This is a genomic window from Streptomyces paromomycinus (assembly GCF_003865155.1).
GTDB classification, from domain to species: Bacteria; Actinomycetota; Actinomycetes; order Streptomycetales; family Streptomycetaceae; genus Streptomyces; species Streptomyces chrestomyceticus.
The window spans coordinates 976,400-1,034,070 of record NZ_BHZD01000001.1 but is presented as its reverse complement, the minus strand read 5'-3'; the positions used below and the strand labels follow the sequence as shown (position 1 = coordinate 1,034,070).

Here is a 57,671-nt window from a genome sequence, read left to right as displayed (position 1 = left end):
GTGACCCTGCTCGGCGACGCCGCCCACCTCTCGGCTCCGAACGGCGAGGGCGCCAACCTGGCCATGCAGGACGCCGCCGAACTCGGCACGGCCCTCGCCGCGCACCCCGACGACATCGAGACCGCTCTCACCACGTACGAGCAGGCCATGTTCCCCCGCGCCACCGAAGCCGCCGGCGAAGGCACCCAGCTTCACGAACTCCTTTACGGCGACGACGCGCCCCACAGCCTCGTCACCGCGTTCATCGAGGACGAGCGGGACGAGCGGGACGACCGGGACGAGCGGCGGAACTCATGAGCCGCCGGGCGTACGAGGCGCGGCCGACCACGGCCGGCCCTCCAGCCCCTGGCCATCCTCCTTCAGGCAGTCTCCGCCGGACTGCTGTTGACCTCGCCCTTCGGAGAGACGCTGCACCGTGCCGGAGCCCGTGTGATGTAAGGGCGTCGATGCTCCGCGCCCTCGCGGTGCTGCTCGCGCCGGCCCGGCGGTGAGACGCGCTGGTTGTGGTCCGGCCGCAGGAGCTGCCGGATGTCGCGTACGGCGGCGCGGCCGGCGCGGTTGGCGCCGATGGTGCTGGCGGAGGGGCCGTAGCCGACGAGGTGGACCCGGGGGTCGCGGACGGCGCGGGTTCCGTCCAGGCGGATGCCGCCGCCGGGCTCGCGCAGCCGGAGGGGCGCCAGGTGGTCGACGGCGGCACGGAACCCCGTGGCGTACAGGACGGTGTCCGCCTCGACGGCACGGCCGTCGGACCAGACGGCGCCGGTCTCGGTGAGACGGTCGAACAGCGGCAGCCGCTCCAGCACGCCGCGTTCGCGCGCCTGCCGCACGGCCTCGGTCATCGGCAGTCCCGTCACGGACACCACGCTCTGCGGCGGCAGGCCTGCCCGGACCCGTTCCTCGACCCGTGCGACGGCCGCCCGGCCCTGCTCTTCGTCGAACGGGCCCGTGCGGAAGACGGGTGGACGACGGGTCACCCAGGCGGTCGCCTCGGCGACCTCGGCGATCTCCAGCAACTGCTGGACGGCCGAGGTGCCGCCGCCGACGACGATCACGCGCCGTCCCGCGAAGTCCTGCGGCCCGCGGTACGCGGAGCTGTGCAGCTGTCGGCCGCGGAAGACGTCTTGGCCGGGAAAGCGTGGCCAGAAGGGCCGGTCCCAGGTGCCGGTCGCGTTGACCAGGGCCCGGGTGGCGTACGTCCCTTCCGAGGTCTCCAGCAGGAGCCGGCCGTCCGCGCCGTCGCGTACCGTGCGGACGTCCACGGGCCGGTGCACCCGCAGCCCGAAGGTCCGCTCGTACGTGTCGAAGTACGCGCCGATCACCTCGGAGGAGGGCCGGTCCGGGTCGGCGCCGGTCAGCTCCATACCGGGCAGCGCGTGCATCCCGTGGACCTTCCCGTACGTCAGGGTCGGCCAGCGGAACTGCCACGCGCCGCCCGGCCGCGGCGCGTGGTCCAGCACGACGAAGTCCCGGTCCGGCTCGTACCCCACCCGCCGCAGGTGGAAGGCGGCGGCCAGGCCGGCCTGGCCGGCTCCGGCCACGACGACCTCGGTCTCCCGCACCCCGATGTTGTTCATGTTTCTACCAACCAGGACGGGGGCGGAAATCTTCCGCCGGCCCGCAGGCGTGCCGACCCGCAGCCGCTCAGCGGCCTCCCGCCACCAGCAACGGCGCCGCACCCGGGGCGGAGACCGGGCGCCCGCCGGACGCCGCAACGCCGGACGCCGCAACGCCGGACGCCGCAACGCCGGACGCCGGAGCGCCGGACCGGCCAGGGATACCGGAGGGCAGCAGCCCCCGGGCGGCCAGCTCCGGACGTACCCCCTCCCCGAACCAGTACGCCTCCTCCAGATGCGGGTAACCGGACAGCACGAAGTGCTCGATGCCGAGGGCGTGATACTCCTCGATCCGGTCGGCCACCTCCGTATGGCTGCCCACCAGCGCCGTTCCCGCTCCGCCGCGCACCAGGCCCACCCCGGCCCAGAGGTTCGGGGAGATCTCCAGCTTGTCGCGCGAGCCGCCGTGCAGGGCCAGCATCCGCTGCTGGCCCACCGACTCGCTCTTGCCCAGCGCCTGCTGCGCGGCGGCCACGGTGTCCGGGTCCAGATCGCCCAGCAGCCGGTCCGCCGTGGTCCACGCCTCCTTCGCCGAGTCGCGCGAGATGGTGTGCAGCCGGATGCCGAAACGGACCGTACGGCCCTCCCGCGCGGCGAGCCCCGAGATCCAGTCGATCTTCTGCTTGACCTGCTCGGGCGGCTCGCCCCAGGTGAGATACACATCGACGTTGCGGGCGGCGACCGGCCCGGCGGCCGCCGACGAACCGCCGAAGAAGATTTCCGGGAGCGGGTCCGGCGGCAGGGCCGTCAGACCGCCCTCCACCTGGTAGTGCGCCCCGTGGAAGTCGAACGGGACGCCACCCCACACACCCCGTACGACCTGCAGGAACTCATCCGTACGGGCATAGCGCCGGTCGTGGTCCAGCGCGTCACCGAAGCGCCGCTGCTCGGTGGAGTCCCCGCCGGTCACCACGTTCAGCAGCAGCCGGCCGCCGGAGATCCGCTGGTACGTGGCGGCCATCTGCGCCGCCAGCACCGGCGAGATCACCCCGGGCCGGAACGCCACCAGGAACTTCAGCCGGTCGGTGACCTGGGTGAGCGCGGTGGTGGTCAGCCAGGCGTCCTCGCACCACGTGCCGGTCGGGGTGAGGACCGCCTCGAAGCCCAGCTGCTCGGCGGCCTTGGCGATCTGCGCCAGGTAGCCGATGTCGGGGGCCCGTACGCCGCTGACCGGGGTGATGCGGTCGCGCCGGACGCCGCCGTCGGTGTACGCGTGCCGGTCGACGAGGGTGCGTCCGTCGCCGCCGGTCGGCAGGAACCAATGAAGATGCACGGTCACGGAGTTCAGCCGGCCTTTCCTTGAGAGCTGTGAGAGCTGTGAGAGCTGTGAGCACCAGGAGTGCTGTGAGAGCTGTGAGAGCTGTGCGAGCCACGAGAGCTGTGAGCGCCACGAGAGCTGTGAGCGCCAGAAGTGCTGTCGGGGCCGTACGTACGCGGCGCCGTGCTCGAAGGCGGCAGGCTGCCGTTGAAGCGGGTGTCGACGAAAGAGGAGAAGTCGACGCGGCCGGGGATCAGCCGGAGCGCGGCGAAGGTGTCGGCGATCTGCTGCTCGGACGCGACGGCCGGCCGGTCCAGGGCCACCGTCACCGCCGTACCCCGCGTCCGTTCGACCGCCGCCAGCGCCACGTCCCGGGGCAGTCCGGTCTCCGCGGCCCACGTCTCGGCCCAGGCGTCCGGGTGCCGGTGGACCCAGTCCTGCGCACGCCGCAGCCGTTCGACGTAGTCCTTGAGCGCCGCCGACTTCTGCGGGTCGTCCAGGGCGGCGGGTGCGGCGACCTGGAAGCTGAGACCGTTGACGACGCCTTCGCCGGTGGTCAGGATCCGCGCGTCGGCCCGGTCGAGGGCCTGCGAGGTGTACGGGTCCCAGACCGCCCAGGCATCCACCCGGCCGCGGCTGAACGCGGCCAGCGCGTCGGCCGGCTGGAGGTGGTTCAGCGTCACGTCCTGCGGCGTCAGCCCGGCCTTCTTCAGGGAGGCCACGAGCTGGTAGTGCGCGGAGCTGCCCTGCGCCACCGCGATGGACTTCCCCTTCAGCTGAGCGGGACGGGTGAGCGGTGAGTCCTTCTTCACCAGCACCGCCTCGCCCGCGGACGAGCCGTGCGTCGCCGCGATCACCTTGAACTTCGAGTTCGCCGCCGCGGCGAAGACGGGTGGCGTGTTGCCGACCCCGCCGACGTCCACCGCCCCGGCGTTGACCGCCTCCAGCAGGGGCGGCCCGGAGGTGAAGGTCGACCACTGGATGCGGTAGGGAAGGTCCTTGAGTTCCCCGGCCGCCCGCAGTAGGGCCTCCGAACCGCCCTTCTGGTCACCGACATCGAGGGTCACCGACCCCTTGCCGTCCGTCCCGCCACGGGCCCCGCCGCTCCCCGAACCGTTTGCCCGGGACGCCCCGCCGCACGCGGTGAGCGTCAGGAGGAGGGGGAGCAGGAGGGCGGGGAGCAGGAGGGCGGCCCGGGCCCGTGGCTGCATGCCCTCCGTCACCCGTGTACGGTCACTGACCGTCCGCACTGTGCACCCCCTCCACGCCCAGGCGGTCCAGCAACCGTGCGCGCAGGTCGGCGAACCGGGGATCGGCGATGTCGCGCGGGCGGGGCAGGTCGATCTCGTTCTCGTACGCGATCACACCGTTCTCCATCACCAGCGCGCGGTCGGCCAGCAGCAGCGCCTCGTCGACGTCATGCGTGACGAGCAGCACCGCGCAGCCGCGCTCCTGCCACAGTTCGGCCACCAGCTTCTGCGCCTTGATGCGCGTCAGGGCGTCCAGCGCGCCGAACGGCTCGTCCAGCAGCAGCAGATCGGGTTCGCGTACCAGAGCGCGGGCCAGTGACGCCCGCTGAGCCTCACCGCCGGACAACGTCTTGGGCCAGGCATCCGCCCGGTGCCCGAGCCCCACCTCGGCCAAAGCCCGTTCGGCCGACGCGCGTTCAGGGCTGCCCGGCAGGCCGAGCAGCACATTGCGCCACACCCGCTTCCACGGCATCAGCCGCGGCGCCTGGAAAGCGACCGCTTTGCGTCGCGGCACCAGCACCTGGCCGTCGACCTCGCGGTCCAGCCCGGCCAGTACCCGCAGCAGTGTCGACTTGCCGCAGCCACTGCGCCCGAGCAGCGCGACGAACTCACCCGGCGCCACGTCCAGCCGCAGCCCGTCGATGACATTCCGGCCGCCGAACGCCCGGTCGAGCCCCCGCACCCGTACGGCAGCGCCTTCCGCCGCCTCACCCGGCACGGCCTGCGGGCCCTCCGTCTCACCCTCACCCCGCACGGCCTTCCGGTCCTCCCCGTCCGGTTCTTCCGGCGCGGGCCCTGCGACTGTCTCCGTGACTGTCTGGGTCACTGGCCGGTGAACGTCGGTCGCCATTGCAGCAGCAGCCTTTCGAGAGTGCGGACGATGAAGTCGGCGAGCAGTCCGAGGACCGCGTACACCACCAGGCAGACCACGATCACGTCGGTACGGAAGAACTCCCTGGCCTGGTTCATCAGGAACCCGAGGCCGTCGTCGGCGTTGACCTGCTCGCCGAACACGAGCGCCAGCCAGGCGGTGGCGAGCGAATAGCGCAGCCCCGTCATGGCGCCCGGCAGCGCCCCCGGGAGTACGACGTGCCGGATCAGCCCCCAGCGCCCGAGCCCCAGCGAGGTGCCGGCCTCCACCAACTGCGCGTCGACGCCGCGGATTCCGGCGTAGACGTTCAGATACAGATGGAACGCGACGCCGAGCGAGATCAGCGCGATCTTCGGCGCCTCGCCGATGCCCAGCCAGATGATGAACAGGGGGATCACCCCCACCCACGGCACGGACCGCAGCATCTGCACCACGGGATCCACCAGGTCCTCACCCAGCCGCGACAGCCCGGACGCCAGCGCCAGCAGCACCCCGGCGAGCACGCCGACCGCGAGCCCGACGGCGACGCGTTGCAGCGACACGAGCATCGCCGACGGCAGCGTCCCGTCGGACACCAGCGTCCAGGCCGTACGGGCGATGGTCCCCGGCGAGGCGAGGATGTCGCTCTCCAGCGCTCCGCTCGCGCTCAGCACCTGCCACAGCGTGAGCAGGAACACCGGCACCACGGCCCGGCGCAGCCAGCGCGGCGCGCTCCGACGACCGGCCGACACCGGTACGACGGGGAACAGCTCCGGACCGGTACGCGGCCCGGCCGCCGGCGTCACCCGCGTCACCGGACGCTCGTCGCGCGGCGGCGCGGCGCCGGGCGGCGCGGCCTGATCAACAGTCATGGACACTCCAAGTCGAGGGCGGCAGCTCACCCCTTCCGTGCCGTACCGCGGGAGCGCGGCACCGGGTACGCGGCACGGCTGCACCGAACCGGAGGCAGGAAGGAAAGGGGATGCGCCGAGAACACGCCGGAACATGCGGCTCAGGCGTCGAAAACCGTCAGAAAACGCCGCCCTGATCAGCGGCATGAGTGGCGACGGCGATCCGAGACGCGCCGATGGGGCGCCGGGTCGTCAGCGACGCGAAGACATCAACAGCCGCGACGACACGCGGAGGACGCCACCCGCAGCAGGTCGATGTGACCGCGCGTGGTGAGCCGGGCTGACGTAGACATGTCGCTGAACGTAGCGGCGCGTCTGAAGAAGGGTCAAACACCGTCTCGCCAGCTGGACCATTGTTGCGCGGGCGTTGCGCGCGGCGCGGGAACCGAGGCCGGCGTGCCGGGATTCGGCTGTCCGATCTGAGAGGATCGGTGCATGGCTGCTAGTTTCACGACGCGCGAGATCGACGTCAGGACCGGCTCGCAAGAGGTGGTCCACGACCTGACCCGGGAGTGCGCGTCCTTCCTGCGGGAGGTCGCCGACGGCCGGGACGGTCTGCTCAATGTTTTTGTACCGCACGCCACCATGGGCGTGGCCCTGATCGAGACGGGTGCGGGCAGCGACGACGACCTGCTGGCCGCGCTGCAGGACCTGCTGCCGGCGGACGACCGGTGGCGCCACCAGCACGGAAGCCGTGGCCACGGCCGTGACCACGTCCTGCCCGCACTGGTACCGCCGCACGCCACGCTTCCCGTCGTCAGCGGCGAGCTGGCGCTGGGCACCTGGCAGTCCGTCTGTCTGGTGGACACGAACGGCGACAATCCCAACCGTATGGTCCGGCTGAGTTTCCTCGGATAGGCCGCGGTCCGCTCAGCCCTTGTCCAAGGCGGCGACCAGGCTGGCCACGATGACGGTGTTGAAGACGAAGGCGACGACCGCGTTGGCCGCGACCGTCCGTCGCATTTCCCGTGAGGTGACGTTCACGTCGGTCGTGCCGAAGGTCGTCATGACCGACAGGGCGAAATAGACGTAATCGGCCCAGACCACGGTTTCCGCGCCGGGGAATTCCAGCCCGCGCTGGTTCTCCACCAGATCGTCGGCGTGAAAGGCGACCGCGAAGGACGCCATCACACAGACCCAGGCGTCGGCGACGAGGACGAGCGCCACCGCGACACGGGGAGCCAGCGGCAGTGACGACGCGACGTACCCGGGGCGCCACACCACCGACACCGCGAGGGCGGCGGCCGCGATGGAGATGGACACCCCGGGCCCGGGCGCGGTCCCGAGCACGTACCGCTGGAAGACCGTGCCGCGGGACGTGCGCCGCGCCCAGAGGCGGATTCGCTCCGGGCCGGCCGTCGTAAAGGCGGTCAACGTGGCGACGAGATAACTGGAGAGATAGGCGAACAGTGCGAACACGCCGACATCTGCCGCCGAAATCTGCGTGATGCGGTCGTCGACCGCGAAAATCAGAACAGCTGCCGCGCAGCCAGCTACGGCGAAACTCAACGTTGACCGACGGCGTTCGGAGAGCCAGGAATGCGCCAACAGGCTCCTCCATACATGTGAGTGTCCGCCCTCCCGGAGCAGCAGAAGTGTAAATGCCGCGGTGCCGTTTGCCGGGCAGGCGCCCGGGAGTCGCGGAGGCTTCTCGGCGGCGGACCACCGCGGCTTCCTGACCGAGCCGGGCGGAGTCGCGTGCGTGGCGGACATCGGCATCGCCGAACACCGGCTGGACCGCCGGCCGCACGGCACGGGACCGCACGCGCGGCCGGTGGTGCGGCGCGCGACCGTACCGGTGTACCGGGGGAGACGCCGACGCTAGTGTGCACATCCGGCCCCTCACAGCGCGGGTGCCGTGGCGGGCCGGCCGGATGCAGGTGCAGCGCAGGGACGGCGGTGGGGCAGGCGTGGGGCGGCGGTTATTCATCGCACTGGGGAGCGGGCGTTACTGCAACTTGCCCGAGGAGGACCAACTACCGGTCGTCGCCACGGACATCGTGGCGATGACGGAACTGCTGGAAGACTTCGGATACCGACGGGTCCTCGCCGGGCTGGGGGAGTACGACGGTGCCGAACAGATCCGCCGGAAACTGAGCCACTGGTCCAGGGACTGCGAGCTGACGGCGGACGATGTCGTCGTCCTGTACTTCGCCGGCCACGGAGTGGTGGAGGACCGGGGGCGTCACTACCTGCTGTGCTGGGACTCCCGCGACGACGATCTGGCCGCGACGGCACTGGCCACCGAGGACGTGGTGCGCATTCTGTGTCAGGGGCCGCTCCGCAGACTCCTGGTCGTTCTGGACACCTGCGCGGGCGGGGCCGGAGCGGCGGAGGGCGCCGGGGTCGCGCTGCAGACCATCGCCTACCGGCAGAGCGGCGGCGACGCCTCGACCGGGCTGTGGTTCCTGGCGTCCGCCCGCCGTAAGGACGTCGCCCATGAGGGGACGTTCGTATCGGCGTTCCGGGCCGCCGTGGACACCACGACCGGTCGTACGGGGCAGCGGCAGCAGTACCTGGACCTCACCGAGCTGGTCAAGGCGGTCAACGAGCGCCTCGACGCCGACGGCCGGGGGCAGCGCGCGGAGCTGGCGAGCGGGCTGGTCACCGGGCTGGCACCGTTTCTTCCGAACAGCGGCTTCCGTGAGGACCTGCCGCCGGTCGGCACGGACCTGGAGGTCCAGCGCCGCGTGGCCAGCCACGACCTCACGGAACACTTCGGCCCTCGCTCACGGGGCGTCGAGTTCGAGTCGGAGCAGGGGATCTACTTCAGTGGCCGGGTACGCGTCCTGGCGCACCTGGTGCGGTGGCTCACCGCGGCCGACGGAGACGGGCGGGGGCGGGTCGTCACGGGAAGCCCGGGGTGCGGGAAATCCGCAGTGCTGGGCAGGGTGGTCGCCCTGTCCGACAGCCTCTACCGCGACCGGCTCGACCTCTCGGGCGTCGACCTGACGACGGTCGTCCCCGAAGGGTGCGTCACGGCCGCCGTGCACGCGCGCCACAAGCGGCTGGAAGAGGTGGTCGAGAGGATCGCCCGGACTCTGGGGGCGGAACCCGGCGGAACGGCGGCCCTGCTCCAGGAGCTCACCCGGCGGGGACGGCAGGGCGCGCCGGTCGTCATCGTGGTCGACGCCGTGGACGAGGCCGGCTCGGACACCGCGGCGGACGCCGGAGGGCACGGCGAACCGCGCAGGATCACCCGGGAGCTGCTGCGTCCCATGTCCGACATCCCCGGCGTACGGCTGCTGGTCGGCACCCGCCACGAACTGGTCACCAGCCTCGGCCCCACCTTCACGGTGCTCGACCTCGACGACCCCGCCTACCGGGCCGACGAGAACGACGTGACCGGCTATGTGACGAAGGTGCTGCTGGCCGCCGAGGAACCCGGGGTGCCGACGCCGTACCGCGAGCGGCAGGAGCTGGCCCGTACGGTCGCCCGTGAGGTGGCGGGCCGGGCCGCCGGTGTGTACCTGTACGCGAGGACCACCGCCCGTACCCTGCGTTCGGACGGTGCCGCGGTGGATGTGTCGAAACCGGGCTGGGCCGATGAACTGCCCAGCGAGATCGGGGAGGCTTTCGACGACTACCTCGCACGCTTCGGCCCCGACGAACCCCGGGTCCGGCGGATGCTGCTGTCGTTGGCCTTCTCCGAAGGGAAGGGGCTGCCTCGCGGACACATCTGGACGACACTGACCTCCGTCATCTCGGGCGCGCCCTGCACCGAGGAGGACATCGCGTGGGTGCTCGACGTGGCCGAGGCGTACATCGCGGAGGTGACGGACGACGACCGGCGCTCGGCCTACCGCCTCTACCACAAGGCGCTGGCCGAGCATTTGAGGAGGACTGCCGACCGGTCTCCGGAGGAGATTCAGCGAGCGGTCGTCGATGCTTTGATCGCCACGGTGCCCCGCTCGCCCGGCGGGGCCTCACCGGACTGGTTCGCGGCCCCGCCGTACGTCAGGCAGCATCTGGCCACGCATGCGGAGGCCGCCGGACGACTCGTCGCGCTGATCAAGGATCCCGGTTTTCTGCTCGCAGGCGAGTCGCTGGCGTTGCTGCGCGCCCTGGCGTCGGTATCGGTGGACGAGGCGGCGGACGGTCCGCGTCGTATCCGCAGTGCGTACGAGCAGATCGCGCACAGGATGGCGCCCGACCGCGCTCTGAGCCACCGTGCCGCGGAGCTCCAGCTGTCGGCACGGCGCTGCGGTGCGGACGGACTCGCCGACCGTATCGACGGCCTCGGTCTGGCACTGCCCTGGTCAGCGCGGTGGGCATGGTGGTCGACCAGCGGGACGCACCGGCTGCTCAACGGCCATACAGGCTGGGTCGACTGCGTGGCTGTCGGCGCTCTCGACGGACGCCCCATCGCGGTGACGGGCGGACGTGGCAACGACCGGACGGCTCGTGTGTGGGACCTGACCACTCAGCAGCAGATCGGCGAGCCGCTCGACGTCGGCATCGGCGTCAGCGCGGTCGCGATCGGTGACATCGGCGACTACACCGTCGCTCTGACCGGAGGGTTGGACGGCAGCGTACGGGTCTGGGATCTCTCGGCGGGGCAGGAGTACGGACAAAGGCTGGCGGGCCACACCAATTCCATCATGGACATCGCGATCCACAGCATCGACGGACGTCCGGTCGCCCTCACAGCGAGTGCGGACGGTACCGCACGCCTGTGGGACCTGGCGAGCAGACGGCAACTGGGACGAGATCTGACGGCGCACAAGCGCACGGTGCATTCCGCCGCGCTGGGGGAGGTCGACGGCCGCCCCGTCGCTCTCACCGGAGGCGCGGACAAGCGGGCGCACGTCTGGGACCTCACGGCATTGCTGAATGGTGGCGAGCCGGAGACGGACGGTGGTTGGCTCACCGGCCACACCGACGAAATCACAGCCGTGGCGATGGGCGAGCGGGACGGGCGTGCGGTGGCGCTGCTCGGTGACGACAGCGGGATGGTGTCGCTCTGGGATCTGGCGGAGCGTCGGCAGATCGGGGAGCCGGTGGCGGCCCACGTGCACTTCGTGCGGGGCGGCGTCAACGCGGTCGCGGCCGGAGTGCTGAACGGCACTCCGGTGGCGCTCACGAGCGGCAAGGACGAGGCGAAGCTCTGGGACCTGTGCACCCTGCGGCAGCTCGCCCACCCCCTGCGGGGACACGTCGACCAGATCCGGAGCAGTGCTTTGTCCGACCGCCCTGACGGTCCGATGGCGGTGACGGTAGGCACCGACCGTACGGCTCGCATCTGGGACCTGACGGCCGACCAGCCGGCCGGCAACCACACACACCGGGTGCTCACGTCGGCCTTCACAGAATGGTGCGGTCGGCCGTTGGCGATGACCGGCAGTGAGGACGGCACGGCCAGGGTGTGGGACCTGCGCACACGTGATCAGGTGGGCAGGCCCATGGAAGGCCATGCGGGCACGGTGGAATCGGCGGCCCTGGGAACGGTGAACGGCCGCGTGCTCGCGGTGACGGGCGGATCCGACTGCACCGTACGGCTGTGGGACGTGCTGAGCGGCGAACAGCTGGGCCCGCCGCTCGAAGGCCATACCAATAGTGTGAACTGTCTGGGCCTGACCACCGTGGCGGGCCGGACCGTCCTGGTCAGCGGCAGCGGCGACGGAACTCTGCGCGTCTGGGACACCATGACGCACCGGCCGCTGCTCGGACCGCTCAGTGGGCACATCGGGTCCGTGACCCATCTGGCGATACGGCAGTGTGGCCGCGGGACCGAGATTGCCGTCGCCACGTCTCTCGACCACGCCTACGTGTGGGGCATCACCGACCACGGCGGGGAACTGTCCGCGACCATGCGGCACCACAGCAGTGCCGGGGACAGGAAGGGCACGGTGCTCACCATCGGCGCGGCCTTCCTCGGAGCCCGGCCGGTGGTGATGTCCACGAATGTGGCGAACACCGTTCGCCTGCACGACATCAGCACGGGCACCCTGGTCGGCACTCCCTTCGCAGGTCATGTCAGCACGGTGTGGTCGGCTGTCCTGGGGCGCATCGGTACGCGCGACGTCGTGGCTTCGATGAGCTCCGACGACACCGTCCGCATGTGGGACCCGGAAACCGGTGACGCGCTGGGGGCACCGATCGTCGGCCAAGTGGCCGGCATCCGGAACCGGACGGTCCCCGGGCTCGTCTTCGGCCGGGACGGTGGCAGACCGCTGGGCATCACCGCGTTCTTCCGCGAGGTGCGGGTGTGGGACCTGAACACCATGCAGCCTGTGGACGAGCCGCTGTGCGGCGGACAGATGAGGCTGAAGGCGGTTGCCATCAGCAATACCACACGAGGACAGACCGTCGTCACTGGTGCTGGCGACGGGACGCTACGCACACATGCCTTGGAGGACGGCCGTGCCGCGGCTTCGCACCTGACCTCCGCCCGTCTGCTCTCCTCCTTGGCGACTGCCGACGTGGACGGCGCGTGCCTCATGGTCAGGTGTGACTTCATGGCCATGGAGGTCTGGAACGTGAGCAGCCGCGAGCTGCTGTGGGAGCAACCGGGCCGCTGGAACCTGGCACGTATCCACCCGTCTGCCGACCGCACGCTGATCGTGGCCGCTTCCCACGACCGGTCCGTCCACATCTGGGACCTGACGACCAAGGCGCCCGTCTGCGTTCCCATGAGCGGCCACAGTGCGCAGGTACAAGACATGCGGACGGCCGCACTCTCCGGACACGAGCTTGCCGCCAGTGCCTCGCTGGACGGCACGGTCCGGCTGTGGAACCTCCGTACAGGGGAGCCGTTCGGAGCGGTCCTGGGCGGTCACACGTCGGGAGCGCAGGCCGTGGAGATCGGCCACGTCGACGGGCGTGACGTGGTGCTGACCGGCGCGGGTGACGGACGACTGCGGATGTGGGAACTCGCCACCGGGCACGAGCTGCCGGTGGGTGTGGAGCGGTCTCCTGGCGCACTCACCACCGTACGCCTGTCCACCTTCCACGACCGGCCCACCGCCCTCGTGGCCGACAGCTACGGGCTGGTGCGGGTCTGGGACCTGAACACCTCCCTCTGCTTCGCCGAAGCCGACCTGGGAGGCGGCATCAACGACCTCGCCATGACCGACGACGGACAGGTCTGCTTCGCCACCGACATGGGCCTGGTCGCTTTGTCCTTCCGCGGCACGGCGAACGGCCGGGCAGAGGAGCACACATGAGCCGCATAGTCCTGATCCACGGCATAGGCCAACAGCTGAGCGGCGGCCACTCGCTGGCCGAGACCTGGTACCCCTGCCTGGCCGACGGCCTCGCCCTCAACGGCGCCCAGGTGGACCGGACGGAAGTCACCATGGCGTTCTACGGGGACCTCTTCCGCCCCGCCGGGCACCGCGGCGTCGGCGTGCCGGACCTGGACGCCTCCGACGTCACCGACGACCTGGAGCGCGCGATGCTGCTGGCGTGGTGGGAACAGGCCGCCCGCCAGGAAGCAGGTGTCGACGGGCCGGGCGACCGCACGCGGCTGAGAACCCCGTACATCGTCCAGCGGGCCCTGAACGCCCTCAGCCACTCGGCCTTCTTCGCCGGACTGAGCGAACGGATGATGATCTTCAGCGTCCGTCAGGTGCGGAGCTACCTCACGGATCCGGCGGTACGGCGGCAGGTGCAGAGCCGGATGAGCGCGGCGGTGACCGACCGGACCCGGGTGATCGTGGCCCATTCGCTCGGCTCGGTGGTGGCCTACGAATGGCTGTGCGCCCATCCTGAGCGGCGTGACCTCACCCTCGTGACCTTGGGCTCTCCGCTCGCCGTCCGGAACATCGTCTTCGACCGGCTGCGGCCCGCTCCGGCGGAGGGACGCGCCGCCTGGCCGGCGGGCGTGCGTACCTGGTGCAACATCGCCGACCGCGGTGACGTCGTCGCCCTGGTGAAGACCCTGGCACCGGCCTTCGGCGACCGGATCGAGGACCGGCTGGTCCACAACGGCGCCAAGGCGCACGACGTCAGGCCGTACCTGACGGCGCGGGAAACCGGCAAGGCCGTCGCCTACGGCCTGGAGGGCGGGGCCGACGGCCTGCCGGGGGCCTCCGGGCACCGCTGACCCGGCAGACCGCCCCGTAGCTCGTACCTTCAGATCCGCGCAGCCTCGGACCCCCGGCGCTCGCCGCTCCTGCCCTTCGGCTCCGGACGGCCCGCCACCGGTACGCCCAGGGGGCGGGCGAGGCCGGAGACGCCCTCGTCGAGGCGTTGGAGGTGGCGCAGGACGCGGTAGGTCACGGTGCCGGGGTTCGGGGCGCCGGAGCCGTCGGATTCGAGGAGGGAGATGATGGTGGCGCCGGAGCTGACCTTGGCGTCGGTCTTGTCGCCGCGTACGTGGGCGGTGATGGTCTCGATGTTGTGGGCGATGCGCCGGCCGACGCGTTCCAGGCGGGGGTCGGCGGCGATGGTCTTGCTGTAGGGGAGGAGTTCGGCGGTGGCCGCCAGGGACCGGGCGTGGTAGGCGCTGGTCTCCAGCAGGGCGACGAGGTAGCGGACGGTCTGGCGGCGTACGCGGAGCGGGCTGATCGGGTGGGTCAGCGGGCGGGTGGAGGCGCGCAGTTCGTCCAGGGCGGTGTCCAGGTCGCGGGAGAGGCCCAGCAGGTCGGTGGCGGGGCCGCCGCTGAGCTGGTCGACGGAGGCGGAGACGACCTCGTCGAGCTTGGTCAGGACGGTGCCCAGGAGGTCGTCGGTGCGCCGGTCGGTGTGGACCGGCAGGACCACGGCGGCGGCGATGATGCCGCAGGCGGCACCGAGGGCGGTCTCCTCGATGCGCAGGATGAGGACGTCGAGGCTGTAGGTGTTCAGGAGGGTGTAGAGCAGGCCGAGCATCGCCGTGACGAAGAAGGACATCAGGGCGTACGAGAGGGGGGCCGTGAAGAACATGGCGAAGACGAAGAGGAGGATGAGCGCGAACGCCGTCCAGGTGTGGTTGCCGACCAGGCCCGCGAGCCCGACCCCGGCGACCACGCCGAGGACCGTACCGAGCAGCCGCCGGTAGCCCTTGATGATGATCTCGCCCGTCGAGGCGGTGTTGAGGAAGACGACCCAGCAGGTCAGCACGGCCCAGTACCAGCGCTGGGCGGACAGGAACTCGCCGCCGACGATGGCGAGCGTGGAACCCACCGCGATCTGGAACGCGGCCCGGGTGGTGGGACGCTGGAGGCCCCCGCGGTCGTCCTCCCCGGGCTCCTCCGTGCTGCCGGCCAGCGCGACGTCCTCGGCGTCGAACTCCTCACGGGAACGGGTCGTGGCGGGGGTGTCGTCGGATTCGTCCTGGGGGCCGTCCAGCGCGAGCCGGAGGCCCAGGACGGAGCGGGCGGCCTCACCGATGCCGCGGAAGACGTCCTGGACGGCGATCGAGGCGCGCGGCAGGTTGTCCTCGTCGCGGTAGCCGAGCAGCCGGTTGCGTACGTGGGCGACGGCCGTGCCCGGCTGGTCGGACGCGCCCCGGGACACCAGCATGTGCAGGGCGTTCAGGTCGCGGCGCAGGGTGACGGTCGCGGCGTCCTCGGCCGGCATCTCGTTCTTCGCCGTGGGCAGCGGTGCCTGCGGCAGGTGGAGGGTGAGGGTGTCCGCGCGCTCGGCGGTGCGCGCGTTGAGCAGCAGGACGCCCAGCCGTTCGGTGGCGATCTCGGCGTCCGCGATGCGGCGTTGCAGCAGCGCGGCACCGGCCGCGTCCCGCGTGCCGTCCTCCAGCCGGCCCTGGATCATCAGCGCCGACTCGTGCAGTCGCGCGGTGTGCCGCCGCAGGTCGTCGAGCACCTTGTCGAGCTGGTCGGGGCGGGCGTCCAGCAGCTCGATGTGGGTGGCGACCAGTTGGGCGACCCGGGCCCGGAAGGCGCCGCGCAGCCACCGCAGGATGCGCTGCGGCGTCTCCGGTACGACGGTGAAACGGACGACGGCGCTGCACGCGAAGGCGACGGCCAGGGTGAGCGCCAGGACGGGCAGGGCGGACACGGTGGCGCCGACGAACAGGGAGACGAAGTAGGTCTGGAAACCGATCAGGCCCAGGGCGGTCCCGCGGTCGCCGAAGCGGCGGCAGTAGACAGCGCCGAAGATGAGGGCGACGAAGAAGATGTCGCCCGCGATCACCTGGCTGTGCAGCAGCGCGCCGAGGGAGACCGCGGCGAGCGCCGTCGGCAGGCCGAGCGCGAGGGTGAGCGCCTGGCCGCGTACCTGCTTCTCCTTGATGGCGAAGGTGGCGACCATCGCCGTCATGGCGCCCGCGACCAGATGGGTGACGTCGGTGCCGGCCACGGCGAGGACGACGAGGGTGAGCGCGATCGCCGCCACCGTCCGCAGTCCCGCCATCAGCCGCAGCAGCCCTGGGTCGGACGCCGCGAATCGGTCCCACCCGCCGGTCAGGCTCCGTCGTATCACTGCCCCCACGCTGCCGTACTCTCCCGTCTCTGCCGTGAACTGCCGACGCTTCAGCATCCCATGGCCGGGAATTGTCCGGTGGCGGTTGCGGGTGGGGGACCGGGGTTTGTGGCGGGGTTGTGACGATCACGATCCTGGAAATGGTGTGGTCGCGCGCTATTTCACGGTCGGCGGGAGCGGTGGCGGCGATGGGGCTGGGACCAGGGCGTATGGCTGTGGCGGTGGTGGAGAAGGTTTGCTGGGACTCTGATAACTATGCTGGCGTCCTTGCCGTCGCCCATGGCGAATCCGCCGTAACGGCAGCGGGCAATGTCCGTGTTTATGCGGTGGTCGGAGTCTGTGCTTATGCGGTGCTCAATGATTACGCAGAGGAGCAGCCGGCGGAGTTCGCGGAGTATTGCGTGGAGCTCAACACCGTTGCTGCTGGACGGTCGTTCGGCGACGTCCGCGGTGGCGGACGGAAGGGCGGAACGGGCACGGTGCCGGGTGTCACGCCCCGAGGACCTCGGAGAGGTTGTAGCGGACCGGCTCCTCCAGCTGTGCGTACGTGCACGACGCCGGTTCGCGGTCGGGGCGCCAGCGCCGGAACTGGGCGGTGTGCCGGAACCGGTCACCCTGTATGTGGTCGTAGGCGACCTCCAGCACGCGTTCGGGACGCAGCGGCACCCAGGACAGGTCCTTCTTGCCCGTCCACCGGCTGGGGCCGCCGGGCAGCCGGCCCGCCGCCTGCGCCTCCTGGCTGGTCCACTCCTCCCACGGATGGCCCGCGACGGACTCCATCCGCAGCGGCGCCAGCTCCTCCATCAGCGCCTGGCGCCGGTGCATAGGGAAGGAGGCGCACACGCCGACGTGCTGGAGGCGGCCCTCCGCGTCGTACAGGCCCAGCAGCAGGGACCCCACGACCGGGCCGCTCTTGTGCGGTCGCAGGCCCGCCACGACGCAGTCGGCGGTCCGTTCGTGCTTCGTCTTGACCATCACCCGCCGGCCCGGCAGGTACGGCATTCCGGGCGGCTTCGCGACGATTCCGTCCAGTCCGGCCCCCTCGTACTGCTCGAACCAGGCGCGGGCCACGTCGAGGTCGTCGGTGACGGGCGCGGTGAACACCGGGTCGGCGGCCTTGCGCAGGGCCGTTTCCAGGGCGTCCCTGCGGTCCCGCTGCGGTACGGACATCAGCGACTCGTCGCCCAGCGCCAGCAGGTCGAAGGCGACGAAGGACGCCGGAGTCACCTCGGCCAGGTGGCGTACCCGGGAGTCGGCGGGGTGGATGCGCTCCAGCAGGGCGTCGAAGTCCAGCTGTCCTTCCCGGGCGATGACGATCTCCCCGTCCAGCACGCAGCGCGGCGGCAGCTCGGTACGCAGGGCCTCCACCAGTTCGGGGAAGTAGCGGGTGAGGGGCTTGCCCGAACGGCTGCCCAGCTCGATCTCGGCACCGTCGCGGAAGACGACGGCACGGAAGCCGTCCCACTTGGCCTCGTACTGTATGCCGGGCGGGATGTCCGGGGCGGCCTTGGCCAGCATCGGCTCCACCGGGGGCATCACGGGAAGATCCATGCGGCGATTGTGCGGCGGGGCGCGCGGCCGGGCGGCGGTACGCGCCCGCCGAGGGGCGGTGGGTGCCCGTACGGCCTAGTTTGGGTGCATGGCAGAGTCGCTGGAGCTGGACGTGGGGGGACGGACGGTCCGGGTGTCGCACCCGGACAAGGTCTACTTCCCGCAGCGCGGCTTCACCAAGGCGGATGTGGTCCGCTACTACCGGAGCGTCGGTGACGGCATCCTGCGCGCCCTCAAGGACCGGCCCACCACGTTGCAGCGCTACCCCGACGGGGTGGAAGGCGAATCGTTTTTTCAGAAGCGCGCGCCGAAGAACCTCCCCGACTGGATCCCCACCGGCCGGATCTCCTTCCCCAGCGGCCGGTACGCCGACGAGATCTGCCCCACCGAGCCCGCCGCCGTCCTGTGGGCGGCCAACCTGGGCTGTCTGACCTTCCACCCCTGGCCGGTCCGCCGGAGCGACACCGACCACCCGGACGAGCTGCGCATCGACCTCGATCCGCAGCCGGGCACCGGCTACGCGGACGCGGTACGGGCCGCCCTCGCCCTGCGCGACGTCCTCGACGGCCTCGGCCTGACCGGCTGGCCCAAGACCTCCGGCGGCCGCGGCCTGCACGTCTTCGCGCCCATCGCGCCCGACTGGACCTTCACCCAGGTCCGGCGCTCGGCGATCGCGGTGGCCCGGGAACTGGAGCGGCGCGATCCCGGGCGGATCACCACCTCCTGGTGGAAGGAGGAGCGCGGCGCCAAGATCTTCGTGGACTACAACCAGACCGCACGGGACCGCACCATCGCCAGCGCCTACTCCGTACGGCCCTTCCCGCACGCGCCGGTCTCCGCGCCCTTGCGCTGGGACGAGCTGGCCGACGCCGTACCGGAGGACTTCGACCTCGTCACCATGCCGGAGCGTTTCGCCGAACTGGGTGACCTGCACGCCGCCATGGACCGGCACCCCTGCCGCCTGGAGGCCGCGCTCGAACTCGCCGACCGCGACGAGCGCGAGCACGGGCTCGGAGACCTTCCGTACCCGCCGGAGCACCCGAAGGTGAAGGGCGAACCGAAGCGGGTGCAGCCGAGCCGCGCGAAGAAGTGACCTGCGGCCCGGCGGTGACCCGGTCCCTCAGAAGGCCCCCCGTACGCGCAGCCCACCGCCCGGCGCCTGGGCCGTCGCCGTGTACGAGTCGTCCTTCGCGTCTCGGCCGCCCGCCGCGTGGTTGTACTGGCCCGCGAAGACATGCCGCCCGGCGGGCACGGTCCGGCCGGGCTTCAGCTTCCAGCGGTAGACCAGCGCGCCGTCGTGCTCCTCAACGGACACCGCGAAGTCGTTCGGAGGCAGCGTGCTCCAGTGGCCGGTGTCCGCCACGCCGCCGGTCTGGGCGATCCGCAGCTCCACGGTGAGCGCGGTCAGCGGCTGCTCGGTCTGGAGCGTGACATTGCTCTGCGCCCAGTAAATGTTGCTGTGCGGGTCCACGGAGCCGTCCGACCACAGCGTGCCGTCCTCGGTACGCGGCGCGTCACCCGTACCCCCGGACGGCGGGCGCGCACCGGAGGAGGCGCCGGGTGCCGGGGGCGTTGACGGGCCGCCCGTACGGCCGCCGCTCCTGGTTCCGCCGGTCGGTCCGCCGGGCCGCGCCGTCCTCCCAGGATTGCCGGAAGGCGGCTCGGCCGGGGTCGCCGACGGGCCGGGTGGGGGAGTGGGCGAGGCGGGCCGCTCCTCGCCCGGCCCGGCGGGAGCGACCGGGCGCGTCGTCACCCTGCCCGGCCCGGCGTCGGGTGACTGCACGGCCGTCGCCACCGCGTACCCACCGGCGACCAGCGCCCCCACCGTCGCCGCCGCGAGGGCGACCCGGGGCCACGAGCCGCCCGGCGCCGCCCTGCGACGCGGCTCCGCGCCGGCTTGGGTGGCGCCCGCCATGCCGCGCTCCAGCCGCGCCAGCATCCGGGCGCGGTCCGGACCGTGGTCCTGCGCCGCCTCGCGCAACCGCCTGCGCACGTCGTCGTCCGCCATCACTTCCCCCTCCCCGCGAGGTCGTCCACGGCCCCCGCGCCCAGGTGCCGCTGAAGTTCCGCCATGCCCCGGGAGGTCTGGCTCTTGACCGTACCGACGGATATGCCCAGCGCCAGGGCGGTGTCCCGCTCCGACAGGTCGAACGCGTGCCGCAGCACGACGCACGCGCGCTTGCGGAACGGCAGCCGCTCCAGCGCCTGCCGGACATCCACCACGGCGGCCACGTCGGGGCCGTCCGCCCCCTCGGACCGCTGCGACCAGAACAGGGCGATACGGCGCCGCTCGCGCACGGTGCTGCGGATGCGGCTGCGGGCCATGTTGGCGACCACGCCACGGGCGTAGGCCACCGGGTGTTCCGCGTCGCGCACGCGGTCCCATCGGTGCCACAGGGCGAGCAGCGCGTCCGCGGCGAGATCGTCGGCGGCGTCCGTCTCCCCCGTGAGCAGGTGGGCCAGGCGGGCCAGTTCGGCGTGATGGTGCTCGAAGAAGGCGTGGAACTCCGCCGACGCGTCAGCGGTGCCGGGGGACGGAGCGGCGGCTGGGGAGGGACCGGCGCCGGGGCTGCTGCCTGAGGTGCTCATGCTCATCGGTGGGGCGGTAGACGAGGTCATGCCAACCATTCGGGGTGCGGCGGCTGCAGCCGGTGACCGGTACGGAAGAAAAGGCTGACCACGGGCGGGCTCTCTCGGTCGGGGACACTCTGTCAGCCCCTCAGTTGCCGCCGCCGCCCCGAAGGTTGCCGTCACCTGCCGACGTTTCCCGCCGGGAGCCAGGGAGCCAGGGAGCCAGGGAGCCAGGGAACCAGGGAGGCCGGAGACCGGACCCGAACCTGGCCCGAGGCGAGCAACCAATGCGCCCGCGGCGGCAACCAGAAGGCACTGACCCCGCATCGAAAGGCCGTCTCATGTCCGCATCTGGCCGCCACCGCTCATCCCGCAAGCGCTTCCTCGTCGCGCTGCTCGCCGCCGCCACACTCGGCGGCGGCACCTTCTTCGCCCTAGACACGACCGCAGGCTCCGCACAGGCCGCCGACGGCTGCGCGCCGAACACCTCCACCCCCATGGGCAAATACTGGCTCAACAACAACGCCTGGGGAGCGGGCAGCGGTTCCGGGTGGAGCTGTACGTGGGCCACGTACCAGTCCGGCGACACCATCGGCTGGGGTACCCATCACGACTGGTCAGGCGCTCCCGAATCGGTGAAGTCGTACGCGAGCAGCGTCCTCGGCTGGCACTGGGGCTGGAAGTCCGACGCCACCGGCCTGCCGGTACGGGTCTCCGCGAAGACACCGGTCCGCGCGAAGTGGTCCTACAAAGTGAAGGAGACCAGGCCGGGCGCGTACAACGTCGCCTACGACCTGTGGCTGCACGACCGGCCCGACACCGACTGGCAGAGCCGCCCCAAGCACGAGGTCATGGTGTGGCTCAGCAAGGGCGGCGCCGCCGCTCCGCTGGGCACCCGGCAGCAGCGGGTGAAGGTCGCCGGCGCGTACTGGGACCTGTACGCCGGCAGGACCGACTGGAACGTGTACTCCTTCGTCCGCGTCGGCAACACCACCACGTCCGACCTCGACCTGAACGACTTCCTCCAGGCCCTCGTCCGCCGGGGTGCGGTGGCGCCGACCGACTGCCTGAGCGGGGTGGAGGCCGGCACAGAAGCCTTCACCGGCAAGGCGCAGCTGGACACCGGCGCGTACTCCGTCGACGTCGGCTGAGACGGGCAGGCCTGCGCCGTACGGGTGCGCGGTCCCGGCTTTCGGTTCCGCCGGGTGCTAGCTTCGGCCGGTCGTGATCCACCGGTGAGCGGCCTCCGCCGTGAATTCCCGCTGCCCGCCCGGGAGAAACAGCCCGGCGCTGCCGAAGGCCGGATCCGTCGCCGTCTCCGGTACGTACGGGACCGCCACGCACCGCATTCCCGCCCGCCGTGCCGCCTCCGCGCCGGGCGGCGCGTCCTCCAGCACCACGCAGGTCTCCGGCGCGGCACCCAGCCGACGCGCCGCCTCCAGGAAGACGTCGGGCGCGGGCTTGCCCTGCGGCACCTCTTCGGCGGAGACGAGGACCGTCAGCCACGCGTCCAGGCCGGTGGCCGCGAGCACCGTCTCGATCGCGGACCGCGAGGAGCCGGAGGCCACCGCCAGCGGGTGCCCGGCCGTGTGCAGCCGCTCCACGAACGTCCGCATCTCGGGGAAGACCTCGGTGTGCGCCCGTGCCAGTTCGAGGTAGGCGCGGTTCTTGCCGGCCAGCAGCTCGTCGACGGGCGCGTCGATGCCGTACTCCCGCTTGAGCGTCTCCAGGGTTTCGCGGGTGCCGATGCCGATGAAGCGGGTGTGGTGTTCCCAGGTGAAGCCGGTGACGCCGTACTGGGCGAGGACCTTGCGGCCCGCCTCGTAGTAGTTCGGCTCACTGTCCACGAGCGTGCCGTCCAGGTCGAAGATGACGGGCGCCGGGGAAGCGGCGGGAAGGGTGGCACCGGCGGAAAGGCTCATGGAGCCAGCATGCCAAGGCGGGTGTCAGCGTGGTCCGGTGGCCCCGCCCACCGCTTCGACCAGCGGCAGCATCCGGTGCGCCACGCGTTCCCGCAGGGCCACCTCGGTCCGCGTACGGACCACGCCCGACATCTTGATCAGCCGCTGGATCACGTCCTCCAGGTGTGCCGCGTCCCGGGCGACCACCCGGGTGATCAGGTCCCCGCCGCCGGTCGTGGAGAACGCCTCGATGATCTCCGGCACCTCGGCCAGCTCTTCGGCGACGTCTTCCAGGTGTCCCTGGGTGACCTCGATGTGCACGAAGGCGAGTACGGGATGGCCGAGCGCGGCGGGCGAGAGGCGGGGCCCGTACGCGGTGATCACCCCGTCCCGCTCCAGCCGGTCCAGCCGCGCCTGGACGGTGCCCCGGGCGATGCCGAGGATACGGGCGTACTCCCGCACGCTGGTGCGCGGCTGCTCCAGCAGCAGCCGCAGGATCTTCGCGTCGAGCGTGTCCACGGCCATGGGCCAACGGCCTCCTCGGGAGCGGTGCGGGGCCCGATGACTGTACCAACGGCCCACTCGGCGGTGCGTACGGTGGTCAGTGGTCAGTGGTCAGTGGTCAGTGGCCAGTGGTCAGTCCTGTCACCTGTCAGCTGTCAGCAGACACCGTCACCGGGCTTCGGGTTGGCCAGTCGGAAGACGGGCCGCAGTTTCAGGCCCGCCCAGGTGCCGAGCAGCGCCGTCGCACCCCAGATCCAGCCGTGCAGGCTGCCGGAGGCGATGCCGGCGAGGTAGGCGCCGATGTTGCAGCCGCCGGCCAGCCGGGCGCCGATGCCCATCAGGACACCGCCCGCGACCGCCGCGACCGCGGTGCGCCACGGGGTGCCCCGGTGCAGGGCCCAGGTGCCGCCCAGCGCGGCCGCGACCGCCGCGCCGATCATGATGCCGATGTCGGTGAGGCTGGTCTTGTCGGCCAGTACGGGGCCGGACAGCGCGTGCGCGTTCGCGGGCTTCTGCCAGTACGACCAGGTCTCCGGATGCCCGCCGAACGCACTCACCAGCTTTGCGCCCCACAGACTGAACGCGCTGGTCACACCCCACGCACCACCGGACACCAGGAGCACGCCGGCGCCCAGCACCGCCAGCACCACCGCGCCGGCGGCCAGCGGCCACGAGCCGCGCAGCACACGGGCGGCCCGGGTCCTCGCCGACGGCACCGGGCCGGTCGGCGGCGGGTTGCGGCGCGCCTGGACCGCCCGGCTGACGGCCACGACGACGGCCAGCGCCAGGATCGTGACGGCCCACGAGCCGAACCAGCCGATGTGGTCGGCGAACACGACGGGTTCAAAAGCGGGCAGGTTTCGCCACAGGTCGAACTGCCAGGCGGCCAGAGTCGAACCCGCGACGAAACCACCCAGCGTCAGCACGATGGAGGTCTGTCCCGACCCCACCGCGAACAGCGTGCCGGAGGCGCAGGCGCCGCCCAGCTGCATACCGACGGCGAACACGAACGAGCCGAGGAGCAGTCCGACGCCGAGCGGTCCCCCGGAAGGCGTGGGCGCTGCCCCGAACAGTCCGGTGCTGGTGCCGATGACCAGGGCGAACAGGGTGGCTGTCGTACCCAGCAGGAGTGCGTGGGCGCGCAGCCCGGCCCCGTTGCCCACGGCGACCAGCTGCCGCCACGCCGAGGTGAACCCGAACCGTGAGTGGAACAGGGCCACCCCCAGCCCGAGCCCGAGCAGCAGCAGGGCGCCGGGCTTCGCGCCGTACGAGGCGAAGACGTAGCCCGACAGCGCCACGGCGATCAGCAGACCGACGGCGAGCGGCAGACGGCGGACGGGCGGGGCCGGAGGAGCGGCGGGGCGCGGGTGAGACGTGGGGGAAGGGGTGAGCAGAGCCGCGGCGGGGCGGGGGGTTCCGACGAGCGGATCAGGGGGTGCTGTGGTCACAGCGGGCTCCGTGAGGTGAGCGGTGAGCAGTGAGCGGCGGGGCCGAGCGGGGCAAGGGGGACGGCGCGGGGCAGCGCAGGGCGGTGCTCCAGGTGCCAAAGGCGCACGTCACCCCGGAAAGGCCGGGGGCGGGGAAGCGGTGATCACGGACGACGGCGCCTGGGATGCGGCGCCGGCGGCAGGCTTCAGCGGGGACAGAGCCCGTCGTCGACGCACCAGGCCGAGTTCGCGAAGAGCGCGAGACAGAGGAGGCGTGCGGGTGCGGACATGACGATGAGGGTAATGCGTGGACGATGCACGCGGTCGCGGCGTTCCGCCATCTGGACGGTGAGGTGAGACGGAGGGCGAGGCGGGGAGCGAGACGGGGGCGAGATGCTGTGGAGGAGCGGGGGCGTCAAGGAGATGCGGCCGCGTCGCGAACGGCACGTGGGCCCGGAAACGGGCGAATCGAGCCGTCGGGCGATCTTTCGCGCCATTGGCCACCTGCTGGCCCAGGAGTCGCCGTCGAAGCTGTGCCAATGGCACAGGGTTTTCCGGCTCTGTTGAGCCAACAGTAGTGTTGATGTTGTCATAGTCGAGTCGATGGCGCTGCGGATCTCCGCGGCGCCTTTTTGATGCGAAGACGCGGAGCCGCGCCCACGGAGCGGCGCGCCGGCGGCCGCGTCACCGGGCCGAGGCGGCGGAGCCGAAGCGCCGGACCGAACGACAACAGAGCTGAACGACAACAGAGCTGTACGACACAGAGCTGTACGACACAGAGCTGACGTGACACCGAGCTGATCGACACAGGGTCGAACAGCACCGAACCGATCGCCAAGGGGTGGGAAACCGTGTTGAAGAGGGTGTTCGTGGCGCCGGACCCGGGGCGGCTGCGGCTGCGCAGCGCCGCGCGGGCCGTCGTGGGGGTCGGACTGGCGGTGGCCGTGTGCGCCGCCGCCGGCCACTCGCTGGTCGGTGCCGTGGTGGGCGGGGTCGCCGCGCTGCTCGCCCTCTTCACCGTCGCGGACACGACGGTGCGCGGGCAGCTGGTCTCCACCGCTCTGCTGCCGGTGGTCGGCTTCCCGGTGCTCGCCGCCGCCGCGCTGCTGCACGACCACCCGCTGATCCGCGACGCCGCCCTCCTCGTCACGGTCGGTGTGGGCGTCTACGCCCGCCGGTGGGGCCCGCGCGGCAACGCCCTCGGCATCTTCGCGTTCATGTCCTTCTTCGAGGCCCAGTTCCTGCGCACGGTGCCCGAGCAGCTGCCGGAGCTGTACGCCGCCACCGCGCTCGCGCTGCTCGCCTGCTCGGTCGTCCGCTTCGGCCTCTGGTGCTACGAACGCCGTACGCCGCCGCCCGCCCTCCCCGTCCTCCCGGGCGGCAAGGGACTCGCCCGTGCGACGACCCGCCAGGCGCTCCAGGCGACCGTCGGCGGGGCCATCGCCCTGGCCGCGGGCCAGCTGCTCTCCCACGAACGCTGGTACTGGGCGGTCGGCGCCATGTGGTGGATCTTCGTCAACACCGCTTCGCGCGGCGAGACCGTGGTGCGCGGCTTCCGCCGGATGCTCGGCACCCTGCTCGGTGTCCCCGTCGGCCTGCTGATCGCCGTACCCCTGCACGGGGCCCTGGCCCCCACGGCCGTCCTGCTCGCCGTCTGCGTCTTCTCGATCTTCTACGCGTCGCCGGTCTCCTACACCTGGAACATGCTCGCGGTCACCCTGATGGTCGGCCTGCTGTACGGGCTGCTGGGCGTCCTCGACCCCGGGCTGCTCGCGTTGCGCCTGGCGGAGACCGGCGTCGGCGCGCTCAGCGCGCTGCTGGCCGTCCTGGTCGTCCTGCCTGTCACCACGCACGCCACGACGGACGCCTGGGTCCAGCGCGCTCTGCGCTGCGTGCACCACTGCACCGCCGAGGCCGCGGCGCGCATCGCGGGCACGGAGAGCGCCGACCCGGCCCCGCTGGTCGCGGAGCTGGAGGTGCTGCTCCGCAAGGTACGGATGTCCCTCGCTCCGCTGGTGCATCCGCTGGCGCCGATGCGCGCCCGCCGGGAACGGGCCCGGCAGATACTGGCGCTGCTGGACGACTGCGCCCGTGAGGTCCGCGGCCTGGCGTCCATCGCCGCCGACCCGGTGGCGTCGCACGACGCCCGGCTGACCGCCGCCTGCCAGCGCGTGGAGGCCGCCGTCGAGGCACTCACCGCTCCGCGGCAGCCCCGCGAGGCCGCGGCAGCCACTGCGGCCGCCGCACCGCACGCGCCCGCACTGGAACCGGCGCTCGCCCATCTGCACGGCCTGGAACGCGCCCTGGCCGAACTGGCCGCCCCGCTGCGCAGCTCCCCGCGCCCGCCGCTGGCCGACGCCTGAGGGGGGCGGCCGCCGGACCGGTCGGTGTGCCGCCGGGTGAGACCCGATGGCCGGTGTCCGGCGGCACGCACCCGTGAGCAGGCCCCGTCGGCCTGTTAGCGTCAGCCCGTACAACTCCGTACGACACGCAGGGCGGACGAAGGGCAGGCGTGACGCCGATGGGGACGACAGGCAGCGGACGGCGGGCGTACATCGGATCGTTCACGTCGGCAGGCGGGCGCGGCATCAGCACCGCGGCGGTCGACCCGGAGACGGGCGCCCTGACTCCGCTGCACGCCACGGACGAGGTGCCCGACCCGAGCTACCTCGCTGTCACACCCGACGGCCGCCACCTCTACGCGGTGAGCGAGACGTCCGACGGCGCTGCCGCCGCTTTCACCCTCACCGGGAACGGCCCGGTGCCGCTCGGCGCCCCCGTACCCGTGCGGGGCGCCGCCCCCACTCACCTCGCCCTCTGGGGCGGACACCTGCTGACCGCCAACTACACCTCCGGCAGCGTCAGCGCGCTGCGCGTCGCGGCCGACGGCAGCCTCGCGGGGCCGGCCGCCGTGCTCCGGCACGAGGGCAGCGGCCCGAATCCCGAGCGCCAGGAGGGCCCGCACGCGCACGCCGTGTCGCCCGACCCCTCCGGCCGCTGGCTGCTCAGTGTCGACCTGGGCACCGATTCCGTACGCAGCTGCGAACTCCACCCGGCCGGCGGGGAGCCCGTGGTGCGTCACGAGGTACGGCTGCGGGCGGGCAGCGGGCCCCGGCATCTCGCCTTCCACCCGCGCGGCGGCCACGCGTACGTCGTCAACGAACTGTCCTCCACGGTCACGCCGTGCCGCTGGGACGCCGCCACCGGCACCCTCACCCCGCTGACCGAGACGGCGGTCCTGCCCCCGGACGCGGGCGACAACTACCCCTCCGAACTGGTCGTCTCGCCCGACGGCCGGTTCGCCTGGGTGGCGAACCGGGGCCACGACAGCATCTCGGTCCTGGCCGTCGACCCGTCGGGAGACGGCCTCGCCCTGGTCACTACCGTGCCGTGCGGCGGGCACTGGCCGCGCGACCTGGCACTGCACCCGGGAGGGCGGCACCTCTACGCCGCCAACGAGCGCTCCGGTGACGTGACCTGGTTCGCCCTCGACCCCGCGACCGGGACACCGGAAGCCGGCGGCTCGATCGCGGTCCCGGCCGCTTCCTGCGTGGTCTTCGCCTGAGACGCCGCACGGCCGGCCCGTACGGAAGTCGTACGGACCGGCCGCGCGGCCACATGGCTACCGGAGCACGCAATCACCGCACCGGCGCGTGCTGCCCCGCCGCCTGCAGCGTGATGCCCAGCGCCGACGCGTAGTTCGACAGCACCAGGCGGCCCACCGTCCCGTACGCGCCCAGGGGCTCCGCCGCCGCGCAGCCCGCCTCCGCGGCCGCCGCCCCCACCAGGCCGTCGGCGATCTCGGGGCCGATCAGGTACGGGGCCAGGGCCAGCTGCTGCGAGCCCGAGGAACGCAGCTCTTCCGCCGTACGGGAGATGGCGCCCTCCTCGTCCAGCGCGGCGGCCAGCACCGGCACGGCCAGGCGGGCGGAGAGCAGCATGCCGGTGATCCCGGCGGCCTGTACCGCCTCCTCGCCGCCGACGGTGGCGAGGACGATGCCGTCGGCAGCCGTCGCGACCGTGAACAGGCGCGCCCGGTCGGCGCGGGCCAGACCGGCTTCGGAGAGGCGCACGTGCAGCGCCTCGGCGAGCAGCGGGTGCGGGCCGAGCACGTCGGTCAGTTCGGCGGCCGAGCCACTGTTCATGACGGCCTGGCGTATCCGGCGGAGCAGGGCGCTGTCCGGCCCGGCCAGCAGCGGCACGACCACCGCGGGCGGGCCCTGCCGCTCGGGCTGCGCGCCGTCGCCGGTACGGGCCTTGTGCTCACCGGCGGCCTGCGCGAGCACGGCCTCCAGCGCCGGGTACTCCGCGTCGCCGCCGTCCACGAAGCCGATCCGGGCGTCGAGACCGGGCAGCTCGGAGCGGGCGATGCTGGTCACCTCCGCCGCCAGGCCGCGCGCGGCGGGGGTGGGGGTGCCGGGAACGGCGAGCACCAGGGAGGGCGCGCCCTCGGGCGCGGCGACGGGTTCCGGTCGGCGGTGGCGACCGGACTGCCGGGGACGCGGCATTCGTACAGGCAGGCCAGGTGCGGCGCCCGAGCTCGGAGAAACTTCGTCAAAAGGGGGCGAGCCGGGTGCGGGCCCAGTGGGGGAACTCATGGCGTCGCATGTTAACGCCTCGGGGGTCCTCCGCGCGGCGGGAGGGCTCGGTCGGGAGGTATCCGTCCCGAATTGTCCCGCGCGCCGTATGGGCAGGTCAGAGCCCGAATCGAGCGTCGGTGCGAGTCTGTCGGAGCGTCGGGGGCGAGGGGCGGGCCGCAGTCCGGCGGGCAGTGTCCCGCGCGCCGTCCGGGTCCTTCTCCGCCGGAACGATTCGCCGGACATCCGCGACAACTTCCGGAATTCGTCAACTTCCGGAATTCACGGCTTTACTGCCGTCCCGGCGCGCCCGCCCGCGACGCCGCGCTCCCGGCCGGGACGGATTACTGCTCCGCTTACCGCTCCGTTCGCCGTTCCGCTTACTGCTCCGTTCCGCTTACCGTGTGACCCGCAGCAGCTTCTCGTCCGTGGGCAGCAGCAGCCGGCCGGTGGCCAGCGCCGCGGCGACGCGCAGCGCCCCGCCCAGCGGATCGCCCTCCGCCTCGACCCGCCGGGCGTGCGGCAGCAGCTCGTCGAACGCCCGGCGCAGCGGCGCCAGCAGCGGCTCGCCCAGATGCAGAAGGCCTCCGGTGAAGGCCACCACGCTGCCGTCCGCCGTGGGGCAGACGGCCGCTGCCGCCTCCACCAGGTGCCGCGCGGCCCTGTTCAGGATGTCCGCCGCCACGGGGTCGTGCCCGGCGCAGACGGCGACCTCGGGCGCGAACGACGCCAGGAGGGCCGTCCGGTCGGCGCGCGGATACAGCATGCCGGGCAGTTCGGCCGCAGGTCCCCACAGCGCCTCCATACGAGCCAGCAGCGCGGCCGAACCGCCTGTACGCCCGTCATGCGCGCGCAGCGCCGCCTCCAGTCCGGCCCGGCCGATCCAGGCGCCGCTGCCGCAGTCGCCCAGCAGGTGCCCCCAGCCGTCGGCGCGGCGCCAGCCGCCGGCCGCGGTGAGGTCCGTGCCCGTCGCGATGACGCCGGTGCCGACGGCGACGACGGCGCCCGGCGTCTGGCCGAGCGCCCCGGCGTACGCGGTCACGGCGTCGGCGGCCAGCGCGAGCCGCCGTACGCCGAACGCCTCCGCCAGCGCCCCGGGCAGCTCGGCGCGCAGCTCCGTGCCGAGCGACGCCATGCCCGCGGCGCCGACGCACACGGCGGCGAGCTGCCGGGCACCCGTGTCCCGCATCAGGTCCTGCGCGGCCGGCACCAGCTGCTTGAGCAACTGGTGGGCGTCCATGCCGTTCGGACCGGTGCCGATCGGCTCCTGGGAGGTGTGCGAGGCGAGCGGCCGGGCGTCCCCCTCGTCCGCGCGGGCGACGGCGATCCGCAGCCCGGAGCCGCCCGAGTCCACGCCGAGGACGTGGCCGGGCGCCGGGCCTGCCGCACCGCTCCAGGACTCAGCCAAATCCGCGCGCGTCCTGCTTGAGGGCGGTGTCCACGGTCAGCGCCGTGGCGACGACCAGGCTCCGCAGCGGTTCGGGAAGCTGGACGTGCACCTGCAGGACATAGTTGTCCGCGGTGGTGAACATCGTCTTGGCCAGGCCCTCCCAGGTCTTGGTGATCCGGGCGACCTCGGTGTCGGTGTGGTCGACGATGGCGAAGTTCCAGGCGCGCCAGTTCTCCGCCTTGATGGCGCCGATCTGCTGTCCGCCCGCCATCATCGCGAAGTTGATCTTGCCGATGGCGTTCTGCTGCACGATCTCGCCGACCGGCTGCCCGTCGGGCCGCTCCACCAGCACCTTGGACTTGATGAACTTCGCGGGGCGGGTCAGCACCAGCTGGGGCTGACCGTACGTATCCCGGATCTCCAGCCGGTGGGTCATGTACTGGTCGAGGCTGGAGACGAACCGCAGCACCTTCTTCGCGGTGCTCTGGCCGACCTGGACGACCGTGCCGAGGGTGTTGCCGTGCTGGTCGAAGACGCTGTACTCGTTCGTCACCTCGATCAGCTTGGCCTTCTGGTTCACCACCAGGACCGGTTCGGTGAACAGCGTTCCGCCGCCCTGGGCGGTGGGGGCGACACCGGCCTGCTGCTGGACCTGGTACTGCACCTGTCCGTTGTGCACCGGCCGGCCGGCTCCGGCCTGCTGCCCGGCCGGTACCTGCTGCCCGGCCTGCGGCGCGTACTGCTGCGGCATCGGCTGCCCGGCACCCTGCTGCTGGGGCGCGTATCCCTGTCCGGGGCCCTGCTGGCCGTACGGCTGCCCGCCCTGCTGCTGAGGGGCGCTCTGCTGCCCGGCCTTCACGTACGACGGCTGCTGCGCTTGCTGCTGCTGGGCCGCCTGCTGCGGGGCCGATGTCTGCGCCTGGGCCGGCCGGCCCTCGTGCGTGTGCTCGGTCCACCGGGACCCGTCCCACCAGCGCAGCCGGTCGGGCGTGCCCTGCGGGTCGGCGTACCAGCCCGCAGGGATGTTCGCGTTCGTCATGCGGGCACACTATCCCGCAGGGTCAGGGCAGTCTCCAGTCCACCGGCTGCGCGCCCTGGCGCACCAGCAGGTCGTTGGTCCGGCTGAACGGGCGCGAGCCGAAGAAGCCCCGGTCGGCCGACATGGGGGAGGGGTGCGCCGACTCCACCGAGGGCAGGTCGCCGAGGAGCGGCCGCAGGTTGCGCGCGTCGCGGCCCCACAGCACCGACACCATCGGACGGCCCCGCGCGACCAGGGCCCGGATGGCCTGCTCGGTGACCTCCTCCCAGCCCTTGCCGCGGTGCGCCGCCGGTTTGCGCGGCGCCGTCGTCAGCGCCCTGTTGAGCAGCAGGACGCCCTGCCGTGTCCACGGCGTCAGATCGCCGTTGGACGGCCGCGGCAGCCCGAGGTCGGAGGCCATCTCACGGTAGATGTTCTCCAGACTCCCGGGCAGCGGGCGGACGTCCGGCGCGACGGAGAAACTCAGGCCCACCGCGTGTCCGGGCGTCGGATACGGGTCCTGCCCGACGATGAGCACCCGGACGTCGTCGAAGGGCTGTTGGAAGGCGCGCAGCACATTGCTGCCCGCCGGGAGGTACGTACGTCCCGCGGCGATCTCCGCCCGCAGGAACTCGCCCATCCTGGCGATCTGTCCGGCGACCGGCTCAAGTGCCTTGGCCCAGCCGGGTTCGACGATTTCATGAAGAGGTCGTGCAGCCACGACCGTCACCCTACTGGCCGCAGGGTGATCCTCTTCAACCGACGGCCGGATCCGCCGCCCCGCTCAGCCGACGGCGGCTGCCCGTACGCACAGCACGTCCGGGAGGTGGGCGGCGAGCTGCTGCCAGCTGTCGCCGTCGTCCGCGCTGGCGAAGACCTCCCCGTTGCGGTTGCCGAAGTACACCCCGGCGGGGTCGGCGTCGTCGACGCACAGCGCGTCCCTGAGCACCGTGCCGTAGTGATCCTCCTGGGGCAGGCCGTCGCTGAGCGCCTGCCAGCTCCCACCGGCGTCCTCGGTGCGGTACACCCGGCAGCGGTGGTCCGCCGGGACACGGTCGATGTCCGCGGTGATGGGGAAGACGTACGCCACGTCGGCCCGGCGCGGATGGGCGGCCGTCGCGAAGCCGAAGTCGGAGGGCAGTCCGCCGCCGATGTCCGTCCACTTCGCGCCCGCGTCGTCGCTGCGGTAGACGCCCCAGTGGTTCTGCAGATAGAGCCGGTCCCGGTCCACCGGGTCCTGCGCGATCTTGTGTACGCACTGCCCGAACTCCGGGTCCGGATCGGGCAGGAACACCGCTTTCACCCCGCTGTTCGACGGCGCCCAGCTCCGGCCGCCGTCCTTCGTGCGGAACACGCCGGCGGCGGAGACCGCGACCGTCACCGCGTCCGCGTCCCGCGGGTCGGTGATCACCGTGTGCACCGCCAGCCCGCCTCCGCCGGGCTCCCACCGCTCCCGGGACGGGTGGTCCCACAGGGGGCGTACCAGCTCGAACGTCTCGCCCCCGTCCGCCGACCGGAACAGCCCGCCGGGCTCCGTGCCGGCGTACACCACGTCGGGGGCGGCCGGGCCCGCCGGATGGAGCTGCCACACCCGTTCCAGCGAAGTCTGCGTGTCGGGTGGGTACTTGACGGGCGGGCGGGGTGGTTCCCGCCAGGTCTCGCCGAGGTCGTCGGAGTGGAAGACCGAGGGGCCCCAGTGGGCGCTGTCCGCGCCGGCCAGAACCCGGGGTGTCGGACGGCGGGTGTCGATGCCGATCGAATACACCGCCTGTGCGGCGAAGTGCGGCCCGCTCAGCTCCCAGTCGCCGCGCCGCCGCCGGCCGATGAACAGTCCTTTGCGCGTGCCCACCGCGAGGAGGACGTCTGTCGTGTGCGAGATCTTGGATGTCTTGGATGTCTTGCCGGATGTCATGCCGAACACCTCCGGGACGCCGTTGTCTCAGATAACGCTCAGTCTGCACCCGACCACTGACAACGGCCCTCCGTCGCCTCATCCACGCAGGTCAGAACGTATGTGCCCGCCGTTCTCGGCCGGCTTGGGGCGGCCGGCCCGCGCACGCGAAGAGCCGGTCCCCCGCCAGCGGGGGACCGGCTCTTCGCGCCGTTCGGTGGTGCCGCGTCAGTGCCCTTGCTTACGGCCGATGGTCACGCGGTAGATCGCCAGGACGATCACCGAGCCGATGATGGCCGCGATCCACGTCGAGAGGTGGAAGAAGCCGTTGATCGACTCCACCCCGAAGATCACCTTGCCGAGCCAGCCGCCCAGCAGCCCACCGACGATGCCGATCAGCATGGTGACGAGGCACCCACCCGGGTCCTTACCCGGCATCAGTGCCTTCGCGATCGCACCCGCCAGCAACCCGATCAGAATCCACGCGATGATTCCCATGGCAGCTCACCTCGTTCACAAATAAGATCAAAACGCTTCGACTCTGGTGTTTCCCGCTTTTGCGGATCGAAACACTGCAAGTGCATCGGTTCTCCGTGCGACCCCTCCGATCCGCCCTTGCGCTCCCTCGGCCCCTCCGGCGCCGCCGTGCGGCTGTGGTGCTCAGGGGCGCCACCGGCGTCGGCGGGCCGTCCGCTCGTACGGCTGCGGGTCCGGGTAGGTCAGCAGTTCCAGCGTGCTGCCCCAAGGGGTGCGCAGATACGCGAACCGGTTGCGCGCCCCCTCCTCCGGCCCGGGCAGGGGCCGCGGCGGCCCGAGAGCCACGGCGCCCGCCTCCTCGGCCCGCACCACCGCGGCATCCAGGTCGTCCACGTAGCAGGCCAGGTGCTGCCATCCCAGGTCGCAGGGGATGGCCGGAGACCGCTGCCGCGGACCGGTGAACTCGAACAATTCGATGCCGGGCCCGTTCGGCAGGGCCAGCATCCGTATGGCCGTCTGCGCGGTGTCCCGCGGCACCCCGAGGCGCCGCTCGACGTCTTCGCCCCCGTTGGGGCCCTCCTCCCGGGGCAGCGTGTCGTAGAGGACTTCCGCGTCCAGCGCGGCCGCGAAGAAGGCGGTCGCCGCGTCGATGTCGGGGACCGTGACGCCGATGTGGTCGATGCCGCGCGTGGCCATGGGCGCGTCCTCCTCGGGGTGCCGCGATGCGGAGCGGCGGTACGGGACGGGGTGCACCCCTGCGGGTGTCCGGTGCGGCCGTACCTGAACAGTCGCGCGGTCCGCGAGCCGCGCGCTGCCCGGTTCCCACGCTGTGGCATCCCGTGGAGGTGCGCGCCGCGAAGCTCACCCGGGGGCGTCAAAAATCGCTCGAACGAGTCGTCCGGGGGCCCTTATCGTGAGCCGGTCGGCCCAGGGCGGTGCTTTGGGCCGGACGGCCGGTCGCGACGGTACGGGGGTACGCCGCGAGCCGGACGGTACAGCGGCGTGGAACGACGTGCGGGGCCGGACCCATCGAGGGCCGGCCCCGTTCGCGTGCGCCGGCGCGTCCCCCCGCCGCACCCCGCCGCGGGCCACCGCAAGTACGAGAACCTTCGTAGTTTGACAGACCCCGTACTACGAGGGCTATCGTACGAGCATCAAGCCGAAGCCCCACCGAACGCGGGAGTCCGTCGTGAGCGCACTGTTCGAGCCCCTCACCCTCCGGTCGCTGACCATCCCCAACCGCATATGGATGGCTCCCATGTGCATGTACTCGGCGGCGCCGGACGGTCCGGAGCAGGGCGTGCCCAACGACTGGCACTTCCAGCACCTGGCCTCGCGTGCCGCCGGCGGCACGGGGCTGATCCTGACCGAGGCGACGGCGGTGAGCCCCGAGGGGCGCATCAGCCCGTACGACCTGGGGCTCTGGAACGACCGGCAGACCGGCGCGTTCCGCCGCATCACCGACTTCCTGAAGGCGCACGGCTCCGTCCCCGGCATCCAGATCGCCCACGCGGGACGCAAGGCCTCCACCGAGCGTACGTGGGTGGACCGCGGCGCCGCGATCGCTCCCGGTGAGGGGCACGGATGGCGGCCGGTGGGCCCGAGCCCGCTGGCGTTCGACGAGGCGTCCACCGAGCCGGCGGAGCTGTCGGCCGAGGAGATCCAGGAGATCGTCGGGCAGTTCGCGGCGACCGCGCGGCGGGCCCTGGAGGCGGGCTTCGAGGTCGCGGAGATCCACGGCGCGCACGGCTACCTGATCAACGAGTTCCTCTCGCCGTACACCAACCGGCGCACCGACGAGTACGGCGGCTCGTACGAGAACCGCACCCGGTTCGCGCTGGAGGTCGTGGACGCGGTGCGGGCCGTGTGGCCCGAGGAGCTGCCGGTGTTCTTCCGGATCTCGGCGACGGACTGGCTGTCGGAGAACGCGGACGACGAGCGCGAGGGCTGGACCGCCGAGGACACCGTGCGCTTCGCCGCCGACCTGAAGGCGCACGGCGTGGACCTGCTGGACACCTCCACCGGTGGCAACGCCCCCGGCGCGAAGATCGTGGCGGGCCCGGACTACCAGGTGCCCTTCGCCGAGCGGGTCAAGAAGGAGACCGGGCTGCCGGTCGGCGCGGTCGGTCTGATCACCGAGGCCCAGCAGGCCGAGAAGATCGTCGTGGACGGCCGGGCGGACGCCGTCCTCATCGGCCGTGAGCTGCTGCGTGACCCGTACTTCGCCCGTAACGCGGCCCGCGAGCTCGGCGCCGACGTCCACATCCCCAACCCGTACCACCGCTCCTGAGATGCGCGGCGCGCCCTGCCGGACCGGATGCCCGTACGACGGGCGCCCGGCCCGGCGGGGCGCGCTGCTTTCCGCCGCGTGGGCTTCGGCGCGGCTACGTCTGGGTAGGCCCCCGGTGGGGGAATGTGTGTACGGGTCCCGTGTGGCGCGCGGCAGGGCGGCCGGGTACCCGCCGCGTGAGCTTCGGCGCGGCTACGCCTGGGTAGGCCCCCGGTGGGGGAATGTGTGCGCGCGCCCCGTATGGCGCGCAGCCGATATCGGGCTCGAAGAGCATCAAGCTCGAAGAGCATCAGGCTCGGGGGACATCGGTCTCAAGGGACATCGGTCTCGGGGAACGGTACAGGTTCGGCGCAGAGGATGATCGTGGTCACGGCGCGCGGCTGCCGACTCGGCTCTCGTTCGCGCGGCGGATAGTGCGCCTTGGTTGTCATGAGCGCGTCAATCAAGGCGGACGTGTCGCCGGTCACCACGGCACCCCGTGCACAACGAAAGAGCGGTGGGGTTAGCATCTGAGCACCGCCTAGCTCGAAAGATGGACCTGTGACTGTCAACGAGGACTCGTTCACAAACTGGAAGAACCGCGAGGAGATCGCGGAGTCGATGATCCCGATCATCGGGAAGCTGCACCGGGAACGGGACGTCACGGTCCTGCTCCACAGCCGCTCCCTGGTGAACAAGTCGGTGGTCAGCATCCTGAAGACGCACCGATTCGCGCGCCAGATAGCGGGCGAGGAGCTCTCGATCACCGAGACGTTCCCGTTCCTGCAGGCCCTCACCGCTCTCGACCTCGGTCCTTCCCAGATCGACATCGGCCGGCTCGCCGAGACCTACAAGGCCGACGACCGCGGCCTGTCGGTGGCGGAGTTCACCGCCGAGGCCGTCGCGGGCGCCCTGGGCGCCGACAAGATCGAGCGCCGGGAGGGGCGCGACGTCGTCCTCTACGGCTTCGGCCGCATCGGCCGGCTCGTCGCCCGGCTGCTCATCGAGAAGGCCGGCTCCGGCAACGGCCTGCGGCTGCGCGCCGTCGTCGTCCGCAGGGGCGGCGAGCAGGACATCATCAAGCGCGCCTCGCTGCTGCGCCGCGACTCCATCCACGGTCAGTTCCAGGGCACCATCACCGTCGACGAGGCGAACAGCACCATCGTCGCCAACGGCAACGTGATCAAGGTGATCTACGCCGACGACCCGTCGGAGGTGGACTACACGGCGTACGGCATCAAGGACGCCATCCTCATCGACAACACGGGCAAGTGGCGCGACCGCGAGGGGCTGTCGAAGCACCTGCGCCCCGGCGTCGACAAGGTCGTCCTGACCGCGCCGGGCAAGGGCGACGTCCCCAACATCGTGCACGGCGTCAACCACGACACGATCAAGCCGGACGAGCAGATCCTGTCCTGCGCGTCCTGCACCACCAACGCCATCGTCCCGCCGCTGAAGGCGATGGACGACGAGTACGGTGTGCTGCGCGGCCACGTCGAGACCGTCCACTCGTTCACCAACGACCAGAACCTGCTGGACAATTACCACAAGGCCGACCGCCGCGGCCGCTCGGCGCCGCTCAACATGGTCATCACCGAGACCGGTGCCGCCTCCGCCGTCGCCAAGGCGCTGCCCGGCCTCCAGGCGAAGATCACCGGCAGCTCGATCCGGGTGCCGGTGCCGGACGTCTCGATCGCGATCCTCAACCTCCAGCTGGCCCGCGAGACCAGCCGGGACGAGGTCCTCGAACACCTCCGCGACGTGTCGCTGACCTCGCCGCTGCGGCGTCAGATCGACTTCACCAGCGCCCCCGACGCGGTCTCGAACGACTTCATCGGCTCGCGGCACGCCTCGATCGTCGACGCCGGCGCCACCAAGGTCGACGGCGACAACGCGATCCTCTACCTCTGGTACGACAACGAGTTCGGCTACTCCTGCCAGGTCATCCGCGTCGTCCAGTACGTCTCCGGGGTGGAGTACCCGACCTACCCGGCGCCGGTGACGGGCTGACCCGGACACCCGGCTGAACCGGCCCGGACCGTCGGCCGGCCCGGCTACCCGGCCACCAGGCGGCAGCAGGAAGGCGACCGGCCCTGAAAGGCGCTCAGATCACCCTCCCGCTGCCGCCGTCGGCCGTCACTGGCGGCCGCTACCACCGGCCGTCACCGTAACGCCGGCGCAACTCGCTGATCTCCTGGTCGTCACGGGCGGCCATGGACCGCGTGCGCCGTACGCCGGCTTCTATGACGAAGAGCACGAGCCCGCCGACGAGCACCGAGCCGAGCAGTAACACCACCACAAATTCCACATACCCCTCCTACCCGGCGCCCGCCGTGTTGCAACGGGAATTCCCGCCGCGCCCCGGAACCGGTCCGCCGGTCCCGGCGCTGCGTGGACGTCACGGCGCCACGTGGAAGGAGTACGCATGGCCGCAGGCATCGCAGGCGAAGCGGCCGTTCAGTCCGTCGTTGGCCGTCTGGCAGCGTGGACACGGTGCGGTGGTGAAGTACTCCGGCCACCGCCCGGCCGCCTCCCCGGTGCCCACGCCACCCGGCCTTGGTTCACCCTCTGTCATCCGGACGCTCCACAGTTGCACGACCACCCGCCATCCGGTCCTTGAATCACCTGAGCACCACACCGGCTGCAATACATAACTGCTCCTCGACCCGCACCACAGCACCCCGCGCTCAGACCGAGTACACCCATCTCAACATCGCCACGCCGTTATTCAGAGAATGTCCGGAAACGACATGGCGTTCCGGTTACGGAACGCCGCAGGGGCCTCTGGAGCACATCGCGGCGCCGACTGTCCCACCAGGAGGTCGGCCGAGGAACCCGTTCCCCGGCCGGACGGCGTCTTTCAGCCAGGTGCGCCGCCGTCCCACCCGATCCGGGTGGCGGGATCCGGCGCATACGAGCAGTACGCACCCGTCCGGACGCTGCGCTCCAGATGCTGTCCGAGGACGGGGTCGTGCACGGAGATGCGTTTCACCGCCGCCTTCAGGGCCTTGGTGACGCTCAGCCGGGCCCGTTCGCTGTCGGACGCGGCCCGGCGGTCGCGGCCGCCGAGGCCGACGGCGCCGGCCAGCTGCTCGGTCACGGCGTCGAGTTCGACCCGGGCCCGTTCGGCCCGCCCGCTGTCGTGGAAACGTTCCGCCTCGTCCAACTCCTCGGCCAGCTCGCGCAGCCGCCTGCGATAGGCGTCCTTCGCCCGTGCGTCGAGGACCGGCCCGGCGTCGCCGGTCCCCGGGGACACCGGAGCGTCCGGCGCCGACGGGCCGCCGCGTGCCGTACCGCGGTCGGCCGCGGCCAGTTCGCGGGCCGGGAACTCCCGGCCGGGCGCGGCGAGCAGCCGGGCCAGGTAGCCCAGGCCCACCGTGTGCTTGAGGTGGACGGTGCGGCCGTCGTGGGCGAGCGCCCAGTAGTCCCCCCGCCTGTGCAGCGAAGCCTGGTGCGGCGGTGCCGCAGGCGGGTCGTCGGTCCCGCGCGGTTCCGCCGGAGCGGGGGACGGGAGCGGCGGGTCCGTACCGAGTTCCGCCGCGGTGGCCAGTACGGCGGTCGCCGGCGGCCACTGCCGGCCGTGGTCGCGGGCCTCCTCGAAGCGCCCGTCGCCCAGCTCCCTGCGGGCCTTGGCGATGCCGGCCGCCCGCCAGCCTTTGAGGAACGACAGCAGCGCGGCGCCGGACTTCTTCCGGGCCGTGTCCGACGCGCCGAACAGCGCGGCGGCCTGCTCGTAGTGGTGGTGGGAGACGGCCAGCATGGCGGTGACCTGGAAGACTTCGGCCAGGCCCCACGGAGCGTCGAGCCGGTGGAACAGGCGCAGCGCCTCTCCCGTACGGGCACGGGCGTCCCGCACGTCACCCAGGCCCCACGAAGCGGTGGCGAGGGTGAGTTCGGCCCAGGCGATGCTCTTCGGTTCCCCGGACTCGCACAGCAGCCGGAACGCCGTCCGGCCGTGGTGTTCCGCCTGGGTGAAGTCGCTCCGGGTGACCTCCACCATGGCCAGGAACAGGTACGACCAGCCCACCAGCCACGGATCGTCGGTCTTCAGCGCGGCCGTCAGCGACTCGCCCAGCGTCTCCACCGCGGCGTCCGGGTTCCCGAGCAGCAGCGCGCCGAACCCTAGGTACTGCAGGGCGCACACCAGCCCCGGCAGGTCCCCGTCGCGCCGCGACAGGCGCTCGGCCTCGGAGCAGGAGAGCCAGGCACGCTCCGGGTCCCCCTGGATCACCGCGAGCAGTCCCAGCCCGTTCAGGGCCCGTACGCGGCCTTTGGCGGCGGCGTTCCGGTCGGCTCCCAGCGCCCGTTCGAGCCAGACGCGTCCCTCGGCGTAGCGCCCCTGGATGTCCCAGAAGGACGCGAGGGCCCCGGCCAGGCGGACCGCGCCGTCGACGTCGCGGGAGACCATCAGCCATTCGAGGGCGGCACGCAGATCGTCGTGCTCGGCCTTGAGCCGGTCCACCCACACCGCCTGGTGCGGGCTGCGGAACCGTTCCCACGCCTGCTCGGCGAGGTCGTGGAAGTACGCGGCGTGCTGCGCGGACAGCGGGCCCAGTTCGCCCCGCCGCCGCAGCCGGGCGAGCCCGTAGGCGCGCAGCGTCTTCAGCAGCCGGTAGCGGGCGGGGGAGTGCCGGGGGACGACCGTCACCAGCGACTTGTCGACGAGCCGCAGGAGCAGCTCGCCCGGGCGGGCGGGGCCGGCCTCCTCCGTGGCGACGGCCTCCACGGCGTCCAGGGTGAAGGCGCCGGCGAACACCGACAGCCGCTCGAACAGCTTCCGTTCGGGCTCGCTGAGCAGGTCGTAGCTCCACTCGACGACGCTGTCCAGGGTCCGGTGGCGGCGCAGCGGGGCCCGGGTCTCCCAGGCCAGGAGCCGGAACCGGTCGTCGAGCCAGCTGCTGAGCTGCTCGGCGTCGAGCGCGTTCGTCCGTGCCGCGGCCAGTTCGATGGCCAGCGGCAGACCGTCCAGCTTCCGGCAGATCTCGGCCACCGCCGCCGCGTTCGCCTCGGTGACCGCGAAGCCCGGCTCGACCGCCGTGGCCCGGTCCACGAACAGCCGGACCGCGTCGTACTCCAGGACATCGGCCCCGGCGGCCTGGGCGGGCGGCGTGGCGAGCCCCGTGACCGGCCAGAGGGCCTCACCGGGAATGCCGAGCCGCTCCCGGCTGGTCGCCATGACACGCAGGTTCCGGCAGGCGGAGAGCAGCGGCAGAACGAGCTGCGCGACCGCTTCCACGAGATGTTCGCAGCAGTCCAGCACCAGCAGCATGGCCTTGTCGCGGAGCCGCTCCACCAGGATGTCCGGCAGCGTTCTCCCCGCCTGTTCCTGGACCTCCAGCCCCGCCGCGACGGCGTGGGCGACCAGCAACGGCTCGCTCAGTCCGGCCAGTTCCACGAAGCGTGCCCCGTCCCGGTAGCGGGACGTGAGACTCGTGGCCACCTCGACGGCGAGCCGGCTCTTGCCCGCCCCGCCGGCCCCGGTCAGGGTGACCAGCCGGTTCCGTTCCAGGCGCGCACAGACTCCGGCGGCTTCGCGGCGCCGGCCGACAAAGGTCGTCAGCGGCGCGGGCAGTTCCCTCGGTCCTCCGGCCGACACCATCTTCGACGCTCCAACCCAGCGGCGCATCGAAGCGCCACCCCCCGCTCGCGAGAATAGGTTCACGCCGGGCGGCGAAACAACCGAAACCGGTTTCCTCTTCTGCCGGTAACGGGTCTGACCTGCGGGTTGTGCAGGGCGCCGACGGGCCGTCGGGGGATCGGTGAGCTGCGCGGCGCCAGCGGTGGGCCAGGGGCGGGAGCGGCGGTACGGCGGCCGCGGGCGTACCGCCCCTACGGCGTACGGCCTCCGTCACACGGCCCGGACCGTGGTGCTTTTCCCGGGTGTTACGTGAATTTTCACGGTGTTCCCCAGCCGTTCACGCCTCCAACGGCGAGGGGTCCGATCCGCCGGGCCCCGTGACTCCGCCCTCCGAGGAGGTCACGTGGTGGGGAAATCCGTCGAGGCGCCACCAGCGGCACCGTCCGAATCAGCGGCACCGTCCGAACCAGCAGCACCTTCCGAATCGGCCACATCGTCCGGATCAGCCACCGCGTCCGTAGCAGCCGGACCGTCCGGAGCGGCAGCACCTTCCGCACCGGCCGGACCAGCCGCCCCCGCCGCCGTCCTCGCCGCGGTACTGGCGGACGTCCTCCACGTCGGCCATGTCGCGCCCGACGCCCACTTCTTCACCGACCTGGGTGCCGACTCACTGGTCATGGCCCACTTCTGTGCCCGGGTCAGGAAACGCGCCGGTCTTCCGTCGGTGTCGATGCGGGACGTCTACCGGTACCCGACGATCACCGCTCTGGCGGCGGCCCTCATCGACACCGCAGACACCGCACCAGGACAGCCACCGGCCCCGGCTCCGGCCTCCACCGCACCCCCGCCCGCTGACCCGGCCCCGGCCGCCTCCGGGCCGCCGCCCCCGCGCCCCGTCGGCACACCCGCGTACATCCTCTGCGGCACCCTGCAACTCCTGACGTTCCTCGGCTACTCCTGCCTCGCCGCCGTCGTCACCGCCCGCGGCTGGGACTGGATGTCCGGCGCGTCCGGCGCGGGCGGCGTCTACGTGCGCGCGGTCCTCTTCGGAGCAGCGGTGTTCCTCGGACTGTGCGCCTTCCCGGTCCTCGCCAAGTGGGTGCTCGTCGGGCGGTGGACGCAGCGGGAGTTACGCGTCTGGAGTCTGGCGTACTTCCGGTTCTGGGCCGTCAGGACACTCGTGCAGACGAATCCGCTGGTCCTCTTCACCGGCTCACCGCTCTACACCGGCTACCTCAGGGCACTGGGCGCGAAGATCGGCCGGGACGTCACGATCCTGTCCAAGCACGTGCCCGTCTGCACCGACCTGCTGACCGTCGGCGCTGGCACGGTCGTCCGCAAGGACGCGTACCTCACCTGCTACCGGGCCGACGCGGGAGTGATCCGGACCGGCCCGGTCGTCCTCGGCAGGGACGTGCTGGTCAGCGAGGCGACGGTGCTGGACATCGGCACGTCGCTGGGCGACGGGGCCCGGCTCGGCCACGCCTCCTCCCTGCACACGGGCCAGGCCGTGCCCGCCGGGGAGCACTGGCACGGCTCGCCCGCGCAGCGTACGGAGGCCGGTCACCGGACGCCCGACGCGGCCTTCCGCAGCACTCCGCGCATGGCCTACGGAACCCTGCAACTGCTGAGCGTCCTGCTCGTGTACCTGCCGCTGGCCATCGGCGGCGTCAGCATGCTGCTGGCCGCGGTGCCGCGCCTCGCGTCGCTGCTGGATTCGGGGCCGCTGGCCTTCACGGGGTGGCCGTTCTACGGCGAGGCACTGGCGGCCTCGGCCGCGCTCTTCTTCGGCACGCTGATCACCGGACTTCTCGTGGTGATCACGGTGCCCCGGCTGCTCCACCTCGCCATCGAGCCGGGCCGGGACTACCGGATGTACGGCCTGCACTACTCGCTGCACCGCACGATCGCGCGGATGACCAACGTCAAGTTCTTCACGACGCTCTTCGGCGACAGCTCCTACGTCGTCGCCTACCTCGGCCGCCTCGGCTACGACCTGTCCCGCGTCGAGCAGACGGGCTCCAACTTCGGCACCGAGGTGAAGCACGAGTCCCCGTACCTCAGCTCGGTCGGCAGCGGCACGATGGTCGCCGACGGCCTGTCCCTCATGAACGCGGAGTACTCCCGGACCTCCTTCCGCCTCTCCCGTGTCACGATCGGGCCCCACAACTTCCTCGGCAACGACGTCTGCTACCCGCCCGGGGGCCGGACCGGCGACAACTGCCTCCTCGCGACGAAGGTCGCGGTCCCCCTCGACGGGCCCGTACGGGAAGGCGTGGGCCTCCTCGGCTCGCCCTGCTTCGAGATCCCGCGTTCCGTCGAGCGCGACGCCGCCTTCGACCACCTGCGGGAAGGTGATGCGCTCCGGCGCCACCTGGCCGCCAAGAACGCCTACAACCTCCGGACGATGGGCCTGTACCTGCTGGTCCGCTGGGCGCAGGTGTACGTCCTGACCCTGCTCGCCTGGGCCGCCGCAGACCTGTACCACACGCTCGGCGCCGTGGCGGTCGCGGCGGCCTCCGTGCTGGCGCTGCTCTTCTCCGTCACGTACTCGGTGTGCGTCGAGCGGGCCGTCACCGGGTTCCGGCGCCTGACGCCGCGGTACTGCTCGATCTACGCCCCGTACTTCTGGCGGCACGAACGTTTCTGGAAGCTGCACGCCATGCCGTCGCGCTTCCTGAACGGCACCCCGTTCAAGAGCCTGGTCTGGCGGGCGCTCGGCGTACGGCTCGGACGGCGGCTGTACGACGACGGCTGCGGCATGCCCGAACGTTCCCTCGTCACGATCGGGGACCACTGCACCCTCAACGCGGGCAGCGTCATCCAGTGCCACTCGCAGGAGGACGGCACCTTCAAGTCCGACCGCATCGTCATCGGCAGCGGCTGCACTCTCGGCACCGGGGCCCTGGTCCACTACGGGGTCACGGTGGGCGACGGCGCGACGCTCGCGCCCGACTCCTTCCTGATGAAGGGAGAGGAGGTGCCCCGGCACGCGCGGTGGGGCGGAAACCCCGCTCGGGAGATGCCCGCTCGGGAGATGCCCGCAAGGGAGTTGCCGGCCAGGGAGACACCTGCCGGGGAGCCGCCCGCCCCCACCCCGCGGAGCGGTTCGCAGGCACCGCACCACCCCGAGCGTACGGACTGAGAGCGGAGGAAAACCGATGGCGAAGTCAGCGGAGGAAGCCGGCCGCGCGTACTGGCGCGACGTGTTCGACGGCGGCGGCTTCACCGCCGTTCCGCGGTGGACACACCGGCCCGTACCCGGACTGGCCGAGTACCGGGCCGCCGTCCCGGCCGGTCTCGTCACGGATCTGGGGCGCGTCGCGGACGAACTGGCGGTGCCGCTGCGGACCGTACTGCTGGCGGCACACGCCAAGGTGCTCGCCGCGCTGACCGGCGATCAGGAGGTCACGACCGGGTACGCCGCGACGGCGGGCGGCCGGCCGCTGCCCTGCCGGCTGACGGCCGCCCCCGGCTCGTGGCGGGCCCTGGTGCTGCACACCCGCCGCGCCGAGTCCCGGCTCCTGGCGCACCAGGACGTGCGGCCCGGCGAGCCGGCGCGCCGGCCGGACCGGGAGCAGCTGCTGTCCGAGGCGGTCTTCGATCCGCACGACGCCGGTGACCGGCTTCCCGAGGGCGTCGTCCTGTCGGTCGGCGTCGTCCGGTGCCACGGCCGCCTCACCTTGCGGCTGCGCCATCGCACCGACGCGCTCGACACGGAGTGCGCCGCCAGGATCGCCGGTTACCACCTCACCGCCCTCGCGCTGATCGCCGCCGACCCGCACGCCGACCACACCCGGCAGAGCCTGCTCTCCGCCGACGAACTCCACCACCAGCTCGAAGGGCTCGCGGGCCCCCGCAGGGACCTGCCCGGTCACCGTGCGCACGAGCTCTTCGAACAGCGGGCGGCCGGCCACCCCGACGCCGTCGCGGCCGTCCAGGGCGACCGCAGCTGGACGTACGCGCAGCTCAACGCCCGCGCCAATCGGCTCGGCCGGGCCCTGCTGGCCCGCGGGCTGCGCCGCGAAGGAGTCGTCGCGGTGGTCACCGAGCGGAACCTCGACTGGACGGCCGCCGTCCTCGCCGTCCTCAAAGCCGGCGGCGTCTACCTGCCGATCGAGCCGCACTTCCCCGCCGACCGCATCGCCACCGTCCTCGCCCGGGCGGGCTGCGCCCTCGTGCTGACCGAACACGGCAGCACCGGCACCCTCGACCAGGCCCTGAAGGACCTGCCCGAGGTGCGGTGCCTGACCGTCGGCACGGCGTACGCGGAAGAGCACGCCGACGGCGACCTGGGCACCGCGGTGACCGCCGGACAGCTCGCCTACATCTACTTCACCTCCGGCTCCACCGGCGAGCCCAAGGGCGCGATGTGCGAGCACGCCGGCCTGCTCAACCACCTCTTCGCGAAGATCGACGACCTGGGGATCGGCCCGGGGCGGACGGTCGCCCAGACCGCGCCCCAGTGTTTCGACATCTCGCTGTGGCAGCTGATCGCGGCGCTCCTCGTCGGCGGCCGGACGTTCCTGGTCGAACAGGACGCGATCCTGGACGTCCCCCGGTTCGTCGACCGGATCACCGAGGGCCGGGTGAACGTCCTCCAGGTCGTACCGTCCTACCTGGAAGCCGTCCTGTCCTACCTGGAGCAGCACCCCCGCGCCCTGCCCGACCTGCGGTACGTGTCCGCGACCGGTGAGGCGCTGAAGCCGGAGCTGGCCCAGCGCTGGTTCGCCGTCCGGCCCGGCACCGCCCTGGTCAACGCGTACGGGCTGACCGAGACCTCGGACGACACCAACCACGAGGTGATGCGCGGCGCACCCGGCGGGGCACGGGTCCCGCTCGGTCCGCCCGTCGCCAACGTACGGGTGTACGTCGTCGACGAGCACCTCGCACCGGTGCCGCTCGGCGCCCCCGGCGCGATCGTCTTCTCCGGCGTCTGCGTCGGCCGCGGCTACGTCAACGACCCCGAACGCACCCGCGCCTGCTTCGGCACCGACCCCCACCGGCCCGGACAACGCCTCTACCAGGGAGGAGACTTCGGGCGCTGGCGGCCCGACGGGAAACTGGAATTCCTCGGGCGCCGCGACGCCCAGGTCAAGGTCCGCGGCTTCCGTGTCGAGACCGGCGAGGTGGAGAACGCCCTGCTGCGCGTGCCCGGCGTCCGTGACGGCGCCGTGATCGTCACCGAACGCGCGGGCCAGGGCGCCCGCCTGGTGGCCTTCTACCGCGGCCCGCGCCTCCTCGCGACCGGCCTGCTGCGCAGCCGGCTGGAGCAGTCGCTGCCCGCGTACATGGTGCCGTCGGTCTTCCACCGGCACGACGGCCCGCTGCCGCTGACCGCCAACAGCAAGACCGACCGCAAGGCCCTCGCGGCCCTCGCCGCCGCACTCGACGACGCGGACGGCGGGCACCTCGCGCCCCGGACACCGGCCGAGCGGCGGCTCGCCACCGCGTGGGCCACGGTGCTCGGCGTCCCGCAGAGCCGCGTCGGCCGCCGGGACCACTTCTTCGACCGGGGCGGCACCTCGCTGGCCGCGGTGAAACTGGCGATCCTCCTGGACCGCGCGGTCTCCCTCAAGGACGTCACCCGGCACCCGGTCCTCGCCGACCTGGCGGACGTGCTCGACGGCAGGTCCCGGCAGCCGGGCGCGGCGCTGCTGCGGCCGCTGACGGCACCGGACGGCGCGCACGACGGCGCCCTGGTGTGCTTCCCCTGGGCGGGCGCCGACGCGGCGGCCTTCCAGCCGCTGGCCGACGCGCTGCGCGACAGCGGGCGGGCGGTCTACGCGGTGGAGCTGCCCGGAACCGACGCGTCCGCACCGACCGGAACGTCCGCACCGACCGGAACGTCCGCACCGACCGGAACGTCCGCACCGGCCCACCCGCCCGCGGCATCCGCACGGCACGTCCAGGAGACCGTCGCGGAGATCGTCGCCGGCATCGTCCGCCTCGGCCTGACCGGGCCGCTGCTGTGGGGGCACGCCTCGGGAGCCGCGTACGCCGTGGAGGCGGCCAGGCAACTGGAGGAACGCGGTACGGCGGCCCGGCGGCTGTTCATCGGCGCGCAGTTGCCCGGTGACGGCCACGACCAGCACGCCGCCGCTGACGAACCGGCTCACCGCTACCTCGCCCACGCGCTGGCCGCCCCGCCCACCGCGCGGCTGTCCACACCGGTCACCGCGGTCGTCGCCGCCGACGACCCGCGGACCGCGCGCTTCCGGCATCGCCACCGGGACTGGGGACCGCTGGCCGAACACGTCGAGCTGTACGTCCTGACGACCGGCGGCCACCACTTCCCGCGCACCCGGCCGGCCGACACGGCACGCGCGGTACTGCGCGCCGCCGAACTCCACACGTCCTCCTGAAGGTCCCGGATCTCTCCTGGGGACCGCCACCCACGACCGAAAGGGCCTCCGATGCCCCACCCGCCCGCCACTCCGCCACTCGACCTGAACCTGCTCCCCGGCACGCCCCCGGTCCTCCTCGCCGAACCCACCGGCGACGCGGCGAGCTGGGCCGCCGGATACCGGGACACCCTGCGCACCCTCGCCGTCGAGCACGGCGCGGTCCTGGTACGCGGCCTCGGGCTGCACGACGCCGACCAGGCCGGCGCCGTCTTCCGGCACCTGGCCACCGGCCTGCTCACGGAACGCGAGGCGTTCGCCCCGCGACGGGAGTACGCCGACGGCGTGTACTCCTCCGCGAAGTGGCCGCCCTACCAGCCGATGTGCATGCACCACGAACTCAGCTACACCCTCGACGCCCCCGGCCTGCTGCTCTTCGCCTGCCTGACCGCACCGGGCAGCGGCGGCGCCACCGCGGTCGCCGACGCCTGCGCCGTCCTCGACGCGCTGCCCGCCGAGCTGACCGGACGCTTCGAACGGGAGGGCTGGCTGCTCACCAGGAGCTACAACGACGAGGTCGGAGCCTCCCTGACCGAGGCGTTCGGCACCGACGACCGCCGGGCCGTCGAACGCTACTGCCGCGGCCACGCCATCGACTTCGCCTGGCAGCCGGACGGCGGCCTGCGCACCCGGCAGCGGCGCGGCGCCGTGCTGCGCCACCCCGTGACCGGCCACCGCTGCTGGTTCAACCAGATCGCCTTCCTCAACGCCTGGACGATGGACCCCGAGGTGCGCGAGTACCTGACCGACATGTACGGCGCCGACGCGCTGCCCTTCGACACGCGTTACGGCGGCGGCGACCCGATCGGTGAGGACGTCGTGCAGGTGCTCAACACCGTCTACGAGGACCACACGGCGCGCGAGCCGTGGCAGCCCGGCGACCTGATGGTCGTCGACAACGTCCGTACGGCCCACAGCAGGGAGCCCTACGAAGGGCCGCGCGAAGTGCTCGTGGCGATGACCGACGCGGTGCACCTGACCGCCCGCGCGCCCGGAGCGGAGGCGATCGCGTCATGACGCTCGTCCGCCCCGCCGGGACGGAGCCCGTACCGCGGGCGCCGCGCACCGCGCCGTCCTTCGCGGTGATCTCAGGCGCCCAGGTGCAGCACGCCCTGCGCGGCCGCGAACGGGAGATCGTCGAGCTGGTCGAAGCCACCTACCGGCTGCACGGCGCCGGTGACACGGTCGACCCGCCGTCGTACTTCCTGCGCTTCCCCGACCGCCCGGACTCCCGCATCATCGCGCTGCCCGCCTCGCTCGGCGGGCCCACGCCGGTGGACGGCCTCAAGTGGATCTCCAGCTTCCCGCAGAACGTGGCCGCCGGCCTGCCCAGGGCCTCGGCCGTGCTGATCCTCAACGACCATGTCACCGGGTACCCGTACGCCTGCCTGGAAAGCTCGATCATCAGCGCCACCAGGACGGCGGCGTCCGCGGCGGCGGCGGCCGACCGGCTCAGCCGCGGCCGCCCGCGACCGCGCCGCGTCGGCTTCGTCGGCACCGGCCTGATCGCCCGCTACATCCACACCTTCCTGGCCGCCACCGGCTGGCAGTTCGACGCGATCGGCGTGTACGACGTGTCCGCCGACAGCGCGGCGGGCTTCCGCGCGTACCTGGAATCGTCGGCCGGAACGGAACGCGAAGAGTCCCCGGCCGGAACCGCCGCCCAGGTCACCCTGCACACCGACCCCGGGGAGCTGATCCGTACCAGCGATCTCGTCGTCTTCGCCACCGTCGCCGCCCGGCCGCACGTCAGCGACCTCTCGTGGTTCGCGCACCACCCGCTGGTGCTGCACGTGTCGCTGCGCGACCTGGCCCCCGGGATCCTGCTCGCCGCGGCCAACATCGTCGACGACGCCGACCACTGCCTGCGCGCCGGCACCTCACCCCACCTGGCCGAACAGCTCAGCGGCGGCCGCGACTTCGTCACCGGGACGCTGGCGGACGTGCTGGCCGGCCGGGTGCGGGTGCCCGCGGACCGGACGGTGGTCTTCTCGCCCTTCGGCCTGGGCGTGCTCGACCTGGCCGTCGGCGCCTTCGTCCACGACGCGGTGGCCCGCACCGGGGACCTGCACCTCATCGACGACTTCTTCCACGAATTACGCCGGTACGGATGAACGCGGTGCCGGTACAGAAGTACCGGCCGCGCCGGTCCGGACGAACGACTGCGTGCACTGCAGAACGAGGGGGGACAAAGTGCCAGTCATATCCTTGCCGCTGGACTTCAACGAGGAGGACCTCTACGTCGACCTGCGGGCGACGTTCGGGCACCCGCTCTACCTGAAGTGCGAAGGCTTCAACTTCGCTGGTTCGATCAAACTGAAGGCCGCCACGGAGATGGTGGCGGCCGCCGAACGCGACGGGGTGCTCACACCGGGGGCCACCCTGGTCGAGTCCTCGTCCGGAAATCTGGGCGTGGCGCTGAGCATCATTGCGGCGAGCAAAGGCTACGGGTTCCTGTGCGTGACGGACGCCCGCTGCAACCTCTCGGCCCTGCGGATGATGGAGGCACTGGGCAGTCAGGTGCATGTCATCACCGAGCCGGACGCCGGCCAGGGCTTCCTCGGCGCGCGCATCGACTACGTACGCAACCTGACCGCCTCCGACGACCGCTACGTCTGGCTCAACCAGTTCACCAGCCCCGACAACTGGAAGGCGCACTACCGCAGCACGGCACCGGCCATCGCCCGCCAGTTCCCGCGCCTGGACGTCCTGTTCGTCGGGGCCGGCACCACCGGGACACTCATGGGCTGCGCCCGCTACTTCCGTACGTGGCACCGGCCGGTGCGCGTCGTCGCGGTGGACAGCGTCGGCTCGGTGTCCTTCGGGGGCGCCCCGGGCCGCCGGATGATCCCCGGCCTGGGCACCAGCGTCCCGCCGCAGCTGCTCGACACGTCCTTCGTCGACGAGGTGGTCCGGGTGGAGGAGACGGACACCGTCCGTGCCTGCCACCGGCTGGCCGGCCGCGGCTTCCTCTTCGGCGGTTCCACCGGCACCGTCGTCAGCGGCGCCACCGCCTGGCTCAGCCGCCACCGTCCGCACCGCTTCACCGCCGTCGCCATCGCCCCGGACCTCGGTGAGCGCTACCTCGACACCGTCTACCGGACCACCTGGCTGCGGGACGCCTACGGCGAGGAACTGCTCGCCACCGACGGTCTGGCGGCCGCACGGTCCGCCTGATCTGCGAACGCCGTCGCCGAAGGGCCCCGGCCGGTTCACCGCGGCCCGGGAAGTCACCGGGCGTGAGCGGCCGGGGCCGGGGTACGCGAGCGGTTCCGGAAGCGGAGAAAGGGTGGACGACGTGCGCAGTGTGGGTGTGGAGGAGGAACTGCTGCTGGTGGACGCGCGGACCGGCGAGCCGCGGGCGCTCTCGGCGGCGGTCCTCGCGGCGGCGTCGCGTGACCCGCTGGGCAACGAGGAGGTCTTCGAGAGCGAGCTGCACCGGCAGCAACTGGAGTTCGCCACCCGGCCGCAGACGGACATGGGCGATCTGGCCAAGGAGATCCGGCGCTGGCGTGCGGAGGCGGCACGCCACGCCGAGGGCGTACGGGCGTCGGTGGCCGCCCTGGCCACCTCGCCGCTGAAGGTGAGCCCGGCCATCGGCAGCGGCGAACGCCACCAGTGGCTCGCCGAGAACTTCGGCCTCACCGTCCAGGAACAGCTGACGTGCGGCTGCCACATCCACGTCTCGGTGGACTCCGACGAGGAGGGCGTGGCCGTACTGGACCGGATGCGGCCCTGGCTGTCCGTACTGCTGGCGATGAGCGCGAACTCGCCGTTCTGGCAGGGCGAGGACAGCGGGTACGGCAGTTACCGCAACCGGGTGTGGGGACGCTGGCCGTCGGCAGGCCCGGTGGAGGTGTTCGGCACCGCCGACCGCTACCACGAGCAGGTCGGCGACATGACCGCCAGCGGCGTGCTGAAGGACGCGGGCATGGTCTACTTCGACGCGCGCCTGTCCCACTCGTACCCCACCGTGGAGACCCGGGTCGCCGACGTGTGCCTGGACCCGTCCACCACCGTGCTGCTGGCCACCTTGATCCGTGGCCTGGTGGAGACGTCGGTACGCCAGTGGCACGACGGCGTCCCGCCCGGCCGCCACACCGTCGCGCTGCTGCGCCTGGCCACGTGGCGCGCCGCCCGGTCGGGCCTGGAAGGCGAACTCATCCACCCCGTGACGATGCGTCCGGCCCCGGCCGAAGCCGTCGTGCGGGCCCTGTTCGACCACGTACGCGACGCCCTGGAGGACAGCGGCGACCTCATGCCCGCCCAGGAGGCGCTGGCGGACCTGCTGAAGACGGGCAACGGCGCCCGCGTGCAGCGGGAGTTGCTGCGCAGCACGGGCAGCCTGCGGGACGTGGTCACCGAGTGCGTACGGCGCACGCTCGACTGAGACGGGCACACTGCCGGTACGGGCAGGGGAGCGGGCACTCCCAGCGCAACCGGCCGGCCCGCTACTCCGACGCGGGCCCGGTCCCGGCCAACCGGTCGGCCGAAGCGGCCCGGAAAGCCTTCGAGGACTTCGGCGTTCCCCCGCGCACCATCGGTGACGCGGTGGTACGGGCCGTCCGCGAGGAGCGTTTCCACGTCCTGACCCACCCGGAGTGCAGGAATCACGTCAAACATCGGGCCCAGCGGATACTCGACGGTCAGAACCCGACGCTGCCGCCTCCGCCGGAGAAGTGAACGGGGATGTGCGGGGCGTCGATGTGACCGTCCGCCGTTAGGCTCGCCGTATGGCAGCGTCACGGTGCATCGACGAGAGCTGCGCCATGGTGGCCATCGCCGCCTCGGCCGGAGGAGTGTTCGCGCTGTTGGAGCTGTTCGGCTCTTTCACCGTGGGGCCGCCGGTGCCCATCCTGGTCGTACAGCACCTCAGTCCGCGTCACCGCACGCTGCTCGCCACGGTCCTCCAGCGGCGTACGCGGGTGCCGATCGCCATGGCCCGGGACGGTGAGCGCGCCGTGGCCGGACGGGTCCACCTGGCGCCGCCCGACCGGCATCTGCTCGTCGGGCCGTGCGGCGTCCTCACCCTGTCCGGCACGGAACGGGTGAACCGGGTCAGGCCCGCCGCGGACCGGCTGTTCACCTCGGTCGCCGAGCACTACGGAAACCGGGCCTGGGCCTTCGTGCTCAGCGGGACCGGGCGCGACGGCGCGGCGGGGGCCCGGGCCGTCAAGGAGAGCGGCGGCACCGTCGTGGTCCAGGACCCGCACACCGCCGACTATCCCGGCATGCCCCGGGCCACGCTGGAGGCCGGCGAGGTGGACCATGTGCTGGGCCTGCACGACATCGAGGAGATGATCCGCGCGTTCGCCGCCTCGGGTCAGAAGAACTGACGGCAGGGCACCGGGCGGTCGGGAGGGGTGCCCGGCCGCTCACTTGTGGTCGCGGAGGAAGGCCGGGATGCCGGCCCGGGTCGGGTGGTCGGGCAGCGGGGCGGGCTCGTCCCGCAGGAATGCGGTGATGACGGCTGCCGCTCGCCGGTCGTTGTCGTCCAGGCCGTTCCACATGTGGTGGCCGACGCCGGGCATGTACTGGGTGCGCCGGGCGGCGGGGTCGGCCGCGAGGACGGCGGTCTCCCACTGCCGGACCTGGGAGGAGCACTCGGCGATCATCAGCATCGCGGGTGTCCGCGAGTGCTTCAGCCGAGGGGCGAGGGAAGGGGAGTCCTCGACCGTTTCCTGGACGCGGAGGCTGGCGGCGGCGCTGAAGGAGAAGTTCCGCGCCGTGTCCTCCACCGGGATGCGGTGGGCGTCCCGCGCGCAGTAGGCGGACGCGGTGTCGCTGCCGAGATCGGCGGCGGTGAAGGCGTTGACGCCCTCCGCCTGGCTCACCAGCCCGTTGCCGGGGCTCAGCAGTCCGAGCCGCAGCAGGCCGAACGCGACCGCGTACCGCGGGACGCGGGTGGAGCGCGGCCCGGTCATGGCCGGTGCGATGTCGCGGGCCGACGGCCGGCCCCGCTGCCCCGCGATCCGGGCGGTGGGGCCGTCCATCGGGCCCGGCTCGGCGATGACCGCCCGGCGCAGGCGGGCGGCGACGGCCGGTTCGGCCAGCGCGCGGGTGAGCACGACCGCGCCCGAGGAGAAGCCCAGCACGTCGGCGCGGCCCTTGCCGCGTTCGCCCAGCCTGCCGACGAAGGCGCCGAGGTCATGGACGGACCGGGTGATCGAGTACTGGTCCATGGGCAGCAGGTCGCTGCGTCCGCCGCCGGCCTGCTCGTAGGCGTACACGTCGTGGCCCTGCCGCGCGAGCCGCTGCAGGAAGCGGTGGTCGAGCAGCGAAATGCCGCGTACCGGACCGCCGTTGAGGTAGACGAGCGGCGCGCGGTGCCGGGGGCGGTCGCCGGTGGGCGGGTAGTGGTAGACCGCGACCCGGCTGCCGGTGGCCAGGCTCCAGTGTTCGGTGGTCACGAACGGCAGGGCGGGCGGTTGGCGGCGCGCCGTGGGGACGGTGGGGACGCACACCGACAGCGTCAGGGCTGCTGCGACGAGTGCCGGCAGGAAGGGGACCAGCCGTCCCCGCCAGGGCCGGCGGCGGCCCCGCCGCAGCGCGACGAGGACCGCGACACCGGCCGACGCGGACCAGGCGAGGAACCCCGCCCCCGCGCCGTCGGTGGCGACGACGAGCACGAGGAAGAAGGCAACGGGGCCCACCACCGCGGCGGTGGCCGTCAGCAGAGGGCCGACGAAGCGTAAGGGGCGGCGGACGGACGGTGGCACGGTGATCTCCTCCTGCTTTTAAAACGCTGTTTTGAAACGATGTTAGCAGGACGGGTAGGGTGTTCCTCATGGGAAGGCCGAGAACGAACGACGCCGCTGTCGCAGAGCGGTTGGTGGCATGCGCGACCGAGTTGTTCGCCACTCGCCCGCAGGAGTCGGTCACGGTCCGCGCGCTGGCCGCCGCCGCCGGCACCTCGACGGCGGCGGTGTACACGTTGTTCCAGGGGAAGGACGGGTTGATCCGAGAGGTGCGCGACCAGGCAGTCGCCGGCCTGTTCCGGGAACTGTCGGCGGTCCCCGGCTCGGCGGCCGCCCTGGACGATCTGTACGCGCTGGCCGTGGCCTATCGCCATTGGGGGCGCGAACACCGCCACCTGTACGCCGTGTTGTTCGGCGGCGCGCAGTCCTTCGTCCCGTCGGACCGGGTCGGTGACCACGATCCGGTGCGGCCGCTGGTCGCGGCGATCGACCGGGCCGTGGCGGACGGTGTCCTCGCGGGCGACACCACACGGATCGCCGTCTCGTTGTGGGTCGCCCTGCACGGGCTCGTGACCCTCGAACTCGCCGGCGCGCTCGAAGGCGCCGTGGCCGAAACCGCTTTCCGGTCGACGGTCGACGCCGTACTGCGCGGCTGGGCAGCTCCCGACGTGGCCCCCGGCTTTCGGCGCGCGGACACGGCGCTGTGAGACCGCGTTCGGCGCACCCGTCGCCCCGGAGCTGCAATACATTGGCGTGACAGCGGCAGGCGGCGGGTCCGGGGCGGCCCGCTGCGGTGGGTGGGGGAAACATGTCGGGACAGACCGTCGCCAGCCTGATCGAGAAGCTGCAGCCCGGTGGACCGGGGCCCTCCTGTCGGTGGTGTGCCCAGTGCGCCGTGCTGCTGGACGTGGACGGCACGGCCGTCTCGCTGCACTTCGACGGCTCGCAACTGCTGTGGCACAGCGACCCGGACGGGGCACGCCTGGACGATCTCCAGTTCACCCTGGGCGAGGGACCCGGCCTGGACGCGGCCCGCGACGGCGCCCTGTGCCTGGTCGCCGACCTGTCCCACCCCCACGGCTCCCGGTGGCCGATGTTCGCCGCGCAAGCACGGGAGCTGGGCATCCGGGCGGTGTTCGCCTTCCCCCTGCGGCTCGGTGCGCTGCGCGTCGGCGCTCTGACCTGTCACCGCCGCACCCCCCATCGGCTCGCGCCGGAGATCGTCACCGACGCGCTGACGCTCGCGGACGCGCTGACCCTGTTCCTGCTCGGCGGCCGCCACACCCGTACGCGGGTCCTGAGCCCTGCGGATCTGCACCGTACGGAAGTCCACCAGGCCACCGGAATTCTCAGCGTCCACCTCCGGGTGCCGCTGGCCAGCGCCCTGGCGCGGCTGCGCGCCCACGCCTTCGCCACCGACCGTCCCATCACCGACGTGGCCCGAGACGTGGTGGCCGGGCGCCTGCGGCTGCCGCGCGATGCCACCAGCGCTTGACCGTACGGGGCCGCGGGCGCACACGACGAAAGTGCGGGACGGCCGTACAGCCGTCCCGCACCGGGCATCGCACGCCGTCCCGCCCGGGGGCGGTGGCGCGTCAGGTGGTCAACGTCAGTCGTTGACGCAGGTGTTGCCGAAGGTCGGGTTGAGCAGACCGACGACGTTGATGCTGTTGCCGCAGACGTTGACCGGCACGTGGACCGGAACCTGCACGGTGTTGCCGGAGATCACGCCCGGCGAGTTCAGCGCCGCGCCCTGGGCCCCGGAGTCGGCAGTCGCGAGGCTCGCGCCGCCCAGGATGATGGCGCAGGTTCCCGCGGCGGCGACGGCAGTCTTGATGGCACGCGACATGGAATGTTGCTCCTCGTACATTGAGAAAAAAGGACAGGCGGCCTGGCGGGGACACCCGGTGCCCGCCACCACGGCTGGTGGGCCGCCGACGACCAATCAACCCGATGCGGCGCCGTTTGTCGCGAAGAACGGAGGGTGTTCACTCTATTTAGGGTGGAGATCGAATCAGCGTATTATTTATCCAGGTCAGGGCGGGATTGACCGTCACCCTGCCGGGGGGACGGGCTGCCGTCGCCCGGCCGCCCGCCCCGCTCTGCGGCGTCAGTCGCAGCGCCCGGCCGGACGGGTCCGGGTGACCAGGTCGGTGTAGCCGGCCGTACCGTCCACCCACACCACCTGCCGCCCGCCCGGCACGGCGGGCCACGCCTGTTCGCCGCGGTTGCAGGACACCCGGTCCCGCCGGCCGCCGTCGGCCGGGAACTGCCACAGCTTGGGCAGCGTCTCGTTGCGGTACACGGTGTCGGGCGTCGCCGCGGCGACGGTGACCGCCTCGTCGGTGGCGACGAGTCCGGAGGCGCGCAGGGCGTCCGGGCCCTCGCCGGGGCTGAGGTCCGCCACCCCCGTACCGTCCAGGCCGGCGCGGCGCAGTGCCGTCAGGCCCGCTTCGTCGTCCGTGGGCACCAGCCAGAACACGTGCTTGCCGGTGATCGCGGTCTGGCCGATGCGGGCCGGGGTCCCCAGCTGCCCCATCGTCGTGCGCTTGCCCGTCTTCAGGTCCAGCGTCTCCACGCCGTAGGTGCGGGTGGGGCCGTCGCGGCGGACGGTGCCGTACGCGATCCGGCCGTCGGCGATGGACGGGTACGCCGTCCGCAGGCCGGGCTCGTCGTTCACCTTCACCGCGGTCGGGTTGCTCAGCCGCACGTACCGTACGCTCTCCCCGGCCGGCCGGGGCCGGGTCTCGAACACCACCACGTCGCCCTCGACCCGCAGGCCGGAGGCGCCGCGCCGGCCCGACCACAGTTTCTTGACGGGCCCGCCCGCGATCGGCCGCGCGAGGACGTCCATGGACCTGCGGTTGATCGCCAGCCACACCACCGTCCGGCCGTCGGTGGCCGGATGCACGTGGTAGCGGCCGTCGTTGGGGCTCATCAGCTTCTGCGCGCCGGTGCCGTCGGCCCGCCCGGCCCAGATCGAGTACGGCTCGGTGCCGTCGTCGTTGGACTTGGCCGCGGCCCACCAGCCGCCGCCCGCGCCGGACGCCGAGCCGTCCGTGTTGACCCGCCCGAGGAGCTGGTCGGAGTCGACGCCCATGGCCAGTTCCCAGCCGGGAACGATGCCGTGGGCGCTGAAGGCCCTTTCGGCCGCGCGCAGTTGTGCTT

The 57,671-nt window shown here is 72.3% G+C and carries 46 protein-coding genes (2 of these 46 running past the window's edge); 20 read left to right on the top strand and 26 right to left on the bottom strand.

Annotation, left to right across the window (positions count from 1 at the left end):
* Positions 1-297, top strand: partial view of an FAD-dependent oxidoreductase gene (locus OEIGOIKO_RS03845; protein WP_125051841.1) — the end only. The gene continues 867 nt to the left of window position 1, outside the view; 297 of the gene's 1,164 nt are visible here — the last part of the coding sequence; the start codon falls outside the window, past its left edge; its stop codon occupies positions 295-297.
* Positions 298-359: 62 nt separating this feature from the next.
* Here OEIGOIKO_RS03845 and OEIGOIKO_RS03840 read toward each other — a convergent pair whose 3' ends face one another.
* From OEIGOIKO_RS03840 to OEIGOIKO_RS43840, 6 genes are all read right to left on the bottom strand, one after another.
* The gene (locus OEIGOIKO_RS03840; protein ID WP_246177183.1) at positions 360-1,574 is read right to left on the bottom strand and encodes an NAD(P)-binding domain-containing protein; all 1,215 of its coding nucleotides are present in this window, start codon (positions 1,572-1,574) and stop codon (positions 360-362) included.
* Between the two features lie 67 nt (positions 1,575-1,641).
* Positions 1,642-2,892: an LLM class flavin-dependent oxidoreductase gene (locus OEIGOIKO_RS03835; protein WP_125051839.1), complete on the bottom strand. Its 1,251-nt coding sequence runs from the start codon at positions 2,890-2,892 to the stop codon at positions 1,642-1,644.
* A gap of 5 nt (positions 2,893-2,897) precedes the next feature.
* Positions 2,898-4,082 carry an ABC transporter substrate-binding protein gene (locus OEIGOIKO_RS03830; protein WP_125058423.1) on the bottom strand — a complete coding sequence of 395 codons (1,185 nt, stop codon included), beginning with the start codon at positions 4,080-4,082 and terminating at the stop codon, positions 2,898-2,900.
* A 22-nt stretch (positions 4,083-4,104) separates the two neighbouring features.
* Positions 4,105-4,875, bottom strand: a complete 771-nt coding sequence (locus tag OEIGOIKO_RS03825; protein WP_371858880.1) for an ABC transporter ATP-binding protein — start codon at positions 4,873-4,875, stop codon at positions 4,105-4,107.
* A gap of 68 nt (positions 4,876-4,943) precedes the next feature.
* Entirely contained in the window at positions 4,944-5,843 is a 900-nt protein-coding gene (locus tag OEIGOIKO_RS03820) for an ABC transporter permease (protein ID WP_174857118.1), read from the bottom strand.
* A gap of 248 nt (positions 5,844-6,091) precedes the next feature.
* Positions 6,092-6,175 (bottom strand): putative leader peptide, encoded by an 84-nt coding sequence (locus OEIGOIKO_RS43840; RefSeq protein WP_358970165.1) that lies wholly within the window; start codon positions 6,173-6,175, stop codon positions 6,092-6,094.
* A gap of 142 nt (positions 6,176-6,317) precedes the next feature.
* Here OEIGOIKO_RS43840 and OEIGOIKO_RS03815 point away from each other — a divergent pair, with 142 nt between their 5' ends.
* Entirely contained in the window at positions 6,318-6,740 is a 423-nt protein-coding gene (locus OEIGOIKO_RS03815) for a secondary thiamine-phosphate synthase enzyme YjbQ (protein ID WP_030019111.1), read from the top strand.
* Positions 6,741-6,752: 12 nt separating this feature from the next.
* On the opposite strand, the gene OEIGOIKO_RS03810 is transcribed toward OEIGOIKO_RS03815, so the two are convergent.
* On the bottom strand, positions 6,753-7,430 hold the full coding sequence (locus tag OEIGOIKO_RS03810) for a DUF1345 domain-containing protein (RefSeq protein ID WP_246177182.1): 678 nt from the start codon (positions 7,428-7,430) through the stop codon (positions 6,753-6,755).
* A gap of 410 nt (positions 7,431-7,840) precedes the next feature.
* Between OEIGOIKO_RS03810 and OEIGOIKO_RS03805 the strand changes: the two genes are divergently transcribed.
* Together OEIGOIKO_RS03805 and OEIGOIKO_RS03800 are read left to right on the top strand one after the other, a co-directional pair.
* Positions 7,841-13,048 (top strand): caspase family protein, encoded by a 5,208-nt coding sequence (locus OEIGOIKO_RS03805; RefSeq protein WP_246177181.1) that lies wholly within the window; start codon positions 7,841-7,843, stop codon positions 13,046-13,048.
* Positions 13,045-13,929, top strand: coding sequence for an alpha/beta hydrolase family protein (locus OEIGOIKO_RS03800; protein WP_125051833.1), 885 nt, complete (start codon positions 13,045-13,047; stop codon positions 13,927-13,929). The genes OEIGOIKO_RS03805 and OEIGOIKO_RS03800 overlap by 4 nt, the downstream gene beginning before the upstream one ends.
* A gap of 29 nt (positions 13,930-13,958) precedes the next feature.
* Here OEIGOIKO_RS03800 and OEIGOIKO_RS03795 read toward each other — a convergent pair whose 3' ends face one another.
* On the bottom strand, positions 13,959-16,304 hold the full coding sequence (locus tag OEIGOIKO_RS03795; protein WP_371858879.1) for an FUSC family protein: 2,346 nt from the start codon (positions 16,302-16,304) through the stop codon (positions 13,959-13,961).
* A 432-nt stretch (positions 16,305-16,736) separates the two neighbouring features.
* A complete protein-coding gene (locus OEIGOIKO_RS03790) occupies positions 16,737-17,798 on the bottom strand; it encodes an ATP-dependent DNA ligase (protein ID WP_125051829.1) in 1,062 nt (353 codons plus the stop codon).
* Positions 17,799-17,886: 88 nt separating this feature from the next.
* Between OEIGOIKO_RS03790 and ligD the strand changes: the two genes are divergently transcribed.
* Positions 17,887-18,891 (top strand): non-homologous end-joining DNA ligase, encoded by a 1,005-nt coding sequence (gene ligD, locus OEIGOIKO_RS03785; RefSeq protein WP_125051827.1) that lies wholly within the window; start codon positions 17,887-17,889, stop codon positions 18,889-18,891.
* 27 nt (positions 18,892-18,918) lie between these two features.
* Here ligD and OEIGOIKO_RS03780 read toward each other — a convergent pair whose 3' ends face one another.
* Positions 18,919-19,806, bottom strand: coding sequence for a hypothetical protein (locus OEIGOIKO_RS03780; protein ID WP_125051825.1), 888 nt, complete (start codon positions 19,804-19,806; stop codon positions 18,919-18,921).
* Positions 19,806-20,393 (bottom strand): SigE family RNA polymerase sigma factor, encoded by a 588-nt coding sequence (locus OEIGOIKO_RS03775; RefSeq protein ID WP_371858878.1) that lies wholly within the window; start codon positions 20,391-20,393, stop codon positions 19,806-19,808. Before OEIGOIKO_RS03775 ends, OEIGOIKO_RS03780 begins: the two co-directional genes overlap by 1 nt.
* Positions 20,394-20,710: 317 nt before the next feature.
* On the opposite strand from OEIGOIKO_RS03775, the gene OEIGOIKO_RS03770 reads away from it, so the two are divergent.
* Complete coding sequence (locus tag OEIGOIKO_RS03770; RefSeq protein ID WP_170251543.1) at positions 20,711-21,520, top strand: GH12 family glycosyl hydrolase domain-containing protein; 810 nt, start codon at positions 20,711-20,713, stop codon at positions 21,518-21,520.
* 57 nt (positions 21,521-21,577) lie between these two features.
* Here OEIGOIKO_RS03770 and OEIGOIKO_RS03765 read toward each other — a convergent pair whose 3' ends face one another.
* The 3 genes from OEIGOIKO_RS03765 to OEIGOIKO_RS03755 all read right to left on the bottom strand — a co-directional run bounded on the left by OEIGOIKO_RS03765 (position 21,578) and on the right by OEIGOIKO_RS03755 (position 24,222).
* Complete coding sequence (locus OEIGOIKO_RS03765) at positions 21,578-22,291, bottom strand: HAD family hydrolase (protein WP_125051821.1); 714 nt, start codon at positions 22,289-22,291, stop codon at positions 21,578-21,580.
* Positions 22,292-22,315: 24 nt separating this feature from the next.
* Positions 22,316-22,795: an Lrp/AsnC family transcriptional regulator gene (locus tag OEIGOIKO_RS03760; RefSeq protein WP_031010262.1), complete on the bottom strand. Its 480-nt coding sequence runs from the start codon at positions 22,793-22,795 to the stop codon at positions 22,316-22,318.
* 134 nt (positions 22,796-22,929) lie between these two features.
* On the bottom strand, positions 22,930-24,222 hold the full coding sequence (locus tag OEIGOIKO_RS03755) for a YeeE/YedE family protein (RefSeq protein WP_125051819.1): 1,293 nt from the start codon (positions 24,220-24,222) through the stop codon (positions 22,930-22,932).
* 830 nt (positions 24,223-25,052) lie between these two features.
* On the opposite strand from OEIGOIKO_RS03755, the gene OEIGOIKO_RS03750 reads away from it, so the two are divergent.
* On the top strand, positions 25,053-26,564 hold the full coding sequence (locus OEIGOIKO_RS03750) for an FUSC family protein (protein ID WP_125051817.1): 1,512 nt from the start codon (positions 25,053-25,055) through the stop codon (positions 26,562-26,564).
* Positions 26,565-26,722: 158 nt separating this feature from the next.
* Positions 26,723-27,766: a lactonase family protein gene (locus OEIGOIKO_RS03745; RefSeq protein ID WP_125051815.1), complete on the top strand. Its 1,044-nt coding sequence runs from the start codon at positions 26,723-26,725 to the stop codon at positions 27,764-27,766.
* Positions 27,767-27,839: 73 nt separating this feature from the next.
* Here OEIGOIKO_RS03745 and OEIGOIKO_RS03740 read toward each other — a convergent pair whose 3' ends face one another.
* From OEIGOIKO_RS03740 to OEIGOIKO_RS03710, 7 genes are all read right to left on the bottom strand, one after another.
* The gene (locus OEIGOIKO_RS03740; protein ID WP_031010271.1) at positions 27,840-28,709 is read right to left on the bottom strand and encodes a sirohydrochlorin chelatase; all 870 of its coding nucleotides are present in this window, start codon (positions 28,707-28,709) and stop codon (positions 27,840-27,842) included.
* Positions 28,710-29,175: 466 nt separating this feature from the next.
* Positions 29,176-30,186, bottom strand: coding sequence for an N-acetylglucosamine kinase (locus OEIGOIKO_RS03735; protein ID WP_125051813.1), 1,011 nt, complete (start codon positions 30,184-30,186; stop codon positions 29,176-29,178).
* Positions 30,179-31,207 (bottom strand): phospholipid scramblase-related protein, encoded by a 1,029-nt coding sequence (locus tag OEIGOIKO_RS03730; protein ID WP_125051811.1) that lies wholly within the window; start codon positions 31,205-31,207, stop codon positions 30,179-30,181. Before OEIGOIKO_RS03730 ends, OEIGOIKO_RS03735 begins: the two co-directional genes overlap by 8 nt.
* Before the next feature lie 22 nt (positions 31,208-31,229).
* Complete coding sequence (locus OEIGOIKO_RS03725; protein WP_030019129.1) at positions 31,230-31,907, bottom strand: uracil-DNA glycosylase; 678 nt, start codon at positions 31,905-31,907, stop codon at positions 31,230-31,232.
* Between the two features lie 63 nt (positions 31,908-31,970).
* Entirely contained in the window at positions 31,971-33,098 is a 1,128-nt protein-coding gene (locus tag OEIGOIKO_RS03720) for a WD40/YVTN/BNR-like repeat-containing protein (RefSeq protein WP_125051809.1), read from the bottom strand.
* Positions 33,099-33,305: 207 nt separating this feature from the next.
* On the bottom strand, positions 33,306-33,575 hold the full coding sequence (locus OEIGOIKO_RS03715; RefSeq protein ID WP_125051807.1) for a GlsB/YeaQ/YmgE family stress response membrane protein: 270 nt from the start codon (positions 33,573-33,575) through the stop codon (positions 33,306-33,308).
* 162 nt (positions 33,576-33,737) lie between these two features.
* Positions 33,738-34,250 (bottom strand): VOC family protein, encoded by a 513-nt coding sequence (locus OEIGOIKO_RS03710; RefSeq protein WP_125051805.1) that lies wholly within the window; start codon positions 34,248-34,250, stop codon positions 33,738-33,740.
* A 493-nt stretch (positions 34,251-34,743) separates the two neighbouring features.
* Between OEIGOIKO_RS03710 and OEIGOIKO_RS03705 the strand changes: the two genes are divergently transcribed.
* Both OEIGOIKO_RS03705 and OEIGOIKO_RS03700 read left to right on the top strand, forming a co-directional pair.
* Positions 34,744-35,844: an NADH:flavin oxidoreductase/NADH oxidase gene (locus OEIGOIKO_RS03705; RefSeq protein ID WP_125051803.1), complete on the top strand. Its 1,101-nt coding sequence runs from the start codon at positions 34,744-34,746 to the stop codon at positions 35,842-35,844.
* Between the two features lie 540 nt (positions 35,845-36,384).
* The gene (locus tag OEIGOIKO_RS03700; protein WP_125051801.1) at positions 36,385-37,833 is read left to right on the top strand and encodes a glyceraldehyde-3-phosphate dehydrogenase; all 1,449 of its coding nucleotides are present in this window, start codon (positions 36,385-36,387) and stop codon (positions 37,831-37,833) included.
* Positions 37,834-37,972: 139 nt separating this feature from the next.
* On the opposite strand, the gene OEIGOIKO_RS41390 is transcribed toward OEIGOIKO_RS03700, so the two are convergent.
* Both OEIGOIKO_RS41390 and OEIGOIKO_RS03695 read right to left on the bottom strand, forming a co-directional pair.
* Complete coding sequence (locus OEIGOIKO_RS41390; RefSeq protein WP_154806356.1) at positions 37,973-38,131, bottom strand: hypothetical protein; 159 nt, start codon at positions 38,129-38,131, stop codon at positions 37,973-37,975.
* A 552-nt stretch (positions 38,132-38,683) separates the two neighbouring features.
* The gene (locus tag OEIGOIKO_RS03695; RefSeq protein WP_125051799.1) at positions 38,684-41,449 is read right to left on the bottom strand and encodes an ATP-binding protein; all 2,766 of its coding nucleotides are present in this window, start codon (positions 41,447-41,449) and stop codon (positions 38,684-38,686) included.
* 358 nt (positions 41,450-41,807) lie between these two features.
* Here OEIGOIKO_RS03695 and OEIGOIKO_RS03690 point away from each other — a divergent pair, with 358 nt between their 5' ends.
* The 8 genes from OEIGOIKO_RS03690 (at position 41,808) to OEIGOIKO_RS03655 (ending at position 53,141) form a co-directional block, all read left to right on the top strand.
* Complete coding sequence (locus tag OEIGOIKO_RS03690; protein ID WP_125058419.1) at positions 41,808-44,546, top strand: Pls/PosA family non-ribosomal peptide synthetase; 2,739 nt, start codon at positions 41,808-41,810, stop codon at positions 44,544-44,546.
* Between the two features lie 16 nt (positions 44,547-44,562).
* Positions 44,563-47,766, top strand: coding sequence for a non-ribosomal peptide synthetase (locus OEIGOIKO_RS03685; protein WP_125051797.1), 3,204 nt, complete (start codon positions 44,563-44,565; stop codon positions 47,764-47,766).
* 51 nt (positions 47,767-47,817) lie between these two features.
* Positions 47,818-48,822, top strand: a complete 1,005-nt coding sequence (locus OEIGOIKO_RS03680) for a TauD/TfdA family dioxygenase (protein ID WP_125051795.1) — start codon at positions 47,818-47,820, stop codon at positions 48,820-48,822.
* Positions 48,819-49,919, top strand: coding sequence for a 2,3-diaminopropionate biosynthesis protein SbnB (gene sbnB / locus OEIGOIKO_RS03675; protein ID WP_125051793.1), 1,101 nt, complete (start codon positions 48,819-48,821; stop codon positions 49,917-49,919). The genes OEIGOIKO_RS03680 and sbnB overlap by 4 nt, the downstream gene beginning before the upstream one ends.
* Before the next feature lie 79 nt (positions 49,920-49,998).
* Positions 49,999-50,982: a 2,3-diaminopropionate biosynthesis protein SbnA gene (gene sbnA / locus OEIGOIKO_RS03670; RefSeq protein ID WP_125051791.1), complete on the top strand. Its 984-nt coding sequence runs from the start codon at positions 49,999-50,001 to the stop codon at positions 50,980-50,982.
* Positions 50,983-51,103: 121 nt separating this feature from the next.
* The gene (locus OEIGOIKO_RS03665; protein WP_125058418.1) at positions 51,104-52,195 is read left to right on the top strand and encodes a glutamate--cysteine ligase 2; all 1,092 of its coding nucleotides are present in this window, start codon (positions 51,104-51,106) and stop codon (positions 52,193-52,195) included.
* Positions 52,171-52,488 carry an SDR family oxidoreductase gene (locus tag OEIGOIKO_RS03660; protein ID WP_125051789.1) on the top strand — a complete coding sequence of 106 codons (318 nt, stop codon included), beginning with the start codon at positions 52,171-52,173 and terminating at the stop codon, positions 52,486-52,488. Before OEIGOIKO_RS03665 ends, OEIGOIKO_RS03660 begins: the two co-directional genes overlap by 25 nt.
* A gap of 50 nt (positions 52,489-52,538) precedes the next feature.
* Entirely contained in the window at positions 52,539-53,141 is a 603-nt protein-coding gene (locus OEIGOIKO_RS03655; RefSeq protein ID WP_170251541.1) for a chemotaxis protein CheB, read from the top strand.
* 39 nt (positions 53,142-53,180) lie between these two features.
* Here OEIGOIKO_RS03655 and OEIGOIKO_RS03650 read toward each other — a convergent pair whose 3' ends face one another.
* The gene (locus OEIGOIKO_RS03650) at positions 53,181-54,524 is read right to left on the bottom strand and encodes an alpha/beta hydrolase (RefSeq protein WP_125051787.1); all 1,344 of its coding nucleotides are present in this window, start codon (positions 54,522-54,524) and stop codon (positions 53,181-53,183) included.
* Positions 54,525-54,592: 68 nt separating this feature from the next.
* Between OEIGOIKO_RS03650 and OEIGOIKO_RS03645 the strand changes: the two genes are divergently transcribed.
* Together OEIGOIKO_RS03645 and OEIGOIKO_RS03640 are read left to right on the top strand one after the other, a co-directional pair.
* Complete coding sequence (locus OEIGOIKO_RS03645; protein ID WP_125051785.1) at positions 54,593-55,210, top strand: TetR/AcrR family transcriptional regulator; 618 nt, start codon at positions 54,593-54,595, stop codon at positions 55,208-55,210.
* Positions 55,211-55,311: 101 nt separating this feature from the next.
* Positions 55,312-55,998 carry a GAF and ANTAR domain-containing protein gene (locus OEIGOIKO_RS03640; RefSeq protein WP_125051783.1) on the top strand — a complete coding sequence of 229 codons (687 nt, stop codon included), beginning with the start codon at positions 55,312-55,314 and terminating at the stop codon, positions 55,996-55,998.
* A 114-nt stretch (positions 55,999-56,112) separates the two neighbouring features.
* Here OEIGOIKO_RS03640 and OEIGOIKO_RS03635 read toward each other — a convergent pair whose 3' ends face one another.
* Both OEIGOIKO_RS03635 and OEIGOIKO_RS03630 read right to left on the bottom strand, forming a co-directional pair.
* On the bottom strand, positions 56,113-56,352 hold the full coding sequence (locus tag OEIGOIKO_RS03635; RefSeq protein ID WP_125051781.1) for a chaplin: 240 nt from the start codon (positions 56,350-56,352) through the stop codon (positions 56,113-56,115).
* A 261-nt stretch (positions 56,353-56,613) separates the two neighbouring features.
* Positions 56,614-57,671 carry the final stretch of a M4 family metallopeptidase gene (locus OEIGOIKO_RS03630; protein WP_125058416.1) on the bottom strand. 1,681 nt of this gene lie beyond the right edge of the window, so only the last 1,058 of its 2,739 coding nucleotides appear in the window; its start codon lies off the right edge, out of view; it ends in the stop codon at positions 56,614-56,616.

What these genes read in the sequence shown, in the direction of transcription:
- ligD (WP_125051827.1), top strand. Translation starts at nt 17,887, where the DNA reads ATGGCAGAGTCGCTGGAGCTGGACGTGGGGGGACGGACGGTCCGGGTG.
- OEIGOIKO_RS03710 (WP_125051805.1), bottom strand. Translation starts at nt 34,250, where the DNA reads ATGGCCACGCGCGGCATCGACCACATCGGCGTCACGGTCCCCGACATC.
- OEIGOIKO_RS03840 (WP_246177183.1), bottom strand. Translation starts at nt 1,574, where the DNA reads ATGAACAACATCGGGGTGCGGGAGACCGAGGTCGTCGTGGCCGGAGCC.
- OEIGOIKO_RS03635 (WP_125051781.1), bottom strand. Translation starts at nt 56,352, where the DNA reads ATGTCGCGTGCCATCAAGACTGCCGTCGCCGCCGCGGGAACCTGCGCC.
- OEIGOIKO_RS03645 (WP_125051785.1), top strand. Translation starts at nt 54,593, where the DNA reads ATGGGAAGGCCGAGAACGAACGACGCCGCTGTCGCAGAGCGGTTGGTG.
- OEIGOIKO_RS03820 (WP_174857118.1), bottom strand. Translation starts at nt 5,843, where the DNA reads ATGACTGTTGATCAGGCCGCGCCGCCCGGCGCCGCGCCGCCGCGCGAC.
- OEIGOIKO_RS03740 (WP_031010271.1), bottom strand. Translation starts at nt 28,709, where the DNA reads ATGCCGCGTCCCCGGCAGTCCGGTCGCCACCGCCGACCGGAACCCGTC.
- OEIGOIKO_RS03730 (WP_125051811.1), bottom strand. Translation starts at nt 31,207, where the DNA reads ATGACGAACGCGAACATCCCTGCGGGCTGGTACGCCGACCCGCAGGGC.
- OEIGOIKO_RS03800 (WP_125051833.1), top strand. Translation starts at nt 13,045, where the DNA reads ATGAGCCGCATAGTCCTGATCCACGGCATAGGCCAACAGCTGAGCGGC.
- OEIGOIKO_RS03770 (WP_170251543.1), top strand. Translation starts at nt 20,711, where the DNA reads ATGTCCGCATCTGGCCGCCACCGCTCATCCCGCAAGCGCTTCCTCGTC.
- OEIGOIKO_RS03760 (WP_031010262.1), bottom strand. Translation starts at nt 22,795, where the DNA reads ATGGCCGTGGACACGCTCGACGCGAAGATCCTGCGGCTGCTGCTGGAG.
- OEIGOIKO_RS03765 (WP_125051821.1), bottom strand. Translation starts at nt 22,291, where the DNA reads ATGAGCCTTTCCGCCGGTGCCACCCTTCCCGCCGCTTCCCCGGCGCCC.
- OEIGOIKO_RS03795 (WP_371858879.1), bottom strand. Translation starts at nt 16,304, where the DNA reads ATGCTGAAGCGTCGGCAGTTCACGGCAGAGACGGGAGAGTACGGCAGC.
- OEIGOIKO_RS03815 (WP_030019111.1), top strand. Translation starts at nt 6,318, where the DNA reads ATGGCTGCTAGTTTCACGACGCGCGAGATCGACGTCAGGACCGGCTCG.
- OEIGOIKO_RS03780 (WP_125051825.1), bottom strand. Translation starts at nt 19,806, where the DNA reads ATGGCGGACGACGACGTGCGCAGGCGGTTGCGCGAGGCGGCGCAGGAC.
- OEIGOIKO_RS03655 (WP_170251541.1), top strand. Translation starts at nt 52,539, where the DNA reads ATGGCAGCGTCACGGTGCATCGACGAGAGCTGCGCCATGGTGGCCATC.
- OEIGOIKO_RS03775 (WP_371858878.1), bottom strand. Translation starts at nt 20,393, where the DNA reads ATGAGCATGAGCACCTCAGGCAGCAGCCCCGGCGCCGGTCCCTCCCCA.
- sbnB (WP_125051793.1), top strand. Translation starts at nt 48,819, where the DNA reads ATGACGCTCGTCCGCCCCGCCGGGACGGAGCCCGTACCGCGGGCGCCG.
- OEIGOIKO_RS03685 (WP_125051797.1), top strand. Translation starts at nt 44,563, where the DNA reads ATGGCGAAGTCAGCGGAGGAAGCCGGCCGCGCGTACTGGCGCGACGTG.
- OEIGOIKO_RS03715 (WP_125051807.1), bottom strand. Translation starts at nt 33,575, where the DNA reads ATGGGAATCATCGCGTGGATTCTGATCGGGTTGCTGGCGGGTGCGATC.
- OEIGOIKO_RS03745 (WP_125051815.1), top strand. Translation starts at nt 26,723, where the DNA reads ATGGGGACGACAGGCAGCGGACGGCGGGCGTACATCGGATCGTTCACG.
- OEIGOIKO_RS03640 (WP_125051783.1), top strand. Translation starts at nt 55,312, where the DNA reads ATGTCGGGACAGACCGTCGCCAGCCTGATCGAGAAGCTGCAGCCCGGT.
- OEIGOIKO_RS03680 (WP_125051795.1), top strand. Translation starts at nt 47,818, where the DNA reads ATGCCCCACCCGCCCGCCACTCCGCCACTCGACCTGAACCTGCTCCCC.
- OEIGOIKO_RS03720 (WP_125051809.1), bottom strand. Translation starts at nt 33,098, where the DNA reads ATGACATCCGGCAAGACATCCAAGACATCCAAGATCTCGCACACGACA.
- OEIGOIKO_RS03790 (WP_125051829.1), bottom strand. Translation starts at nt 17,798, where the DNA reads ATGGATCTTCCCGTGATGCCCCCGGTGGAGCCGATGCTGGCCAAGGCC.
- OEIGOIKO_RS03830 (WP_125058423.1), bottom strand. Translation starts at nt 4,082, where the DNA reads ATGCAGCCACGGGCCCGGGCCGCCCTCCTGCTCCCCGCCCTCCTGCTC.
- OEIGOIKO_RS03695 (WP_125051799.1), bottom strand. Translation starts at nt 41,449, where the DNA reads ATGCGCCGCTGGGTTGGAGCGTCGAAGATGGTGTCGGCCGGAGGACCG.
- OEIGOIKO_RS43840 (WP_358970165.1), bottom strand. Translation starts at nt 6,175, where the DNA reads ATGTCTACGTCAGCCCGGCTCACCACGCGCGGTCACATCGACCTGCTG.